We start from the raw sequence: 57671 nt of genomic DNA on the forward strand, positions 1-57671 counted from the left end.
AATTTGGGTGTTGGCAGGGCAAGTGGCGTCAGGTTCGAACCTGACGCCACTTGCCCTGCCAACACCCAAATTGTTTAAGATTATGTGACTACTTATTTAACCGGTAAAATCGACTTGTCAAACGGGATAGACAGGTTAAGCCGTCACTGTTCGTTGCTCAACCCAATCGATGATCGATTCTGCACGTTTTAATCCTGTTTGTGCTACTTCTGCGTCGGGAATGCCATCATAGGCCATCGACAAATGCAGAATATCATAGGCTGACACGAACGAATTTAACATTCGCTTATCAAGCTTAGCCAGATTTTGCTTATACCAGTCCACATCTTTACGACCTTTACCTTTTTTACCTAGTAAACCATCCAGGGCAACTAGTATACCCGTGTAAGCAGCATGGCCAGCGAGTTTAACATATTTTGCGTCCTGGTAATAGCCTTCTTCTTTTCTGGCTTTATCGCGCAGAATTTCCTTTGCGTTGTCAATGTAGCGTTTAGCTTCCTGTACAGGGGTCATTGTGGTGTTTTAATGGCGGCTAGTTTTAGGACTGCCTGATGTAAAAATAACAATTAGTTTTCTTCAGATCAGTATTTGACGGGACAGTTGATCAAACGTCAACGGTCGTATGATCAAGTCGATCAAGTCATGGCTGTACTATGACCAGTGAACCACGCGGGAATGGATACGAATTTCTTCGCCGATTTATAACGGATCGATAACGTAGCAGGAACTACTTCTCAGGTCAACTAGAGCGCTAACTGGGCAACCGTGCAGATTTTATAAAACCATCAGTCCTCGATTTCGATTATCAACTAAAGCTGTTCTATTTTTGTCGTGCTCGACTAGAGACAGACAGGTCAACATTCTCTATTTATTAAACACTTAGTTTCGTATGCAAATCAAACGGAAGGCTTCGGCGCACTGGGAAGGTACAGGCAAAGAAGGCAAAGGCACCGTATCGACCGCCAGTACGGTCCTTAATCAAACCCAATATTCCTTTAATACGCGTTTTGCTGATGGTGTTGGCACCAATCCTGAAGAATTGGTTGGCGCTGCTCACGCGGGCTGTTTCTCGATGAAACTAGCGTTTAATCTGCAGGAAGCCGGTTTTACGGCTGATTCAATCGACACCGATTGCACGATAACCCTCGATCCTGGCACTGGCAGCATCAGTGAATCGCATTTGGTGGTTAAAGCCAGCGTTCCGGGCATTGAGCCAGAGAAATTTCAATCGCTGGTCGATGATGCCGAAGCGAATTGCCCGATTTCCAAGCTGTTTAACACTAAAATTACGGTTGAGGCATCACTGGCTTAGAACCACCTGTGGGCATTAATTCGTATTGGTGCAACCATAAAAAATGCGGACTACAGGAGTGGTCCGCATTTTTTATAGATCGACATGCTGGCCGTACCACGTTAGCTGACCTAATTCAGCTGTGATGCTTCTTGTTAAAGATAAAATGAATCAATCGGCAATTATTCTATCTGACTACGGGAGCATAGCAATTCAGCTGAAAAGCACTTTACGGGTACAACCAAACAAACAGGGAAAGTTTTTTGCATCCATCCTCATCGCTCTATAAGATAGCTTACTCTAGATTCTAAGTGTTCAATGCCTTACAGGATAAGTACATCCGTAACGGCTAAACTCGTAGCCTACCTTAAAAGTATAGAAATGTCACGCATAGATAGCTAGCCGTCTACTAACTCTATTAAGGGTAGTGAACAGACGGATAAGAAACCGTTTTCTCTTTTGGCAGTTGTGCTTACAGAAAGAAGCTCATCGGTGAGCTTGGCCCAAAAGGTAGATTGAAATTTATGAACTACTTCGTTTAGGATAATGCAGTTAACGTGTTAATCAAAGTACTGATTTTCATAGCTACCAAATTGTCGCTTATCATTTTTACCAATCTGATGGCCGTTTTTAATTACTTTCACGTAAAGGACGTCCCCTAATTTGTTTGCTGACATTGCGTAATAAACTCGGAAGGCGTGAGGTTGTAAAGCTTACGGAAACTCCTGGAAAAATACGAAGGACTCGAAAAGCCGACCAAATAAGCGGTTGCCGTTATGCTTTGCCCATCCCGCAGATACTCCGTAGCCCGCTTCAGCCGATAATGCTGAATTAATTCATTAACCGGCAAACTCGATAGCGCTTCCAGTTTGCGGTACAAACTAGCCCGGCTCATCCCGATCTCCTGAGATAACTGGGTGATGCCAAACTCCGAATCGTTGAGATGGTTACTGAGAATCGTATAAAATCGACCTAAAAAGGGATCGGACTGAGCTAGCTCATCCGTGGAGACGACTTGGTCCAGATCAGACAGACTGTGTCGGATCCAGTCGCGCAGTTGTTGCCGATTATTGAGTAGATTCTGAATTCGGAGTTGAAGCTCCGCTACATGGAACGGCTTGGTGATATAGTCATCGGCGCCAAGCCCTAATCCTTTTACCCGGTTAGCCAACGTATTTTTCGCAGTCAATAGAACCACCGGAATATGGCTGGTATGGGGATCGGCCTTCAGTTTTTCGCAGAGTGTGTAGCCATCCATAACCGGCATAAGTACGTCGCTTAGCACTAGATCGGGCATGCGCTCAATCGCTATGTCGAGTCCCTGGGCTCCGTTGCTGGCTCGCTCAATCTGATACCAGGCCGGTAAACTTTGGCTAATAAACTCGGCTAAATCGTTATTGTCTTCCACTAGCAGGATAAGTGGTGATTCGGCAGTAGGTTGCGATGCAGGAATAGGTTGACTCCCCTGATTGGTATTAATGGCCTTCGGTACCGGTTGCCCAATGAAGGCGGGTTGATACGGCAGTCGAATGGTGAAACTCGTACCTACACCCAGCTGACTATTGACCAAAATAGTACCGGCCTGTACCTCGACAAGTTCTTTGACTAAGGCCAGACCAATGCCGGTTCCTTCCTGCGACCGGGTTAAGGAGTCGTCAGCCTGATAAAAGCGATTGAAGATATACGGTACTTGCTCGGGGGCAATGCCAATCCCAGTGTCGGTCACAATGAGCTGTACCAAGCCGTCGTTTGCTTGCTGTACCGTAACGACCACCCGATCACCCGCTCGACTAAACTTCAGGGCATTGGACACCAGATTATAGATGATCCGTTCCAGTTTAGCCCGATCAAATAAATAATCGCCCATGAGCTGCGGTTGATAGTCTAGCTCAATGCGTAAATGATCGGCTTCTTCCCGAAACGAGTTGACCGTCTCCTCGATAAATTCGCTTAGATTGCCAACCGACCGCAGAACTGGCATGGCGTTCGCTTCTAATTTGGATAGATCGAGCAGTTGGTTAATCATCTCCAATAGCTGATAGGCGTTACGTTCAATAACGCCTAGCCGACGCTGGTCATCGGTATCCGCATATTTTTGTTTTAGCTGCTGAGTGGGCGTTAAAATTAGCGTCAATGGGGTTCTGAACTCGTGCGTCACATTCGAGAAAAAACGCGTTTTCATCTCATCAATCGTTCGCAACTGCTGAGTCTCCCGTTCCTGAAACGCTAGATTTTGTTGTAAGCGTAACCGGTTGATGTACGAGCGTAACACTACGTAGGCTATGCAAAAAACGATGAGTCCGTATACCATATACGCCCACCAGGTTGCCCAGTAAGGCGGATGGATACGTACCGACAAGGTACGGACGTGTGGACTCCATAGGCCTGAAGTGTTCGATGCATTCAGCTTCAGGAGGTAATGACCGGAAGGTAGATTCGTATAAACGGCTTCTGGCTGCGTCGTCTCCACCCATTGGTTAGTAAGCCCTTCTAACTGATACCGAAACCGGTTCTTCTCGGGTTTGTTATATTGGGCCACCGCGAATCGAACCGTCAGGAAGTTTTGGTCATAGGGTAACTCCAGCTCCTGTAATACCTGCACCGGTAGGAAAGGTACCGCGGCTGTATCGGGCGGGCTCAGCGATAAAGGATGGTTATTAATCTGAATCTGGGTGATTTCAACGGAAGGCGTAAAGCTGTCATCCTGAATCTGGCGAGGAGAAAAAGCCGTGATGCCTTCCACTCCTCCCATATAAATTTGCTCGTTAGCAGTCCCGAGACGGGGCAGATGCAAAAAATGAAAGCGATTAAACTCGTCCGCCAGCAACCCATCCTCATGGGTGTAGGTGCGCATCTGAAATGTTTTTCGATGCATACGTACCAGCCCTTTATTAGTTCCCATCCAGAGGTATCCCTGTTGATCAGGAATCACGGAGTAAATCACATTGTTGGGAAGTCCATCGGCTTCTGTAAAACGGCGGCATTGGCCGGTGTGTTTATCAAACGCGCAGGCTCCTGCACCAAACGTGCCTATCCATAAGCGATTGGGATCGATCGGATCGGCTGACATACAGAATAGACTATTACTATTAATCGAGGCCGGATTGGACGCCACCTGTGTAAACTGTCGATGAACGCCCGTTCGGCGGTCAATCCGGAAAAGGCCTCCGCGTGGCGTAGCTAACCAGAGCGCCTGTTGATCGACCACCAATTGTAAGGGAGGGTCCGAACCTGAAATGCGTATCGTATGGTCAAACGGTATCCACTTACTCGTTTCTTCCTGGTAATGCCAGGCCAACGAATCATACACGACCCATATCTGTCCGGCTGGATCGGTGGCCATTGGATAGGGGTTAGGTCCTGAAGCTGTAAGTGGCGCGGGTGATGGAATGGTCGTTAGGTGGCCACTTACCAGGTCTAGCCGTTGAAAGGGTTGAGTAGCCGCGTTAAACCAAAGTCTGTGCTGTTGATCGATTGTATACCGAAAATTGTAACTATTGCGATTGGCCACATAGGACGGGTCCAGGTTTTGCTTAACGCCTAACCAACGCCGAAGCAAATCGACATGGAAGGAAACCTGATAAGGCGCCGTCTGGAAAGGATTTCCTCTCAGATCATACTTTCGGATACCGCTCCCATTCGTTCCTACCCAAAGTACATCCGATCGATCCATACATAAACTATGGCTCTCCTCAGCATTGGAGATAGGGGCCTGAGCGCTAAGCAACCGAGGGCCTTCCGTATGGGTGTATCGGTATAACAGGCTATCCCGCTGAAAATAGATGACTCCTTTATTATCGGTGGTAAAATTCATTATATCCCATATTACCCGCTTGCGGGGAAGGGGATACTGTTGCGTTTGGCCAGTGAGCGGATTAAGCCGTGTCAACTGCTGGCTGGAGCCAATAAGAAACTCTCCGTCCCGGGTTCGGTAAAACCCGCTTAATTCGTCGTGAGGCACTGGAAAAGTAGGCGCTATAAAGCGCTGTCGCATTTTATCAAAATACGTAAGTCCTTGATAGGTAGCTACCCAGCAGCGGCCCAGATTGTCTTCGGTAAGGCCGATTCCCGGATCTTCTAACGTATTGGGTTGGCCTTTCTGATGACCGTAGAGCTGACACCGTCCTGTGCGTGTATCATACAAGCCTACGCCCCAGGCATTAAAAATAATCCAGAGCCGATCCTGTCGATCCAGCCAAACATTCCCTGGCCCCGAGTGCGAGAATGCTTTCTTATAGGCGGGTAGTTGGGAGACATTGGTGAACGTTTCGGTACGTGGGTCAAAGCGGTCCAGATCCCCTCGTTCACTGAGGATCCAAATCATGCCTCGATGATCCAGTACCAGTCTGCCTAGTCCGGGGAAGGAAAGTGATGGCTTTCCGGTAGGCGTTGGTTTAAACGTCCGAAATGTCCGGCCGTCATACCGACAAAGCCCATCGCGGGAAGCGATCCACATGAATCCCTGGCGATCCTGAACAATACCGGTTATAAAACCCTGAGACAAACCCTGCCGATCCGTAATCGCAGTGGGCGGGGGTAAACGTAGAGACTGTGCTAAACAAGGATTATCGATCAGACCTATATACCAACTTACTAGTATTAGGAGACAGTGCCGTAATGTGTTATACAGGCGCATACCAAGTCCGATCTTGTTGAGTAACTTAAAGAGAAACGTTGACTGACTTATGTCAACCATTGAGCCTTAAATATACAAGTAAACAGAGAAAACCATTTACAAACGAGGAATCGATTTGGCAAAAGGTGTACTTGAGAGAAACGAATTGTTTAACTGGAAGAAACTATTTGAGACGGAATTGACAGGAATTGAGACGGAATTGACAGGAATTGAGACGGAATTAACAGAAATTGAGATGGAATTGAAATAAAGGTTAATGAATAGTTTAGACATTTGAGGAAATGAAAACAATACGTACTCAACTGATGGCCAAACTATTACGATTCGCTTTATTCAGTGCCGCACTTCTCGCTATGACTCAACAGGTAAGCGCTCAACCGATTGTCTCTATTCATTACGTTACTTCTACCGGAATTGGCCCTAAAAACGGCACAAGTTGGACTAAAATATTAGATAGCACTCAGTTTCAGATTGTCATCAATAGCGCAGCCACCTCTATGGCGGCTAATCCAGGAGATGATGGTCTGGTTTGGATGTCTGCCGCCCGTATAATCCCACCACTGGAAACGAGCCAAATTACGTCTTCAAGTTAGAAGCAATCTACAGGTTGCGTCAATACAGTATAACTTCCTAAAAATCAAAATCTTACTTTCAGTTTCACTGCGTTAAAAAGCAAGCGACAGGTCTTCTTTTGTCTAAAAAATTCATTCTAACTCAAATCAAATTCTATGAAATTTCAACATGTATGTGTCGCAGCCATCCTGGGTATGGCCGTAACAACAGGGGTTCAGGCGCAGGTAAAAATCGGGGCTAATCCAACAACGATTACAAGCAACGCCGTGCTGGATGCCGAAGGGTCGAGTGGTCAGCATACCGTGATGTTCCAAAACGGCCAGGTGGGTATTGGTACGACTACTCCAGCGACTAATTCGACTGGTCTAGGCGTTAAGCTCAACGTAAATACAGCGGCCGCTAACGACCAGGCGATAAAGCTTTCAATCGGCGATGTCGGGAAGTTTTTTATGGTACCCCAGTTGGGCTTTGTCGGGGCGTATAACCTAATTGTAAATAATGGTGATGCAGGTATCATTTTCTCGAACGCGGGTGGTGCCTCAATAGGCCAGGGGGCAGCTACCAGCCGGGGCTTTGTTATTGCGCCCCATTCAGTTAATGAGAATGGAGCTTCAGGCCTGAAAATAACCGAAAATGGGTATGTGGGTATTGGAATTAATTCGCCCAAATTCCAGCTTGAGGTAAACGAGGGAATCGGTTTCGGTGGTTTCGGCGGTGTGTCCCCACTGGTAAATACCAGCAACAAAGGTGCTATCTACTGGAACGCTGTACAACCGGGCATAGGTGAGGTTGAGCTGGTAAACTATTGCGGTACTGGCTCGGGGGGCTTCCGCTTTTTCAACCTACCCATTGGCGGCACGCCCAGCCTTAGCTATGATATCGCCTATATTGATCTCGCCGGCGCCTATCATGTCCTGTCTGATGCCCGCGTCAAGACCAATGTGCAGGGCGTCACGTCCGGCCTCAACAAGGTGATGGCGCTGCGCCCGGTTACCTATGATGTGCATACCAGCAAGTCATTGACGGAGGGCAACGTGACCTTCAACGCGGATGATAGAACCGTTCCATCGGTCGGCTTCATCGCCCAGGAACTGTATAAAGTAATCCCCGAAGCGGTCCACAAGCCCAAGGATGAAACGAAAGAGTTTTACCATGTAAACTACGATGGGCTTATCCCCGTGCTGACCAAAGCCATTCAAGAGCAACAAACTGAAATCGCTGCGCTCAAAGCCCAGGTAGCCGAAGTGGCCGAATTAAAACTGGCTATGGCCGAAATGCGGCAGGAATTGATTAAGGTAGGTCTTCGGAAGGTAAAAGCCACCGGCAGCAAGGTCGCTAAACGCTAGGCAACTGATCAGGAGGTTACGGATATCCACTCGTGGACATCCCGGCTTAAAAATTGATCCTTACTCCTAAAAAGATATCAAATGATAAAATCATACAATCCTCCACCCCGCTGGCAGTGGGTCTGGATGAGCATACCTGTATTGCTGGTGTTGCTCGTCATGGCCTTATCGGCCCGGGCGCAGCAGGGTAGTCAGGGCAATACCACTATTTTTAGCGGTGCCCAGATGACCCTCTTTGGTAACCACAATTTCCTGACAGGCGGGGCAGGCACCCAACCCGGCATTATCGGTACGGTACGTAGCGCACCCTTTGGCGTGCTCAACTTTGCGGCTACGGCAACCGGCCATACCGGGGCCAACGATGCCAACCATGTCGATGGCTACGTACGCAAGCAGGGGGCCGGTTCGTTCATCTTCCCAACCGGTGACAATGGCCACTACGGTCCGTTTGCCGCTGCCGCTGATGGCACGACGGGCGCTTATATCTATGCCAACCCATCTACCGCTGTTACGTCTAATCTGGGGGGGGGTAATTATGCCGCTTTGCCAGCCGGTGCTCCCTTCAGTACGAGCGCTAAAGCGGCCAACCTGTCGGTGGTGAGCACACAGGAGTACTGGGACATTGATGGCACGAATAACACGGCGATTACCCTGACGTGGAGTGCGTTAAGTGCGATTGGTACGTTAACAACCAACGACCTGAGCAAACTGACGATTGTCGGATGGAATGGTACGCAATGGGTACCTATTGCCTCAGCGGTCGATGTGACGTCGGTGCTGGGGGGAACCAGCAATCTGACAGCGGGTTCCATCACAACCACGGGCGCACTTGCCCCCAATGCCTACACGGCTTATACGTTCGGCGCTACGGCTGCGCTGGCTCCATTTGCTTGTTCGTCACTGGCCTATCAGGTAGCGGCTACCGGCGGTGGTGCTCCATCAACCCTCTACTCGTTCAACGTAGCCACGGGCGTCCGCACGGTAATTAAACAAGACTTGGGCCGGACACTCAATGGCATCGGCTACAATACCGTGGATAATCTGATCTGGGGATGGGATGGGGGAGCCCATGAGGTGGTACGGATTGATGCGACCGGCGCGATCACCGGCTTCACCATTCCGGATTTGCCAGCGATTAATTATAATATCGGTGACGTGCTCAACGGCGGCTATCTGTTTCTTTACAATACGGATGGGGCTACTTACTACGTCGTGGACATTAATCCGGCCCGCTCCAGTACCTACCTTAAATTAGTCGATCCAACCATTGGCTATGTACTCGATGCTTCGCCCTACGGGACGACCATTACCCCGACGCTGACCATCTCCGACTGGGCCTACAATCCGAGTACAGGCAATTTTTATGGACTAACGGCCGCCAATGACGCTACCCCGTTCCGGATTACAACGCTCAATCCTGTAACGGGTGTAGCAACCGTAGGGACAGCCGCTGTGTCGGGTGGGACTATTGGAACCGAAACATCGGGATTCGGAGCCAGCTTTGTCGACAACTCGGGGAACCTCTTTGTCTTTGGCAACCAGTCTGGTAAGTTTTTCAAAGTTAACCTGTCATCCAGAGTCGCTACGTTGGTGTCGACATCCAGCCCGAGCGGCAATAATGATGGGGCCAGTTGTAATCTGGCAAATCTGTTGCCGCCAACGCCCTTTGCCTGTGTATCCAAAACGTATCAGGTGGCGGTGCCTACTGGACAGACGTTTTCCTCGCTCTACGAGTTCGATGTGAACACGGGGAGCCGCAACACGCTTGCCACGCTGACCCGGACCATCAACGCGATTGGGTATAGTACTGTGGATAACTACATCTGGGGTTTTGACAACAATTTGAACCAGGTGGTACGTATAGACGCCAACGGGTCTATCCTGGGGTACACGATTCCGAATCTGCCGAATCTAAACTTCATCAATGGGGACGTCATGACGGGGGGCTATCTGTTCCTTTATACGTCTGGTGGAACCCGGTACTACGTGGTCGATATCAACCCGGCACACACCGCTACGTATCTGCAACTGGTCGATCCGACAACGGGCTTTACGGTCGATAACACGCCTTTTGGTACGCCCATTACGGCTTATACGATTTCGGATTGGGCGTATGATCCGGTCACAAATAAGTTTTACGGGTTGACCAATACGGCTGCTGCCGATCCGTTCAAGGTCGTAACGCTTGATCCGTTGACGGGTGCGACCACGTTGGCTGCAGCGGGCGTGAGTGGGGGAGGGATTCGGCAGGAAACGTCGGCTTTCGGAGCGACCTATATTGACAATACGGGGAATCTTTTTGTGTATGCCAATACGCTGGATGTTTTCTTCAGGATCAACATGGCGACCAACGTCGCGACGCAGTTGGCGGTGACGGGTGTTCCCCTGGCCGGTAATGACGGGGCCAGTTGTCCGCTAGTAAATCTGATCACGCCACCGACGCCATTCGCGTGTACCTCAACGGCCTATCAGGTCGCCGTGCCGACCGGAAGCGGGCTGACGACGTCTGTCCTGTACGCCTTTGATGTGAACAGCGGAGTCCGCACGGTGCTCGATACACTGACCCGTAACATCAACGCAATTGGCTACAACACGGCTGATAATCTGATCTGGGGCTATGACAATTCGGCAAACCGGGTGGTACGTATTGACGGAAATCGAGTAACCACGGCTTTCCTGATCCAAAACTTGCCTACGACTCAGAATTATGTGGTTGGTGATGTCCTGAATGGCGGGTATCTGTTCCTGCTCGGCGTTACGGATAAAAAATACTACGTAGTGGATCTTGGTCCTATCCGTTCTACGTATCTGGATCTGGTCGATCCGTTAACAGGTTATACGGCTGATGCTTCGCCTTTTGGTACAACCATTCCGGATCGGGTGATCTCGGACTGGGCCTATGATCCAGCTACCAGTCGATTCTATGCGCTGACCAATCCGGGTGATGCGAATCCGTACCAGGTTGTGATCTTGAACCCCACAACGGGTTCAACGACCCTGACAACCGGACAAGTGACCGGTGGGGGCATTCGCGGGGAGACGAGTGGTTATGGAGCTACCTTTGTGGACAATACGGGTAGTCTGTACGTGTATGCTAATACGCTTGATGAATTCTTCAAGATCAACATAGCGGCTAAAACAGCGGTAAAACTGTCAAGTGCCGATCTGCCTTTGGGTGGTAATGATGGTGCCAGTTGTAATCTGACCAGCCTGACCGTACCCCCGGTATCCTTCTCGTGTACCGCCACGGCTTATCAGGTGGCAATACCGAACGGGCAGACTAATTCGACGCTCTACGGCTTCAATGTCGGTACGGGCACCCGAACGACGGTGGCCGCCCTCAATCGGCCCATCAATGCCATCGGTTACAGCCCCATGGATAACCTGATCTGGGGGTACGACAACGCAGCGAACCGGGTAGTACGTATCGATGGTGCCGGAACCGTGACCGCTTTTAACATCCCGAATCTGCCGACCAACCTAAACTATGCCGTTGGGGACGTAATGAATGGTGGGTATTTGTTCCTGCTCAATGGGGCTACATACTACGTCGTGGATATTGACCCAAGCCGAGCTGCTACGTATCTGAACTTAGTGGAATCAGCTAATAACAGTACGGTTGATGCAGCGCCTTTTGGCACGGCCATCACCAACTACACGCTGTCTGACTGGGCGTATAACCCGGCCACCAACCGGTTCTATGGGCTGACCAATCCGGGCAATGCCAATTCGTTCAAGGTGGTCACGATGAACCCTGCCAACGGTTCGACCACGTTGTCGACGGGAACGGTGAGCGGAGGGGGTATTCAGACGGAAACAAGTGCTTACGGAGCCGCCTTTGTGGACAACACGGGTAGCCTTTACGTGTATGCCAATACACTGGATCGATTCTTCAGAGTTGACTTAGCTACGAACTCAGCCACAATATTGGGCACGACGGGTACACCGCTGGGCGGAAACGATGGCGCCAGCTGTGCAACCGCAACGTTGGTAACCTTACCCGATCTGACACCGATCGTCTACGCCAGACCATCGACGGTGTATGGAACTACTGCCATGAGTGTAGTGGTGGATGTGGTCGAAGTGCTCGGTGTACCGACCAGCGGTACGATCGTTGTTCGGGTGACGAAGGATTCTAAAGTAAACTTGACCTTTGATCCAGGAGCCACAACCATCAACGGTCGGACGGTGCAGAATAGCCTGTGGACCTACGACGCTGTGTCAGATGTTAACTATTACATTCTGCGAACCAGTAGTATCATATTCGCTGGCGATAAGCTCTCCTTTGGTTTCACCGGGACGTTGGCACCCGGCATGACAACGGGTATAATTACCATGAGTTCGGTAATTAGTGGCGGGAGTGGGGGCGAGGTGCGAGTTAACAACAATTCTGATGCCGATAAGATCGATTATTTTCAGCAGTAATAAATAAGGCGTTAGGACTTCCCGAAAGGGAAGTCCTAATCGAATTTTCTTCATCGTATGAACGTATATCGAACTACTTATCTCACCTGTTTACTCGTCTTACTGAGGCCGACTGCCTTTGCCCGGAGCCGACCTGGACGTTACTAACGAAATCTAATCCCCGCACCGCTGGCGGGACCAGGCTCGCCCTTTTCGATGACTTTCACTATTGTGAACAACGACATCGCCACCATTTCCAGTGCCGGAATTGGCAACTAGATGCTATGGTCGATCTGTCTGGACAAATCTGCCCTGCACCTCGACCCAGGTAATTTAGGCCAGAAGGATTGATCGTGATTCTACCATTATTACACTTGTTTGACCCATTTTCGCTTGTTCCAGACTCTAGAAAAAGCCCCTTCCAGGGTAAAGCGCCAAAACCTGGGTTCCCGTATCTTCTCTTCGGGAATCATCACCGTCCAGCACTCCCCATGAGGTAAGTGGATCAATTCGTGAATGCACTCAGCTTCCACTACGTGCGTTGTACCTGGCCCGCGAAATACATCGGTATACTGCCAATCCCCTTTTTGATTTATCAGGTAAACCCGCTCGGTATAGCCCCCTTTCAGGATATGCGTCGTAAACCGGAAGGGGTGACAATGTGGCCCACCCTTGTCGCTGTCGGTAAAGTGATGCACCACCATGTGAAAGGGGGTGTGCTTACCCTTAAAATCGAAGAGGTGTTTGGTAAACTCCTTACTCATTTTTTCTTTTCTGTACTTCATGCCTAAACGACCCTGTGGGGCAGGTTTGTTGATTCAAGTGGGTTAGGTGAAACTAGGTTTGGTTGCCTTACTCGCAGTTGGCAAGCACAATGACAAACTCGATGGTTTGTTTTCCCATAAGTAACCCATTTCAACGCATTTCTGTGCAGTATTTGAAGGCATTATAGACATATAGCCTTGACTAGAGTAGGTCTTGGTTTCAAGTTGGAGGTCCAACTTGTTTACCTGTATCCAATAGCAGTCCGCTCTATCAGAGGCTGGTCACAGGATAATAGCTTAATTTAACGGATACATATACCCATGTACTATAAAGAGTGGAGCTATTGGTTGAAGGTGGTTTCACAAATGCTGTGTTAACGAGCAATCCTGACAACCATTTGACCGCTTTGCTGTTGTTTAAGGATGGCCACAATCTGGGCCTCAGCAATTTGCTTTCATTTTTCTTCTCTTTGTTAAGAAATACTGAGAAGACTCTATTTTCAATAAGTCACTTTTAGAGGAAGCTTACACTCCAGCTAGAAGAATATACACACCCAAAGCAGCTATACCCAAAATAAGCAGGGCAAAAAGGATCAGGCGGTTCTTGTCTTGACGATTGGGCATACAATCAGTACATTAGTTGGAAAAAAATCTACGGATAGTTAGCTGATAAGAACCTGCTTTGCTAGTCTACTCCGTAGCTATCCATGAGCCTTTAGATCGTCAATGAATTTTAAAATCAAATTGGCTAACGTCTCATATTCATAAAGAGAAATTACCACGAGGATAGCCAGGAGTCCAGCTCCGATAATTAATCCTTTTCGTACTAAAACCACTGACTTTTTCATCACAGGCTTTCTTTGTTGAATCAGTCTTTATGGCTTTGTTTAATCAAAACGTTATAACTACAACCTGATCGTGCCGACGAATAAAATCGCTGATACGTTCTGTACAATGTTCTAACCCAGGCTGCGAAGTCTGCTCATATCCCGAAACCACGTAGTACTTTTTCTGGTGAACAGCAACGCAGCCGCCAGGAGGGTAAAGAGGGTAGAAAACAGGTCAATGATCGTTGCGCCGGGGTTTCTGGCAAAACCAGTTCTGAATGTCACAAGGGAGCTGATAAACCCCAAACTAATCAAAAAAACAAGCACCAATCGGGCCCAGTTGGCTCCGCTGTAGACCTGACGAATCAGGAGATAACACAAAAAGCCACCGATCAATACACCCAACACGGCACCGATTGAGTAACTGCCCGAGAAAGCAAAGCTCAGGAGTTCGATACCCAGGCACAGAACTAGTAATCGGGAAGCATTTTGGACGGAAGTTGGTCGGCGAGTCGATGAAGGCATACCAGTAGAAAGTTGATGTATCGACCCAGTGTGACTTGTGTTAAGACAGGGCACACCGGGTCGATGAAGGCAAGCCGTAGATCGCTACAACTTGGTTACGATTATATCGATGCGCCGATTCTTCGCCCGACCGGCCTCCGTCTCATTGGATGCGACGGGCTTGGAATCGCCTCGCTCGCGGGTGGCAATCCGACTGGCCTGGATACCGGCCTTTACCAGAGCATCTTTAACCGCTTCAGCACGGTCGGCTGATAGCGGGTCGTTAATGGCATCATCACCGGTACTATCGGTATTCCCCTCAATCCGGATCTGAAGATTGGGGTAAGCCTGCATAATCTGAATCAGATCATCGACGTTGGCCTGGGCTGCAGCCGTGATGCGGGCCGAGCCGGTCTCAAAGGTCAGGTTGTCGAATGTAAAGACTTTGGGGAGTTGGCCGCCTTTCGTTGATAAAAATTGCGCCAATGCGTAGTTGAACGAATTCTCCGCTACGTTTAGTTTGCGCCCACCGGGCAAATCGACGCCCACTCGTACCTCGGGCCCGGCTTCGTTTCCATTCAAATCACTGGCTAACGTATCAGTAGCCACACCCGTTGAAGACGTAGTACTATCGGATGAGGTCGTCGTTTCTGTTTTCTCCCGGCCACACATTCTGGTTAGGAAAAAAAACAGCAGTAGCAAGCCTAAGCCAATGAGCACCCAGCGTAACCAGGGAAAAGCGGCCGCTTTCGGCTCATCCTGGCGCACTGCCGTAACCGGTTCGGTTCGGGTGGGAGTAGGCGTAGTTGTGGTAATGGGGCGGGACGGGATATCTGTACCAATGAACCAGCCTAGTAAGGTCGCCAACGTAGCAGGAATTGCCCCGCGAACGATGTCGGTCTCACCTGCCAATAAAGCGACCAGTTGCGGCTGGGTCAGATTACGGGTCGTTACCTGCTTGCTAAGAAAACCCATCAGTACCGACATCACCAGGCCCGTCAGTGTTGTGGCCGAGCCTAAACTGACGCCACTGTATTGAGCCGTCGTATCGGTCAGGCGGTGAACACGCTCGTCGTAAAGTTGCTTCAACAGAGCATTACCTGATTCGGCAGCTTTCTGTCGATGACTGTTCGTTTCGACCAATTGAACTACGTTGGGGTCCGTGTCCAAAGGGGTGCTTCTCAATAAATTATACAGAGTAGCCGCCCCCTCCTGATCTGAGGCTCGATGAATAACGCCACTGGTAATGGCGGGTAATAAGCCGTCCATCGCCTTTTGCGTTGGTTCCGCTTTTTCGCCGAGAACGCGGGCCAGATCGGTAACGGCAGATGGGGTAAATGCCGCCCTAAGGTGGTTTAATAAATCAGTGGCCATATGAGTAAGATTAATAAAATGAGTATTATGAAAGAACCACCAGGCCAATTTTGGATGGTCTCATTGGCGGGTTAGGTGATATCCCAATGAATACGTAGCAGAAAACTCTATTCGTCGACTCTGGACGTTTGCCCAGCCTGCCGAATAGCAGCTGCCAACCCATCCATAAGTGACGGCATTTCGCCTTCCGACCCCATGCCGATGCCCATAGTGGACGTTAGGTCGGCGAGTTCGCTCAGACAATTCTGTATCGCATCCTTATCGATGGCGGGAGCCTGAAGCAGGCTTTTTAATTGCTTCAACTGATCGGCGATGGGATGCGTATTCTCGGCTGTCGTCAGTGGTTCGATCCATTGGTCGATCAGGGTCACGCCCGCCTGGGGCGTTAGCGTATCGGTATTGGCACTTAACTGCTCGGTCGTCTGCTGTAGCAGATCCGTTGCGTCGGCTAACGTCATCATCAATTAATTGGCTAGGTTATAGAGAAGCAATCAGCACGTTATGCCTAGTTCTCAGGCGAAACCAACGCGTTCCGCTGCTGGTCAATGGCCTGCATCAATTTGTCGTACGGGTCATTAAATTTCTGGATACCCTCGTCCTCCAACTGCTGAGCGATTGCATTCAGGTCGATACCCGCTTGCTGGACCCGATCCAGCACCTGCGTAGCGTCTTCGTAGTGGCTTGCCAGCCGCAGGGCAGCCTGGCCATGATCCCGAAAGGCGTTCAGGGTATCCATAGGTACGGTATTAACCGTTTTAGGACCGATTAGGGCTTCTACGTATTTAACATCGGAAAAAGCCGGATCTTTTGTGCCTGTACTGGCCCAGAGCAGCCGCTGTGGAACCGCCCCGGCGTCGGCTAATTTTTTAAACCGCTCGCTGTCGAATACCTGACTGTAACTGGCATAGGCCTGTTTGGCCAGCGCTATGGCCACTTCGCCCGTCAGTTCAGATAATCCCTGCTCCTTCAGCAGGGGATCGACCAACGTATCAATGCGACTGATGAAGAAACTGGCTACAGAGGCCAACTGGTCGATGGGGTGACCCGCCTGCAGGCGATCTTCCAAACCAGCGATGTAGGCTTCCGTAACAGCCAAATAGCGATCCAGCCCAAACAGCAGCGTTACGTTGATGTTGATGCCTTCACTAATCGTCTGCCGAATGGCCGGGAGACAGGCTTGCGTGCCCGGTATTTTGATCATTACGTTGGGCCGGTCCACTGCCTGCCATAAAGACCGTGCCTGCTCGATGGTTTTTTCTGCGTCAAGGGCAAAATGGGGCGATACTTCCAGGCTTACAAAGCCATCGGCACCGCTTATTTTGTCTTCATACACCGGCGCAAATAAGTCCGCTGCGCGCTGAATATCGGTTACGGCTACCCCGTAGAAGAGAGCTTCGTTCGACTTCTCCGTCTGGGCGAGCCGTTTGATGTCTTCATCGTAGTCAGGACTATTGCTAATGGCTTTCTCGAAAATAGCCGGATTCGATGTGAGCCCCCGAATGCCATCCTCCTGGATGAGCGTTTGCAGAGCGCCCGTGTTCATCAATTGACGGTCGATAAAGTCGAGCCAGATGCTTTGGCCCAGTTCATGAATTTGTTTAACCCGATTCATAGAGTTGTTGAGTAGGTAAGCTAATTTTAATCCACAAACCCGTCACTCCTGACTAATCAGGCGCTAACGGTGTGGTATTTTAGGAAGAAAAACGATTTGGGCAGTTCCTGAAAGGAAGCCCGAAAAAAGGCCGGGCAATCGCTCAGCCTTTTTTCTTAGCACGTAATCGCACTGGCTTACCAACAAACCAACTACACACCCAAACCAAACAATGTTATCTATCGAACACCTTCCCGAACGGGACGGTCGTACGTATTGTGATCGTCTTTAGAATCGGTTCCCATCTTGGCTCCGTATCCTGATGCAGCCACACCGATCAGCAGGCCGATGAAGCCAAAAATGGCTGCCTTCGACGCGCCTGAAGCAGCCGCATCGCCCGCTTGGCGAGCTTTCACTTCGGCTTCTTTTTTCGTTTGCTCAAATTTGGCGGCCGCCTGTTTGTAGGTATTGATCCAGTTATCGACCGTCTGTTCCGATTCGGCCCGGCTTTTGCCCGTCCGTTTCATAACGACGTTCACGGCATCGTCCTGATCAACGCTGTTGACGGTCGACTGACCCTGTTTAAATAACCGGCTGAACAAGCTCCCGGCAATATCATCCGACTCCTGTGGATTGGATGCCGCCCGACCTGCCGCCGTTTCCGCCTGATTACCCGCCCGGTCCGCTTGTCGCTCGATGGCGTTTGGATTCAAATTCGGATTGCCCGTCTGACGTAGCAGGGTACTAACCTCATTTTTCAAATCGCCCAGATCCATCTTGTCCGTATCGACTCCGTTGGCTTTGAGCTGATCCTGCACCATATTACCCAAACCGGGTCCGGCTGCGCTAGCTGCCGATCCGGCTGTTTTCACGATGCCACCGACCAAACGACCTGCTCCGCCAATTAGGCTACCCAATGTCGTTGTTAAAAAATAGATGGTCAATAGCGTTACCAGACACCAGGTTAGCACGCCGTGGATGATCCCGTCAAACAGCCGGGGTGCACTGGCCAGCCGACCGGCCACCCAGCCGCCCAGAAATAAAGAAATCAGGCTGCTGATGATGTACCAAATGGCACTGCCGACGCCCAACCCTGCCATTGGATTCTGTTCCTCCATCGGATCGATTGTTCCCAATCCAATACCTAACCCTAGTAGAGTCAGCAGCATCTGGGTGACAATCGCGACCAGGACACCGGCGAATATCGCGCTCCAGGAGATTCGACTCATAAAATCCATTCGCCCCTGCCCGGAGCGATTCTCATACGTATTGATTGTGTGTTCCATAACGTTTTGTTCAAGTAGTTGAGTAAAATGTGGGCTGGAGGTCATCCTCCCTAGCCCTTTGTTTTTGGCTAAGACCGCGACCGTAGCGTAGGTAAACGCCTTTAGTTATTTAGCCTAGTCATCCTATAGGATTTGCCGTATTAATAACAAAGGTATACCACCCTACCAGGGCAATCTATGATGGTTATCATATTGCCTTATGATGCTTATCTAAGCAGGCTGTTACCAACTCAAAACCCTTGATTTTAGCTCAAATAGGGGCATTTAGGCAGCATTTATCCGCTTTTATCGGTTTGGTCACCCATTTATTGTTACCCAATGGTCCGGGATTGGAGAGCAACCGGGAACATTCAGGCAAACACGATGTTACGTGCCAATCTAACACTGCCTTTCTCCAATAAGTGGGGTAGAAATAGATAAATCTATTGGCTTGGCCTCAAGCGATATTCTTTCCGAAATGCGTGTGAAAAAACTCTTGCTCCTTCTGTGTCTGCCCGGTCTCTCATTTGCTCAGGAAATCCCAGCCGATCGATTTAAACTCAGGCACACGGTGTTTGCCGGGGTTCAGCTACCGCTCAACTACGTAGCCGGATACCGTTTACAATTTAGCCGTCGGCTCTCGGCTCAGCTCCAGGGCGGATTGATTGCCGCCCCCTTTGACCGCTACACGCTTAAGACGCTGGAAGCCTTTGGTCTCGATCCTCAATTGAGCCAGGCCATAGATCGATCCTTTCGGCAGGGAAGCTCGGTGAGTGCGGGGCTGAACGTTCACGCCAATTCGCCCTGGTATGCGGGTGTATTCGGGCAATACGTTCATCTAGCGGCCGGTCCCATTACTCCGGCCGATGCGTTGGGCGTTTACTTCCAGCGGGATTTTTCCGGGTTTGGGTTGTTGGATTCCCCTACGTTCGTCTTCACGATGCAATCGAACATATGGATGGGTGGCTTGCGGGTGGGTCGTTCAATCCGTTTTGGTCCCTCTCGCTTTGGGCTGAATGTCGAAGCCAGTATAGGTAAGATTTTCGGTACACGTAACACCTTCTCCTCGAACCGCCCTTTTGTCGATGGGTTGGGCGTTACGCAGCGGTTGTACGGGAATCTTAACAGCGAAGTCGATAGCCAACTGCGTCGACATGGCTATCTGCCCACCCTGAATCTGCTGCTGACGTATCGTCTTTCTCATAACTGATCCGTAGCCAAAGGCTGAAGATCATTCTCATCTTATTCTCAACTCCCTATGAACAACACGTACTTTTTCCGGCTAATGGCCGCTATACTGATCGGATTGCTGATGCTGTCGACGACGTTCGCCCAACGTATTCAGGGACACGTGACCGATGCCACTACCGGAACGGATCTGCCCGGCGTATCCATTCTTGTGCAGGGATCAACGACGGGCGCGATCACCGATGCCAATGGCCTATATATTCTGACGCTTGAACCAGGCAACTACACCCTGAGAATCAGTTTTGTAGGATACGCCACGCAAACCCAGCCGGTGCAGCTATCAGCGGGGGCTACCACGACGGTGGACGTCCGGTTAGTCGAAAGTCTGGCCAGTCTGAACGAAGTAGTCGTCATCGGTTCCCGGTCGACGCAGGTCCGAACCAGTACGCAGACCGTCGCCCCAGTGGACGTCATCCAGTCGCGTGATTTGGTGGCGACGGGACAAATCGACCTTACCCAGCAACTGAATTTTGTGGCTCCCTCGTTTAACTCCTCCCGGCAAAGCGTTTCGGATGGTACTGATCACATCGATCCGGCTACGCTACGTGGTCTGGGCCCCGACCAGGTGCTGGTGTTACTCAGCGGCAAACGGCGGCACAATCAGGCCCTGATCAACCTCAACGGTACCATTGGTCGGGGTTCGGTCGGTACCGATTTGAATGCCATTCCTAGCTCGGCCATCGAACGCGTGGAAGTACTACGTGACGGTGCTTCTTCCCAATACGGTTCAGACGCCATTGCAGGGGTAATTAACCTGCGCTTAAAAGAACAGCCCGGCACTACTATCAATGCGCAACTTGGTCAGCAATACAAGGGTGATGGACAAGTGGCGCAGGTAGGCATCAACCACGGGTTTAAATTGGGGGAGAAAGGATTTTTGAGCTTAACCGGCGAGTTTCGCCATCGGGGAGCCACCAACCGGGTGGGCGATTATACCGGACCAGTTTACGTAAACTGGAACGCGGGCCAGCAAACCGGCGAAACCACAGCGGATTACGTAGCGCGACGCCAGCGGCTTTATCAGCAGGATCAGACGTTGATTAGCCAGAATCAGTTCAGCTTGCAAAACAACTTACAGGTCGGGCAGGCGCGGGTCGAAAACGCCGGTTTTTTCCTGAATGCCCGCGTGCCGATCAAAAATACCAACGCCAGCGTTTACGCCACGGGTGGCCTAAACTACCGACGCGGACTGGCGGGTGGCTTCTACCGCTATCCGTACCAGACCACGCAGGTCATTACGGCCTTGTACCCGAATGGTTTTCTGCCCAACATCCAATCGAGTATTAACGACCAGTCACTGCTGGTGGGTGTTAATGGGGAAAACAACGGCTGGCGCTGGGACATCAGTAATGTGTATGGTGGTAACTCGTTCCGGTTCGACGTAACGAACTCCAATAACGCATCCCTGTCGTACCTGGGGCCGACCAACAATCCAACGAACTTCTACGCCGGAACCCTCAGTTTTTACCAGAATACGGCCGACATCAGTGCGGCCAAAGAGTTTGGCAAGCAGTTGGGATTAACGTCGTTCAACGTAGCGGCTGGCCTTACCTACCGCAATGACCAGTACCGAATCAAACCCGGCGAAGCCGCTTCATACTTGAACTTCAGTCCGCAGTCGGGGCAGTCGGGCGGGGCGCAGGTATTTCCGGGCTATCAACCGACGAATGCCGTTAATGCGCATCGACACGTGTACGGAGCCTACCTGGATGTTGAATCTGACCTAACCGAGCAACTGCTGGTGGAGGTAGCTGGCCGGTACGAAAATTACAGTGACTTCGGGGGCAATCTGGCGGGGAAACTAGCCGCTCGCTACCGCTTCAGTGAAGCTTTCTCGCTACGGGGTTCGGTGAGTAACGGATTTCGGGCACCGAGTCTGCACCAACGGTATTTCAGCGCCATCAGCACCGTCTTTGTCTCGACCGGAACGGGACTGGAGCCTCGTCAAACGGGTACGTTTCGCAACGACAGTCCCATTGCTCAGGCGTTTGGCGTACCCTCACTGGGGGCCGAACAGTCAACGAATTTCAGCGTGGGCATCACCTCGCGCCCGCTCTCCAATGTCAGCCTAACGGTGGATGCCTATCAGATCAATATTCAGAACCGGATTATCTACAGTAATCAGTTCGCGCGCGGCACAGCTAGCGCGGGCCTGATTGTCGCCACGATCCTGAACAATGCCGCACAGACGGACGTCAACAGCGCCCAGTTTTTTGCGAATGCGGTCAACACCCAAACCCAGGGTCTGGACATCGTTATTGCGACCAACCCCCGGCTTTCGACGGGTACGCTCGACGTAACGCTGGCGGCTAATTTCAACCAGACCAAACTGGTGGGCGACATCAAGCGGCCCGCTAACATTCCAACGGATGCTACGTTCGGCAATTTTCTGTTCAACCGGCAGGATAGTGCCCGTCTGACGCTGGCCCAGCCCCGCAACAAAATTCAGTTAACGTTTAATTATCGACTACGTAAGTTTGGCGCCGTATTGCGGTTGTCGCGCTTCGGAAGCGTTGAGGCCTACGACCCCGCCAACCCGGCCCTGGATGAGTGCCAAAGCCCTAAGCTGGTCACGGACCTAAATGCGTCTTACCGAATACGGAAGAATCTGTCCCTGACCGTCGGAGCTAACAATTTGCTGGATGTCTATCCCGATCCGTTACGGGTTATTGATGCCCCGACGCCCGAACGCTACGGGTCAGCCGCGCTTGATAATTCGTCGTTCGGTCGATTTGTGTACAATCGGTCTGCCACCCAGTTTGGGTTTAATGGGGGCTATTATTTCGCAAACCTATCGGCGGCTTTCTAAGCACTAGTCTTCCTTTGTTGACACGTCTGACATTCTTAGTCCCCTTTTTGGGGGTTTAGATCGCTTTGCCGAAGTTGTTACGAAAGGATATATGGACTCGACCTTTTTCTATCTGACGGATATCGAGAATCGAACTTGCCAATGGTTCATCTAGTCATGAACTAACTTGACCACTTTCAACCGGTGGGCTAATCGTATGCGACTGATAGTATTTGACAGGTTATAAATTTTTTGGTGTCTTATCCTGATTTATTCGGGCGGATGCATATGAGCTAGCTACCTGTTTCCTGCTTTACTTCCTTACCTATGAAACAGTAAATGCCCACGCGATTGAACTTTCCACCTGTCTAAACAGATTGCCACCTTTCTAACTAATCATAGGCCTCGAGAACCAATGGATAGTAGAGTAGTGATCAGCGAATCGATTTGATCCTGGATCTGATGGGGAATCATGATTCGCTTTTTAGTTTGTAAATAATGGAGTAATCTGGTTAATTCAATTCGCAATTCACTAGCGCTACCAAAAGAATCTTTTGGCCACGTGTATGACGCTGAATCCGTTAACATCGACTGACTACGGGCCAGGTTACGGGCCAGCATTTCTTGAAACACTTCTTGATTCCCCTTCGTTGGCTTACGCTCCAGCACATCAAGGGCAAAACAAATAATGCCGTGATAGCCTCTGAGATCATGAACCAGCTTTCTCAAATCGTCTTCCATCACCGGTTGAAACTGTGTTGTAAACTCCATTTTTTTAGGCTTAACTGACTAGAGCAATCGGTAAACTTACGCGTACGCCACTTTTGACGGGCTGGTTTATTTAAGGTTGCCGAGCGGTAAAAGTGGGCTCCAGCAAGTACTTCACCGGTTGAAAAGTCTGATTAGGCGAGCGCTTAGGGGTTAAATTAACAGAGGATGCTGATCGCGTCAGCATGTTGATAAAGGGGCTGCTCAGTAAGCTTGATTTTGATGAGCCAATAGCTGTTGTTTCGTCTCAAATAAACTAGTCTGCAACGGCATAAGCTGCACATTGACATTGACCCGGGGGGAGCCAGCATGTTCCCCAATTGGCTTTAAGCCATAGATCGCACTACCTACTACTAGTTCATGCGTTTCGGATCGCTGCCGAATCAGGAGGGTATTGGCCAGGCTGCCATCCAAGATAATTTGCATGATGATGCCCTGAAAATAAGGAAATTCATGGGTGGCCCCGTAGGGCTGATCGACCCATACGGTATCCCCGACCATAAACGGGAGGTCAACGGGTTTGAGGGTAAGTTTCATAAAAAAGAAGGCGTATTGGTGGATTAACGGGTACGATGGTACCGATGCGTACTACGTAAACGGCTCATCAAAATGGGATTAACCAGGCTCGTGGGCGCTTACCAATACCCATCTGGTTTTATCTCTTCGATCGTGCCTGAACCAATCAATACGTAGTCATCAAAGCCGCCCTGCACCGGTAATCCCTTGGCCACGAAGGCGGTATACGTTTTGTCGCGGAAGCGATTCCTCTTTAACCGATCACTCAGGGCATAACTGGCGATACTAACTTTCAGAAACGCATCCGCTTGGTGAGCTGAGTAATAAAAATCGTATCGTTGGGGCGCTACAGTCGATAGTCGAAGACTGTCCGTTGAAACGAGCGTTGTGGTTTGGCTATGAGCCGGCGTTAGCGTCAGGGCGAGGTATACCCCGACTGGAAAGAACAGCAGTTTCATTGTCGAACGTTGTTTACAAAGAGATTGGAACATAACCCGTAGGCCATCGTCAGCCATACTGGTGGAAATTGGACAGGAAAACAGGGATTCTGGTGTAGGTGTAAGTTCAATTCCTCCTACCTGAGAGGCAGATTGGTAGAAAAATTGGAAACCAAAAGTAATCGTATCCCATGAGGCTACCTATGACCGGCATCAGATTAGAGTATGATGGTTATCGAGGTATGGAAGGAGCAATGGGTGACAACATACCTTAGGTATCTCCAGTTGCTTTACCCCTGGCCAGTAAGCGCATCAAGTGTCTGCGGGTTTCACCAGATGATTATCAAAGCCAGCCTCCTTCGTGCGCTGTCTGTCTGCTTCCTGCCCGTAGTCCGTCAAGGCGATCAGCCAAATGGGTTGACCCCAGAGCTCCTGCCGAATCCGGCGGGCCGTTTCATAGCCATCCATCCCGAGCATACTGATAACGCACAAGATGACCGATGGGCCTCGGCTGCGTTGATACCTTCCCGGCCACTAGACTGACTGTGAACTTCATAACCCTCTAATTCAAGCAGCATCGACAGAGCCAAGGCCGTATCCGCATTATCATCAATTACTAAAATACAAACAGCGGACCCGCTGGACAGGCGAGTCGTTTCGTGTCTCCCTCCACAAAAAGTAGGGATGAAGCCAGCGTCAGGTTCAGCGTTTTGCCCTGAGCCTCAGTTGGGTGGATTGTAACTCGACCTGAGGCAGGAGGGAAGTCTGACGAAAATTATCTCCGTTACGTACAAAGATCCGGCCAACGATACACGGTTTGCATCCAAAACAAACCTGTGGCAACTTACCGCTGGATTCAGCTTTTTAAAAAGGCACATCGGATTGTGGTGGCTGAGGACAGATGTGGCGACGCGCTGAGCTGATGGTGGGGCTAAACGAATCATAATCGGCTATAAATAACCAACTTACTTACAGAAACTTAAGCCATTAAGTATATATTCGAAATCTACTTATTAGGTAAAAGGTCAATCTAAACGGTTTTTTTTAGCGTATTTTGATAACATATTCTTATCAGAATGCGTCTGATTTTCTTATTCCTATTCTTTCCCTTTAGCCTTTTTGCTCAACAAAAAGGTTGGCAAGAGCTAACGATTTCCGATGGATTATCGCAGGGAATGATTTTCGATCTGAAGCAGGACCGAAAAGGGTTTATCTGGGTAGCGACCAAAGATGGACTCAATCGCTTCGACGGATATAATTTTACCGTTTTTACCCACGATCCTTACAACGATTACAGCCTGTCTGACAACAATTGCTCGGCATTGTTAATCGATGGCAGTGGTCGACTTTGGGTCGGTACCCTCAATCAGGGACTTAACTTGTTTGATACGCGTACGCAACGCTTTTACCATATTGACATTCGCGATCAGGCTTCGCCCAAATCAGGAAATTATCAGATCAATGGCCTTTATGAAGATCCTCAGGGTAATATATGGGTTATTGCCAATACGGATAAACTGTTTAAGGTCAGTTTACCTGATTACCTGAAAACCAGGCTGCCAGACCACCCGGATCTCACGAGTCAGGTACAAATTACGCAGACTCCGATCAACAGAGAGGTAGGGAGCAAACCGATTAATCACCTTAGTTTTCGTCCCGATGGGCAGGCATTGGCCACGTTCCCTCATGGCTTATACTGGTTCAACTGGCAGGCACCCGGAAAGCTGGGCCAATTCGATCCGTTTCGTCATACATCGGCCGATCTGGCTGCGTCCTACGGTAAGGCTAGTCAGGGGTACTGGTTCGGTACGGTCGACAACAAGCTATTCATCTCCCGCCAGGGACATCTGAAAACAATTCTCCTGCCCTATAACGTTGCCAGTCTGAAAGAAGTCGATTCGGTGACAATTGCCATTGCTGCGGACGAATTCCTCTGGCTGATGTCGCCTGAAGAACTCATTCGCCAGGACAGCCTGACCACTCGTGACGCATTTACGACCCTGCCACCCAATATCTATGCGATTACGAACATCATTAAAGACCAGACCGGTAATGTCTGGGTGGGCACCAGCGGATACGGATTACGAAAATTCAATCCTGAGGTCAAACAGTTTCACTCGTCATTAGCGAATACAACCCTGACGTATCTGTACGCTGACCAGCAGGGACGTACTTACGTGCGCAAAGAGCTTGCCTATGAGCAACTCGACCGGATCAGTCATCAACTACGTCCGTTTTTAAGCAGCGATTTACCCCCCCCCGACAAAAACCAGCGCTACATGATGCAGGACCGTCGGGGAACATTCTGGGTGTCGAATACCAACTTCCAGACGCACGAGATGTCTTTGTTTAAGTTTTCCTCAGATTGGAAGCTGCTCAAAAAATACCTAATGCCGATCAACACAGCCTTTGGTTTTTACGGAAACCATACGGTTGAAGACCAATCCGGCCGACTTTGGCTGGGCACGACCAACGGAAAACTCATCCGCTTTGACCCCCGGACAGAACTATTTCAGGTATTCTCGTATCAGTCCCTATTGCCGCTGAAAGGGTCCGATATTGAAACGTATTTTCTTTACTTCGACCAGGCGGGTATAATCTGGATTGCTACGCAGCAGGGCCTGGTTCGGGCCGATCATCCACAGACGACGCCCGCTTTTTCTATCTATAAAAACAGCAGGACCGACCGACAGAGTCTGAGCAACGATTTTGTCCTGAGTTTACTCGATGATCCGTACGAGCCCGCCCGCTACCTCTGGGTGGCCACAAAAGGAAGTGGGCTGGATCGGCTGGATAAGAAAACGGGACATTTCGAGCACATTACCGAAGCGCAGGGACTACCTAACAAAGTCGTATATGGCATCCTGGCTGATGAGTACAAAAATCTCTGGCTAAGCACCAACCGAGGTCTGGCTCAGTTTAATCCGAAGACTCGTGTATTTAAGAACTATACCAAGGCCGACGGATTACAGGATGATGAATTCAATACGGGCTCTTACGCCAAAACACCGTCGGGTGAATTGCTGTTCGGGGGCGTGAACGGTCTGACAGCCTTTCGGTCGTCGGATATGATACGTAGTACCAAACAGAAGCCACTGGTTAACATCATTGGTCTGAAAGTCAACAATGAAGCGATTGCGGTGGGTGGGGCAGACGGTATTCTGGCCGAGGGTATCGAATATTCGCCACGGATTGACCTGTCGTATCGCCAGAACCTGCTTACCCTTGAATTTGGGGTGATGGATTACACGAACTCGATCAAGAACCGGTATCGGTATCGCCTGGAGGGTATTGATATGAACTGGGTGGAGGCTGGTACCAACCGTTTTGCCAACTACGCTCAATTGCCAGCCGGTGACTATACGTTTCAGGTAAGCGGTTCCCCCGATGGCCAGCTCTGGAGCGATCCTGTTACGTTGCAGGTACGGGTTCATCCACCCTTTTATCAAACCTGGTGGGCTTATTTACTTTATGCCGTTGGGCTGGCCATCCTTGCATGGCAACTTTACCGGTTTCAAACCCAACGGTTATTACTGCAGCAACAGGTTCGTTTTGAAAAAAAAGAAGCCAGCCGACTGGCTGAACTGGACGGGCTGAAAACGCAGTTTTTTACGAATATTTCCCACGAATTTCGTACCCCGCTTACACTCATCCTGGGTCCTATTGACCAGGCCGTTCAGGATTATGCACACGATACCCGGTTTCCACTGATTCAGCGCAACGCTAACCGACTATTGAGTTTGATCAATCAGCTACTTGATCTGAGTAAGCTGGAAGCGGGTCAGCTCAAACCGGAACCGGAACGTGGAGATATAGCGGCCTTTTTTCGGACGGTTGCCAGTTCGTTTAATTCGCTGGCCGAGAGTCGCCAAATTCGTTTTCTGTTCGAGCAGAACGCGTTGGAGTGCTGGGCCGATTTCGACCGGGACAAGGTTGAAAAAATCGTGACGAACCTGCTGTCGAATGCCTTCAAATTTACCCCCGCTGGCAATGAGGTTCGAATGACCGTTCGTTACTCCAAATCAGACGTAGTGAATACGATGGACCTCATCATTGCTGATACAGGCATTGGTATTGCGCCGACGAATCTGAGACATATTTTCGAGCGATTCTACCAGGTAGATGGCCAGGTCAATCGTTCTTACGAAGGTACCGGCATTGGGCTGGCCTTAGTGAATGAGCTGGTTCGGGTACTGCAGGGTACCATCAACGTAGTGAGTCAGGAAGGGGAAGGTACGCAGTTTGCCGTCAGTCTGCCCCTGCTTGCAGCACCACGACCTGTTTTGGAGCAGCCATCGATTGCATTAGCCCGTGAAATGGAAGATGTTTTCGCTGCCCGTGAGTCGATAATGGGGGTTTCGAGGCCGATTGAGGTTTCGCCTGCTGCGTCCACAACCGAAAATGTTCTGCTTATTATTGACGATAATGCGGATATCCGGGCTTACATACGTAGCATTTTTGACGCCGACTATCAGATTATCGAAGCGGTTGACGGGCAGGATGGATTGGAACAGGCTACGACTCGTTTGCCGGACATTGTTATTTGTGACCTGATGATGCCCCGGATCGACGGTTTTGGTTTTTGTAAAGCACTGAAAAGTCAGGAAGCTACCAGCCATATTCCGGTGATCATGCTAACGGCTAAAGCGACGGTTGAAGACCGCATCGAAGGATTTTCACTGGGAGCCGACGATTATCTGACGAAGCCGTTTAACCTGCTCGAAATTCAGGCGCGGGTACGTAACCTGATTCAGCAGCGCCAACAGTTATACCAACGGTTTAGCGTTAACCAGCCCATGCCCGCTTTTCCAGCTAGTGTACCTGGTCTTCCCAAAGCGGAGCAGCACTTCCTCGACAAGCTGTCGGCAGTGGTTCTGCAAAACCTCGACAATACGGCCTTCAGTGTCGAAGATCTGGCCGATTCGCTCAGCATGAGCCGGGTGCAGCTTCACCGGAAGCTGAAAGCTGTAGCCAACACCACGGCCACTCAGTTTATTCGGGATATTCGTCTGGCAAAAGCCGCTGAGCTGCTGACCGAAGGTCAACAGAGCGTAACGCAGGTGGCTTACTCGGTTGGCTTCGATAACCTGTCTTACTTTGCGAAAGTGTTTCAGGAACACTACGGAGCTCTGCCTTCGCAGTATGGAAAATCACCGGCATCATTCAATGGTTCATAGTAGTCATTTGATGGAATTCAATTACTAAGAGTATAGAGTTGTGTGCAAAAAGCCTGATAATTCGGGCTTTTTTGGTGTAATGTAACGTGATTGTTAGTGAATGTAACGAGTGTGTTAGCGGATTAATGGGCATTCATGGTACTTGCCGGGGTCATTAACGACTATTGACATCCAACTCCTCGGCTAAATTCATGAACTACCTTCTACGTCATTTTCCGGCTGTGCACTTGTTTGGGACACCGCTTTCCAACGGCATGAACGATCACCTCAGACACAGCGATCAGGCAATCTGCTACGTTCAGGGTACCGGTTAATGACCCATCTGTTGCCGTGTCCTCTATAAGTACAAAGAGGGCGTCGATGCGAACGACTTCACAAAACGATATGTCCGTTTGCTTCCTGTCCAGTACCTACTTTTCTCCTCAACCTCAAAATGACTGTCGACCCGTTTCCCGCACGGGCGACCATTGATCTCATTCAGTTATGAACCAACTAGTCAGTCCAACCACACAAGCACTCAAAATTTATCGTCAGCGCGAGGGACAGATGGTACTCCCTATAACGGATCTGATGTTTCTCCGGGCTACTGGAAACTATAGCTGGCTGCACTGGAAAAACGGCCAGCGTATACTGCTTCCCCGGACCCTGAAATACTATGAGCCTCAGTTGCCCAGTGGGTGGTTTGTTCGTGCACACCGCAACTGCATCGTCAACGTCCGGTACATCGAGCGAATCGAATTTCTCTATCCCGATAAGGGAGGATTGGTTCACCTGCATTCGGGTGATGTGTTGCCGGTGTCACGCCGTCGCTGGGTGGCCATTAAGAAGATTTTCCAGCGCCTGCTACTTACCGATCGATACGTCCAGACGGGCAGGGCGTAGCGGGCTTTTGTTGGCTGATGACGGTATTTACACCCATAGTCTGAATACAATCATTTTCTATATCTATATATCCTCTTTATGAAACCAACTTTCTACGTTCTCTTTCTTTTCCTGAGCCTGGGTATTAGTAATAACCTCTTTGCTGTTAACAGATTCTGGACAGGTAATACCAACACGGATTGGAATACGGCCACTAACTGGAACCCTGTGGGGGTACCCACGGCATCCGACTACGTTTATGTTAATGATGGAACCGGAAGCCCTGTTATCGCATCAGGAACTACTGTTACCATAAGAAGTATAAATATTAGTGGAAGAACACTCACAATAAATGCGGGAGGAATTCTCAATTTGAGGGGAGATGGCGCTGAATTTGCCTATCTACAAATAGGTAGTAATTCGACAGTTAATAATAATGGCACAATTGCCGTTGAGTCAGCCGCTGGAGGATCAGTTCCGGGGTATATTGAGATTTATGCAAACGCTCAATTGAACAATTCCGGGCTCATTCGGGCCAATTGTTCTACCGGATACGACTTACAGAATTCAGGAAATATTGTCAATCAGAATTGCGGGCAAATAAGATTGGCTGGACTAGGGATTTATTCATCAATCGGCTCTTTTATTAACAATGGTTACTTACAAACGAATTTTTGCCAAAACGTTACAAATAACGGTGTAATTAAATATGAATCGGGTGGACTAGCAGCCACCAATAATGGTTCGGTACGAGTTAATGACAATCCTACCAATAGTACCATATTTACTTATCAGGGTACGTATTCAGGTACCATAAATGGCATTTATACCAATGCTGCAGGTACTACGTCGGCGGGTTCGTTTACGGCTCCCAATACATTTACTCCTTCGGTGTTGCCAACTGGTTCCCAAACGCTTTATGCCAAAATTACACCCTCGGGTGGAGGCTGTACGTATATTGTACCTTTTACGTATACCTACGTAGCACCGCCTAATTTTACCACTGACCCAACCACAAAAACAGTCTGTTCGGGTAGTGGCACTACGTTTACGGTAGCGGCATCGGGCTCGCCGACGTATCAATGGCAGGTTAATACAGGCAGCGGTACGTTTAACAATCTTAGCAACTCGACTCCGTACTCGGGCGTTACGGGTACTACGTTAACCATAAGCAACGTAGCAGGGCTTAACGGCTACCAATACCGCTGCGTAGCCACCAATGCGGGTGGTTCTGATAATTCTAATTCCGCTACGTTAACTGTCAGCACGGTAACGGTCACCAACCCTACCACAACCACAGCTACTCAGGGGACGGCTTTCAGCCAGACTTTCACGGCCAGCGGAGGGACAACGCCCCGCAGCTTCAGCGTTGCCAGCGGCAGCTTACCCACGGGCTTGAGTCTGAATACTACAACCGGTGTTGTGTCGGGAACACCTACTCAGAATGGCAGCTTCCCGATCACGGTCCGGGTGACGGATGCCAATGGTTGTTCGGAGGTGAGTGCGACCTATACGCTGGTGGTCAATTCATCCGTTCCCACCATCAGCGGCTTTACAACCCTGGACAATACCGTCTGTGTCGGCATCCCCATCACGTTTACCGCCACGGTGGGCAACGTAACGGGCGGTTATGCCTACACCCTGACCAACAGCAGCAGTACGTCCATAGCGGGTACTGCCTCCAGTACGAGTTTTAGTCAGAATCTGACGGCCAGCGGGTCAGGCGCTCAATCCTTCACACTGATTGTGAATGATAATAGCCAGTCGACATTTGCCACGACCAACGTAACGATTAACAGTTCGCCTACGGCAAATTTGACCAACAATGGTCCACTGAGCTGTACGCTCGCCAACGTAACCCTGACGGCCTCGGGCGGTACGTCCTACACCTTTGCCAACGGGAGTGGGACCGTACTAACCGGATCAGGTGCCACTCGCTCAGTCACTACGTCAGGAACGTATTCGGTGAGTGTGGCCAATGCCAGTGGGTGTGTGAGCACCACCAGCACCACCGTCATTAGTAATACAGCGACCGTGTCGGTGACGAATCCCCCCACCACTACGGCTACTCAGGGGACGGCTTTCAGCCAGACTTTCACGGCCAGCGGAGGGACAACGCCCCGCAGCTTCAGCGTTGCCAGCGGCAGCTTACCCACGGGCTTGAGTCTGAATACTACAACCGGTGTTGTGTCGGGAACACCTACTCAGAATGGCAGCTTCCCGATCACGGTCCGGGTGACGGATGCCAATGGTTGTTCGGAGGTGAGTGCGACCTATACGCTGGTGGTCAATTCATCCGTTCCCACCATCAGCGGCTTTACAACCCTGGACAATACCGTCTGTGTCGGCATCCCCATCACGTTTACCGCCACGGTGGGCAACGTAACGGGCGGTTATGCCTACACCCTGACCAACAGCAGCAGTACGTCCATAGCGGGTACTGCCTCCAGTACGAGTTTTAGTCAGAATCTGACGGCCAGCGGGTCAGGCGCTCAATCCTTCACACTGATTGTGAATGATAATAGCCAGTCGACATTTGCCACTACCAACGTAACGGTAAATAGTCTGCCTGTCCCCTCGGTGACCACTAATTTTGGCGGTACGCTGACCTGCGCTCAGACCAGCCTGACCATCAGTGTATCGGGAGGCAGTTATTATGCATTTGCCCGACAGGGGGGAGGGGGCATTCTTTCTGTAAGCGGAGTCATTCCCGATGGGATGTTGCACGACGGTTTTGCAATCGTCAACGCATCAGGGGTTTATTCAATCACGACGACGGTAGCCAGTACGGGTTGTTCAAGTGTCACCAGCACCACCGTCTTCAGCAATACCGCTACAGTGACCATCACTAATCCGGTCACCACCACTGCCACTACCGGAATAGCTTTCAGTCAGGCTTTCACGGCCAGTGGTGGGGTTACACCCCGGAGCTTCAGTGTCGCCAGTGGTAGCTTGCCCACAGGGTTGAGTCTGAATACTACCACCGGCGTTGTGTCGGGTACCCCGACTCAGAGTGGTAGTTTTTCCATCACCGTTCGGGCCACCGATGCCAACGGGTGTTCGGGCACTAGTGCTACGTATACCCTAGTGGTGAGCGTAGCCTGTACTAACCTGTACACCGTTACCAACACCAATGATGCGGGAGCGGGGAGTTTACGCCAGGCCATGCTCGACATAATGGCTACCACCTGCCCAGCTCCCTTCACCATTACAGTTACTGCCAGCGGCACCATCAATCTGGCCAGTGTGCTACCAGAAATTGTGAAAGACATAGCCTTCATCGGGCCGGGCGCTAACAGTTTGACCGTTCGCCGGAATTCAAGCGATAACTTTCGGATCTTTCATTTACATAGCGATAACAAGACCGTCAGTTTTAATGGCTTTACGATTGCTGATGGTTCCTCAAATATAGGGCCAGGAATAGCAAATGATGGAGATGGTTCTACCCTAACCGTGACCAACTGTACCATTCAGAATAACCAGTCTACAGACCTTGGGTCCATCTATAACTACGGGTCATTGATTGTGACCAACTGCTTATTTACCGGCAATACAAGCCGTCAGGGCGGAGGGATTTACCATGAGGGAACACAGTTAATTATATCCAACTCCACGTTTACAAATAACTCGACCACCGTGTATGGGGGAGGGATTTACAGCAGGTTAGGCAATACGACGATTACCAATTCACTGTTCACGGGCAACCAGACGAATGGGCAGGGCGCAGCAATCACTTTCAGTGGAAATGCGACCCTGACGAATTGTACCATCAGCAATAATAGGGCTGACTCTAATGGTGGAGGAATTGCATCGTTTTCTGGTAGCCAAACACTCATCAACACGACGATTACCAGTAATACAGGTAATATTGGTGGGGTAAAATTATCAGGTGATCTCACCCTGATTAACTGCATCGTGGCGGGTAACATTAGCATTGCAGGCCCCCAATATGATGATATCGAAAATACAGTCAACTCCGCATCAACCAACAATGTGATCGGAACGGGCGGAACGGGTGGTTTGACCGATGGGGTTAATGGCAACCGGGTAGGGGTTAAAGCCTTGCTGGCTCCGCTGGGCAACTACGGAGGCCCACGCCAAACCCACGCTTTACTGCCGGGTAGTCCCGCTATCAACATTGGAACAACGGTTGGGGCTCCCGCCACTGATGATCGAGGCATTAGCCGAGTTGGATTACCTGATGCCGGATCGTTCGAGTCGCGGGGTTTTACGACGGCTTTGAGCAGTGGCAATAACCAGAGTGCTACGGTCAATACGGCCTTCGCCAGTCCGCTGGTAGTTACGGTTAGTAGCGCCAACAGCGAGCCGGTGGCCGGGGGTGTCGTTACGTTTACGGGGCCGGGATCGGGTGCCAGCATCAACCCCGCTTCAGGGACAGCCAGTATTGGCACCACAACAGCCTCCAGAGTGATCACGGCCAATGCCACGGCGGGTGGGCCCTACAGCGTAACGGCCAATGCCAATGGCGCTACCCCAAACCAAACCTTCAACCTCACCAATACCTCGGCGGCTCCCACCATTGCGGGCTTTACGACCCTGGATAATACCGTCTGTGTGGGCAGCCCCATCAGCTTTACCGCCACGGTGGGCAACGTGACGGGTAGCTACAACTTTACAGTGACGAATGGCACCAGCACCACCACCGGTACGTCCGCCAATACGGCCTTCAGTCAGAACCTGACGGCCAGCGGATCGGGGTCCCAGACCTTCACCCTAACCATTAACGACAACAGCCAGTCGGCCAGCGCCACCACCAACGTAACGGTCAACAGCTTGCCCACTGCGGGTCTGACCAACAACGGGCCGCTGAGCTGCACCCTGACGTCCGTCACCCTGACGGCCACGGGCGGTAATTCCTACTCCTTTGCTAACGGCAGTGGTACGGTGCTAACCGGATCGGGTGCCACTCGTTCGGTCACCACGGCCGGTACGTATTCGGTGAGTGTGGCCAATGCCAGTGGGTGTGTGAGCACCACCAGCTCCACCGTCATTAGTAACACCGCGACCGTGTCGGTCACCAATCCAACCACTACCACGGCTACTCAGGGGACAGCTTTCAGCCAGACTTTCTCAGCCAGCGGTGGCGTAACGCCCCGGAGTTTCTCGCTGGCAAGCGGCAGCTTACCCACGGGCTTGAATCTGTCAACGAGTGGTACGCTGTCGGGCACGCCTACCCAGAGTGGCAGTTTCGCCATCACGGTTCGGGCTACCGACGCTAATGGCTGTTCGGGAGTGAGTGCTACGTATACGCTGGTGGTGACTGATCCTACGCCAACTTTAGCAGGCTTGTCCGCTAGTCCCAATCCGGTTTGTGTGGGCAGTCCGGTCACCTTCACAACCACGGTGGGCAACTTAACCGGCAGTTATGCGTACACGCTCACCAATGGCAGCAGTACGTCGATAGCAGGAACGTCGTCCAATGCCTCGTTTAGTCAGAACCTGACGGCTATTGGCTCAGGCGTACAGAGTTTCACCCTGCTGGTCAGTGCGAATGGGCAATTGGCTAGTGCCTCTACGAGTGTAACCATTAGTGTCGCCCCCAATGCTACCATTGCCTACATGGGTTCTCCTTTCCTGACCAATGGTAGCCCGGTCAACGTCAATCAAACCGGTACAGGTGGAGGTGCTTATTCGGTCAACCCAACGGGCTTGAGCCTCAATGCCAGCACCGGTCAGATTACCCCGGCTAGCAGTAGTCCGGGTACCTACACGGTGACTTATACGGTAGCCGCGTCGGGCGGATGCTCATCCTTTACCACGACCACTGTACTCGCCATTCAGGCTCCGGCACCACAGACCGCCGATGTCAGCGTTGGTATGAGTAGTCCCGCCAGTGGGGTGCCCGGTGGCTCGGTCAGCTATACTATCACTGTCGCGAATGCGGGACCTAATGACGCGGCTAATGTTCAGGTGACGGATATACTGCCCAACGATTTGACGATAACAATGGTGACAACATCCTATAGTAATGGGACAATAGCTGCCGATCCGCCAACGAATAACACCGTCCGCGCAACGATACCCCTCCTGCGCACAGGCGATGTGGCAAGAGTCTTTGTTACGGCAACCATCAGGGCAACCGCTATGGGCAACCTGAGTAATACAGCGACGGTAACGGCCTCGACTGCTGATCCCGTCCCCGCCAACAATTCGGCTACGGCTACCAGCTCACTGACTCCTCGGGCCGATCTATCCATCGCCTGTACCGATGGACAGAATTCAGTCCAGGCGGGTAGCCCACTAACCTATACCCTGGTCGTCGCCAATAGCGGCCCATCCTCTGTTACAGGGGCCACGGTGACGGATAACTTCCCATCGAGTCTGACGGGCATTACCTGGACGGCTTCCGGTGCCGGGGGGGGCGCGGTGGCTGCTTCCGGATCAGGTAATCTGAATGAACTTGTTAATCTGCCAGTTGGGGGCTCGGTGACTTTTCTGGTGACGGCTACCCTAAGCGCATCGGCCACGGGATCGTTGATCAATACGGCCATTGTAACGGTCCCCAACAGTGTCACCGATACGAATTTAGCGAACAATTCAGCGACCGACACCGACGCGATCATTCCCATCACCCCTACGATTAGTGGCTTCACGGCGGTGGGCAACAGTGTTTGTGTGGGCAGTCCGGTCACGTTCACCGCTACGGTGGGCAACGTAACAGGCAGCTACAATTATACCCTCACGAATGGCTTAAGTGCTCCCCTTACGGGTAGTTACAGCAATGCTACGTTCAGTCAGAATTTGACGGCCAGTGGATCAGGCGTTCAATCGTTTACGCTGACCGTGAGTGCTAACGGCCAGTTAGCCAGCACCACAACGAACGCAACCGTCAACAGCCAGCCGGTAGCGGGTCTAGTGAGCAGTGGCGCGTTGAGTTGCGCCATTACGTCGGTCACCCTGACGGCTTCGGGCGGCAGTTCCTATACCTTTACTAACGGGGGGGGGGTAGTGGGTACGCCCGGCTCAGTCAGTGCTTTGGCAGTCAGCACGCCGGGTGCGTATTCAGTGACAGTAGCCAACGCCAGCGGCTGTATCAGCACGACTAGTACAACCGTGATTAGCGCGACGGGCACCGTGACAGTCAGTAACCCGGTTACGACCACGGCCACATTGACCACCGCTTTCAGTCAAAGCTTCACGGCTTCCGGGGGGGCAGGGCCGTATAGTTACAGTCTGGTCAGCGGCAGCCTGCCGAACGGATTAAGTTTAAACGCCAGCAATGGCGTCTTGTCGGGTACCCCCACCATCAGTGGCAGTTTTCCCCTCACGGTTCGAGCTACCGATGCCAACGGGTGTTCGGGCATCAGTGCGACGTATACACTGGTGGTGATCGATCCCGCTCCGACGGTGACAGGCCTGGCGGCCAGTTCTAATGTGGTCTGTATCGGTAGTCCGGTTACCTTCACCGCTAGTGTGGGTAACGTATCGGGCAGTTATACCTACACGCTGACTAGTGGCAGCAGCACCACCACGGGTAGTTCAAGTGCGGCTACGTTTAGCCAGGTGCTGGTGGCTACGGGCTCGGGCGAGCAAAGTGTCGTTCTGGTTGTACGGGCCAACGGGCAGTCGGCCAGTACCAACACCAGCCTGATCGTCAATAGCTTACCGGTAGCAGGCCTGGTGAGCAGTGGTATATTGACCTGTGCGATTACGTCGGTGACGCTAACGGCCAGCGGAGGTACTTCCTATACGTTTACCAACAGCAGTGGGGTGTTGGGCGTGCCGGGCTCAGCCAGCACACTGGTGGTCGGTAACGCAGGAAGTTACTCGGTTACAGTCGCCAATGACAATGGCTGTGTGAGCGTCACCAGTCTGACGGTGGAGCAGGATCGTCAATTGCCTACGCCCAGCCTAACCAACAATGGTCCTTTGTCCTGTAGCCTGACCAGCGTAACGCTGACGGCAGGCGGGGGAGCAACGTATCTGTTTGGTAACGGAGCTACGCCCCTTGGCGCGAACCTGGCTCGGGTGACCAGCGCGGGCGTGTATTCGGTAACGGTGGTCTCCGCCAATGGGTGCACGAACGTAGCGTCGACAACCGTTACGGGTAGTAGCCAGCCGCCCACGACCCCTGCGTTAATGGCCTCTGCAACGACCACCCTCAATCAACCCATTTCGATAACGGCGGTGGGCTGTACTGGCTCACTCGACTGGATTGTTGTCGGGGGGAGTGGCACCGCCAGCGGAGGCATCTATACCCTAACGAATCCTGGTAATTATACGCTCTCCGCCCAGTGTAGCCTCAATGGCTGTACCAGTCCGGCCACCAGCCTGACCCTGTCTATTCAGGCGAGCGGTGAGTTACAGCTGATCCAGCCGGGCTACGACTGCCAAACGGGCGCACTGACGTTCCGAACGCAGGGGGGGGATGGAACGCCCATCGAATTTTTTGCCATCGGCGTGACGGGCTGGACGACGAACCCCAATCAGTTTGTTGACGACGAAATACTGACGTCGGCTGACCTCATTCCCATCCGACTGATCGCCCGCCAGTCAGGTCGGGAGGTTACCTACGACTTTGACTGGCGCGCCAGTTGCCCACTCGTAAGCGACCTGACGCCGACGCTATACGTGAGACCGTTTACTACGTACGGATCAAGCGCGATTAACCTGGTGGTGGATGTTGTTGAACTGAACCGAGTGGCAACCAACGGCTTAATCACCATCAAAATCACGCGGGACGCTAAAGTCGCGCTCAGCTTACCTGCCAGCGCAACCAGTGTGGGCGGTCGCGTGGTGCAGAACAGTGTGTGGCAGTTAACTACGTCAGATCCGGCCTACTACGTCCTGACGACGAATCAGGTGATTAAAGCTGGTGATAAATTATCGGTGGGTCTTACGGGCGTAATCAGTCCGGGTGAAACGACGGGTATACTAAGCATCAGCTCGGTGCTGACAGGCGTCGCGGGTGAGCAGAAGGTGACGAATAATGCGGATGCGGATAAAGTTGAGTACTTTCCCCGCTGATCAGGATCGGGGGTGGAGGACTCCGATCCTGATTCCTCTACCCCCAATATTATATGTCTGTACTAGTAAGCCAAGCAAACTACACTCGCTACCGTAACACCATTCGTGCGGTTTGGACTGAGCAGGCATTGAACTCGTTGTGAATGAAAAGCCAATCAGCTACGCATTTTGAACGCCGATTTGTGGATTCGGAACTCTCGTTGACGCATGCTTCCGCGGAGCTACTGTTTTTTTCGTTTTCTTACGTTTGCCCCACCAGATCAAAAAGCCGGTAACCGGCAGACTAGCGGCTATCAGGGCCACAAACAGCGCAATAAGTTTGGTTGGCCACCCGAGCAGACTACCTGTATGGATTGGAAACACCACCCGGCGGGCTTTGAATCCTCGCGTTTCATCGTCGTATAAGCGCTTTTTAACCAGATCGCCGGTTTGGTTGTCGAAATACAGAAAGTCGACGATGTTGCTAATCGCAGCTTCGTAGTTCTTCTTTGATGCGGTGATCGACAAACTGTCTTTTTCAGGTAACGTCAACGTAATAAGACCCGTATACGGCAAAAGACGATTGGTTTCAGCGTAAATTTTTTCGTAAAGGTCAGTGTTCTTATGGGCTTTGGCTGTCGGATTTACGGGCGCTTCCCGCTTGGCCTGTGGCTTCCCATCGAAAGCGTAAAAAAGCAGGTTATTCACCCATTTGTAACTCCAGATTAGGCCGGTCGACGCGATCAGAAAAACAAACGGTAGTACGTAGAAGCCAAAGATGGCGTGCAAATCCCAGTTAAGTCGCTTGAACGAGGCACCCCATTTTATAGTAAATCGCTGCTTTCTGTTTTGGCGATTCGGCCACCAGAGAATCAGCCCCGATAGCATGATGATCAGAAACGCACTGCACGAAATTCCGGTAATGATTTTTCCGGTATCGCCCAGGCAGAGGTACCGGTGCAGCCGTAGCACAACTGAATAGAAAGCGTCTTCTTCCTGACGCGTATCGACAATTTTGCCCGTATACGGATTGAGGGCCACTGACAGAATATATTTCGCTTTTTTGCTCTGCTGTAGACCAATAATCACCGTTCGGTCGGGTTGGGGCTCGATCTCGATGCGACTTACTTTTTTTCCGGGGAACTGCGTTGTCGCTGTGGTCACTAGTTGATCGAGCGGTAACCGCTGGGCACTGGCTGGTGGTGTAACCGTGTGAAATTTAGCGTAGATGATCGGTTCCAGCTCCTCCTCAAACACAAGCAGCGAACCCGTCAGGGCTACGATAAAAACGACAAGGCCGGAGCCTAGCCCCAGCCACAAATGCAGTTTTGACGCGATGGTTTTTCCGATTGATGCCACAGACGTAACGGTTAAATGTTAATAACCACAGAGGCACAAAGAACATAGATATGTTAACCCTTCGTGTTCGTTTTCTTTGTGCCTCCGTGGTGAATTTATTTAGAATGTATACGAAACGGTTGCCATGAAGTTGCGCGGTGCTCCGGGGAATAACCGCAGGTAATCATAGCCACCAACCCAGTACGTTTTGTTGCCCAGGTTGTTTAGGTTGACCTGGAACTGGAATTTTTCGATTCGATAATACAGGGCAGCATTGAGCAGCATATAAGCCGGAATCGTCTGCGTATTGTTCAGCGACAGGTTCCGTTCGGCTACGTAATTACCACCAAGCCCTATGCCCAGCCCCTTAAGATTCTGGTTCACAAACGTGTATTTCGTCCAGAAACTACCCTGGTTCTTTGGTGCGTTCGGCTTCTGCATGTTCACCAGTACCTGGTCGGCGGCTCTCGATCCGGCGTCGGTTATTTTGGCATCGTTGTAGCTATACGTAACGATCAGGTTCCAGTTTGGCAGGATGTTGCCCGTTACGTCAAATTCCACGCCCTTCGCCCGCTCCTGACCAATCTGCATCATCAGGTTCGGATTATCAACGGCATTGGCCGAATACAACGTATTGCTTTGTGTAATGTCATAAATCGACGCGTTGGCGGTCAGTCGTCCGTCCAGCCATTCGGTTTTCAGGCCAAATTCCGTCAGCGAACTCCGGATCGGATCGAAAGGTCCACCCGATAGCGGATCGCTTTGCACAGTGGCATCCTGCGGGTTGTAGCCTTTGGTATACGTACCGTACAGATTGATATTTCTGTTCACCGTGAAAACAGCGCCAATACGTGGCAGTAACGCATGTTGCGTTACGTTGTTTTCAGCGGTAGTTGTGTAGCCTTTTTTGTCGATGTACGTATCATACCGCAGGCCGAGCAAAAGCTGTAAGCGATCTAGTTTCACCTGTTCCTGCACGTAAAGCCCATGCAGTGAGTAAAAAACGGGCGTCGTTGCTGCGTTCGCCACTACGTTGTAAATGTATTTGGATGGGTCTTCCAACTGGTTGTTCTGAAGCGTCAGATCATAGTGGGAAATGTTCGGCTTTGGAATGCTCCGGGTAACGCCATTGCTGGTGTAGTTATAAAACTGATACAGATCGGGGCGCCTGGCATTATACGCGGCTGCTCCTCCGGCTTTCAGCAAATACCCGTTGGCGGTCTGCTGACCTGATCCTTTCGGAGTCGATGACTGGATGTAATCGTAACCGATAACCAGCTTATGTTCGGCCCGTCCCGTATTGAAGTTGTGGTTGAAAAACAGCGAAACGTTATCCATGAACGACTTGGTTTGCCGGACGAAAACCTGCCGACCCACCAGGTTTGGGATGGCAATACCCGCCGAGTCGACCCCGTTAACGTTACTGCTCCGGTGCTCCAGCAAATCTTCGCTATATCCCGTGCGCAGATACGCCATATTGAACGACGTATTCTGACTGAACTGATGGTTCAGCGAGGTCGTAATCAGGTACGTTTCTTCGTTCAGATAATCGTTCACAGCATTTAGCGACGTAGCAATGGAGCTGGAATACAGGTCATTCCCAACCACCGATTGCCCCCGATCGAGTCGACTATTCGATTTGTTATAGACCAGATCGAAGTTGATGCGCGTTTTGTCGGTGGGCAGAAACGACACCGATGGCGCAATGATTATGTTTTTATCAAACTGAAGATTCCGGAAGCCCTGCGCATTCACATACCCCAGATTCAGCCGGTATAACAGGGTTTTACTTTCGTTCATCGGCCCCGTGAAGTCGGCCAGTACGCGCATAGTGTTGAAACTACCCGTCGTGAACATAAGTGATTTCTGCGTTGTGGTCAGCGGCTTTTTCGTCACCCGGTTCAGCGTACCACCCGGCGACGTATTGCCATATAGCGCCGAAGCCGCGCCTTTAATGACTTCAACCCGTTCCAGGTAATTGACCGGCGGTTACTTCCAGAAACCAGAAAACGTGCGTAATCCATTGAATAACTGCGTCGTGCTGCCCCCATTCATACGGAAACCGCGAATAGTCAGATCGTCGTAAAACGTAAACTGATTCACACCGCTCATATTCTTCACGGCATCGCCCATGGTAAACGCGCCCTGATCACGGAGCACCTCTTTCGTTACGTAGCTAATTGCCTGAGGCACTTCTTTGATTGGCGTCGCCGTTTTGCTGGCGATAAAGGATACGTCGTTCTTATACGTCGTTTCCCGTCGACCGGTAATTTCAACAGTCTGTAGTTGCTGCGCATTTTCCTGAACGGTCAGGTTCAGCATTAGTGTTTCACCAGCGGCCAGAGAAACCTTCCGTTCAATCGATGCGTAGCCGACGCCAGAAGCAGTAAGTTGGTAATTGCCGGCCGCCAAGTCTGACAGAGAAAATTCGCCTGAAACGGACGTAGTGGTACCCTTTCCAGTGCCTTTCAGAATAATATTGATCGATTCGGCAGGATCGCCATTTTCGGTGCTAATTCGTCCTTTGATAGTTCCGCTCTGGGCAATCGCAAACGAACTGAGTAATGTGAGAAACAGGGTAGAGATAAATTTCATTAACAGTGGTTTTGATCATTCGATTATACACACTGCAAAGCTAACCTTATTTAGACTTATTATTAATTGGGTAGAAATTCGATGTGCGAAAAATACAGTAACTGTCCTGAAAAGTACTACGTAGTAAATGGGTAATGGGAGAAATGGTAGTGCGGTTTTACGGTAATTGCTTTATTCGCAGTGGTCTGACAGAAGATTAAACTTAACTTTTTGCTGATAAGCCGCGCTTTAATAAGCATAAGTCAATGTCTTCGCTGACTGTACATGAACCTAACCAAATAAATAATGCCAAACCACAGGCCGGGGATTAAACCGGGAAGGATAGCGCCATTTGTAGTGTAATCCTTGCTTTCCTTCCCGGCTGTGTAAGCAGATGCTTTTTCTGACGGTTAGTTATCCCTTGTTAACATCCGCTCCCGACCGTTTCGTATGATCATCATCTGGTTCTTGGCAGTATCGAATTCAATGACTATACCCACGCTTTCGATTCTAAATTTATCCTGTGCTGTTGCTTCGAGCGGTATAGCGGATTGCCCCGGTGGCTGCGCGTAAAGTGTTGCACCATCGCGGGTGATCATAAATTTTGCAGGTGCTCCGGGAAATGAATAAGCGCCAGCGTATTTGTCCATAGTTTCGGGGCTGACGGCAACCGATTCGAAGGTGGGAATCTGAAACGGTTTATTGTAATAAATGTCAACAATGCCATTCATGATAGTTTTTACCGGATACACTTTCGCGTTCGTTGTATAGGCGATCGCCAGTTTTTCTTCCGGCAAATAAGCCAGCCACGCTCCGTAGTTGTCGCCCCCGCCCGTGTGTCCATAGAAGGTTTTGCCATCGAACGTAAAGGGCTCCATGCCCAACCCGTCGCCGTCTTGTATCGTTTTCATCTGATTGAGGCTCTCCTGAGAAATCAGTTTCCGGTCAAACAGTGCCTGGATGAATTTGGCTAAGTCGGTTGGTGTCGAAACAATCGATCCCGCCCCGAAGAGGATGCTTGGATGGGTTTCGGGTACCTGTTTCCACTCACCGAGGTTCGTATACGTGAGGGCTTCGTTTTTATTCACGTCAATGTTTCCAGTTGCCGTGTATGTATCCTTGAGCCCGATCTTAGCGGTGATTCGTTCCCGAAGTAGTTCCTCGTAAGGTTTGCCGGTTAACCTTTCAAGGATAAGGCCCAATAGAGTATAGCCAGAATTGCTGTAGGCATGCTTACTGTCCGGTTCAAAATCAGACGTACCTTTCGCGATGAGGGCGAGTAATTCATCCTTCGTTATAGCGCTCCTGCTTGACGAAGGTCGCAAATTTCTGTCTATCAGGGAATCATGAATACCACTGCGATGAGCGAGTATCTGCGCGATGGTAATTTTACTCGCGTTGGGAATCTGCGGGAAGAATTTGTCGAGCGTATCTGTCAGCTTTATTTTTCCTTCTTCAACGAGCTGAAGGATCATCACGGCGGTAAACATTTTCGTAATCGACGCAATCCGATACCGGGTCTCCAGGGTTAACGGGTTCTTTACGGTTTCGTTGATCTGGCTGTAGCCAATAGATCGGCCGTACAGAACGTTACCGTCTTTTGCAATGACCAGGCTTCCCATCGCCTTGTTCTTTTCGGCGAGCCGGTCAAAAAACTGATCGAGTTTAGCTTTGTCCAGCGTCTGTGCATATCCGGCGGCAAACAACGCCAGTATCAGTATGGTGGTGAATATTAGTTTGATTTTCATGCTTCAGTTTCTTTGTTCTGTTACGTGTGATGTTTTGAGAATGTCCATTTGAATTTTAGTTGACTTTGAAATTCAAAGTGACTGGGTAAGCAAATAGATTAATCTGTACTGATGCCCTGGATCTTGTTGATCCATGCTCAAAAAAAGAAATGGCAACAGGCATTGCTGCTTGCCGGGTTGGTTATCTGAACCCAAATAGTAGCGGAAACAGAAACGTTACGATAGCAGCCCACAAAGCGTAAACAGGCAGATAGGAAGCAATCGCGTTGCCAACTTCGTTTATAGTACCCTTTTTCGAAAGTACCCTAAAAAGTTGCGCTGTTACCAGCAAAAGATTGACCAAGATCAATACGTTCCCGCCCAGAACCGCGACCCTATTGGGTGTAATCCCCAATGTTGAAATTCGGAACAGTATAGCTGACAGCGCGATGCTGTTAACGAGCACGGTTACAGCAGATAGCAGAAAAAGAACCCAAATTTCCGGTCGGCTTTTCGTTGTATGAGTTGTTTCGGCGATCGAAAAGAAAATGATGGCCATAACCCCAATTAGCAGCGCATTAAACATCAGCAAAAACTCCCGGTCGTTATAGGGATCTTTACCGGAATACAGGATGGCTACGAGGTAAATGACCAGCATCACAAACACCAGCGGGCTGAATAGCTTCGCCAGTACCGGCGACACTTTACCGACTAACTGCGGATTGGTCTGGGTAAGGTAGGTACCCACAATGGGGGCAGCCGGAAGGCCGAAAACGACAATGTTTTCGAAATAAAACGTTTTGATATCCAAGCCGATCAGCGCGAAAAGCCCCACGGTTATGCCAGTCATGATCCCGCCTGCGATCAGGATGAGCGTTGTCATGACGATCAGGTCGCCATTATACCGCAAATAGCTAAGCCGCTTCTCCTCATTATTTCTCGTTTCGCCAACAAATGCAAAACCAAGTATCGACCAAAGAAATAAGACTACATGGATACATGAGAGAATCAGGGTATCACTTTTCTTATTATCGGGCAGGAAATTGATAAAAAATAAACCGACGAGGGTTAGCCCAACGATAAAAGAAATTGTACGGATTGATACGTTATTCTTCCACGCAAAGTAGGTTGATAATGCCGGAAAGACGATGAAACCTATATTTCTGGGGTAAAAAAACTCCTGATCTATAGCAAAAAAGGCTGGCAACTTAGCAATTAGGCCTGCTATAAGCGCAGCCATGAGCACAAATACGAGTTCCCGGCCTGTACCCCAGTTTAGTTCATCAGGTTCGTAACTCAGTCGTTCATTCCAGAAATCGGCGATCGTACTCCCTTTAAGCTCTGGATAGAGCGTATTGAACGCTCGCTTAAACGGTATCTTGTTCGCTCGATATAGCTTTTCGAGTTGCCTGGGTTCGTTCAGACAGGCGATTATTTCGTCTCTCATCAGTTTATACGTTAAAGACACGTTAGTTGAAATCGTTAATTCGGATTAGTTAGAGTCGTTTAATCCCACAACGTACCGTCTAATCCCAGAACCATACCGAGCCATAAGCCAATGATGAACACAAGTCCACTTACGATCACAGCAATGGCCTTGTTTACTCCGACTTGGTTGCGAAAACGAATAATGAAGTAATTACATAATCCACCCATTGCTCCGGCCAGAGGAACGATAATCAGCGGCCGAATCATCCATAGCTTTCCCCAGGCTGGATTGGGGTCTTTAACTCCGGATAGAAAAAGTGCGATTAGGATTAAACCAATTCCTGCACCCACTACCATACGTTTACCCAATGAAGCTGGCTGAATCGGCTGTGTTGTTAAATTAGTCCTGTGTGTCATGGTCATCTAGTTTTAAGCGTTGTTAATCGTTTTTAAGTACCCAATAAAGCACTTTGAAATCCAAAGTGTATGTCTAAAAAAAATAGCCATCAGTGGTAATGGACTATTCAGTCACCCCTTTAATCAGTTTTTCCAAGGCGTTTAAATGGTCGTTAAATGCTTTCCGGCCGAGTTCCGTAGCAGCATAGCTTGTATTCGATTTCTTGTCGACAAATGATTTCTCCACCTGAATAAACTCTTCTTTCTCCAGGGCTTTCAGGTGGCTTGCCAGATTACCATCCGTCACATCAAGGAATTCCTTCAATGAATTGAAATCAAGCGCATTATTAATAGCCAGAGCCGCCATAATGCCGAGCTTGATCCTGCTTTCAAACGCTTTATGTAAACCATTGATCGATATTTTCACCTTTCGTATCGGTAATGCATATAGATGCCATATAGAATGTGGGCCAGGCCAAAACCTAACGCCCAGCACACTAAACCATACTCAACAAAATAGGCACTAAATAAGCCCAGTACCATCTGAATAAGTCCCAAGCTTCTTAATTCCTCATACGTGAACTGGCTGGCATTGTACAAGGCCAACCCATAGAACAGCAAGCTAAATGGGGCCATCCAGCCAAGTAGTCCGTTGGCAATCAAAATCAGGAGCAAAAGTCCACCGACAACCAGCGGAACGGCCATTTGAATGAGAAGCCGCTTGACCAGCGCATTCCAGAGTCTCTCCCCTCGTTTGTTCGCCTTCCTGCTGGAGAGAAGAATAGCGGTACCTATAGCCAATACCAATATGCCAATAGCTAAAAAAATGACTTTCGGTAGGCTGGAAGATAAATTTCCGGCTTCCGTGGTGCTGTAAACGAGTTCATCAGGATTGAAACCAAAGACGCTATACGCGATATAAGCACCGGTCAACGCATACACGCCTGCCATGATGCCAGCCCAGCCAGCCAGCGACAGAAATTTAGAAGAACGCTCCATGATAGAGCGTATCTGAGCTATATCCCGAATATAATCCTGTTCTTCGTCCATTTAAAAGCACTTTGAAATTCAAAGTAAAGGCAGAAATAACTGTCATGCAAGCGTTAAGCGAATTTTTTATTCCTGATATGAAGTATTGTGCCATTACGTTGATTTCAGGAGTTACCCGGTTGCCGCATTGCTGCCTTCCGGAAGATTGCTTAGGCTGTTTCGGAAGGTATAAATGAGAAAGCCCACCCAAACGTTCTAAACGTTTGGGTGGGCTTTCATTCGTAACCGTTGTCGGACCAGCGATCAATAGCCCGGGTTCTGCGCAAACTCGCCCTGGTTTAAATCGAGAGCGCGGGTGGGTATGGGACGTAGTATTTTGTTCTGTCCGCCGATACCCAGGAACGGATCGACGCCGTTGTTATACCACTTGTTTACGTCCTTGTTGTATTTGCGGGCGCGGGCAATGAGCGTGCCAGTCCGTTTCAGATCAAACCAGCGGTGATATTCGCCCACTAATTCGCGAGCCCGTTCGTCCAGGATGTAATCAATCGTTACAACTGACGCGTCAATTTTCATGGCTGCCTCGGCCCCCGGTTTGGCTGCCCGGCGCCGAACTTCGTTGATCCGTTCGGCGGCTTTGGCCGTATTGCCGGATTTAAGATAGGCTTCGGCCGCAATCAGGTACGTTTCGCCCAGGCGAGCTACGAAGAAATCGCGGGTGCTGGTTGTTGGGCCAAACTGCGCGTTCGGGTCATCGAACTTCTTAACCGAAGGCGTGTAATTGTCCAGCGTTACGGTCTGGCTGGCTTCCCAGGCCGTACCTACATTAGGATACACGATCGTGTTGTTCCGGCGAGTCGGATCGGCGGCTCTCCAGGCGGCAATGTCAGCCGCGCTACTAACCCATTTAGGCGCGTAATAGTATTTGACGGTCAGTGTGTTCCGTTCGTTCGGGCGGGTGTAATAATCGTAATACCGCTGGTAGAACGTAATCATGAACGTAGCATCGAAACGGGCGTCGTTCTGCGTGAACAGGTCAAAAACATACATCGTTGGGCAGAGGGTGTATGTGCGGTATGGATAGCCTTCTACGGCTCCCTGACCGCCAAAGTAAGGGCCAAAGTAAGCCGCCTGCGTATTACCACCCGTGGTAGCCGTTGGCAACGAAGTAGCATCCCATTGAATCGAGAACAAAATCTCCGAATTCTTTTCGTTGCCAGGGAAGAACAGCGTCTCGAACGAGGTCGTGAGCGTTTGCGACGCAATGGCCGCATCGGCATACGTAGCAGCTGTTTTAAAATCATCGGCACCCGCGAAGGTTTCGTAACCCCGGGTCAGGTAAATTTTGGCCAGCATGTGCCGAACCGCCCGTTTCGTGACGCGGCCGAAGTTGGGCGTCGTTTCCGGAACCAGGTCTAGAGCCTCCGTCATCTCCCTGATAACGAAGTCATACACTTCCTGCGCCGTGTTCCGCTTGAACGATTCGACCGGAGCTGTGAAGCGATCCGTTACGAGGCTAACACCGCCAAAGGTTTGCACCAGCAGGAAGTAATCGTAGGCCCGCAGGAATTTCATTTCACCTTTACGAGCGCCCAGGGTTGTTACGTTCGTCGTTTTATCGTTGAAATACAGGGCGGTATTCGTGAGCTGAATCGACTTGTAGACGTTCGTATAAAAGGTCAGTACCTCAGAATCATCGGGGATCAGGTTTCGGTATTCGCTCAGCCCCTCGGGCTGAGTTGAACGACCCGTTACGTACATGTCGGTTCCGGCGCAGAAAACCCAGGGTTGCGCATAGACGGTACGTAACGATGAGTACGCCGAATTGATTAATTTCTCGTAGCCTTCGCTGGTCGCGTAATATTGGTCGGCCACTACATTCGATTTATTTTGTTCTTCCAGAAAGTCTTTGCAGCCGCCTGCCGAAAGCAGCAGACCAAGAAGCAGACCGGCAATTTTTATAGTCTTCATAGATTGTGTCTCGATTAAAATTTGAGGTTCAGGCCAAACTGATACGTAATGGTGCTGGGACCGGTATTGTTGACCGAACCAGTGGTCGTGTTCGTGACGCTCGAACTGGTCGTTGGGTCGATACCACTGGCGTATTCCGGATCGAAACCGTCGTATTTGGTCCAGACGAATGGGTTCAGTACGTTGGCATATACCCGTAGACTTCTGACACCAACCCGTTGCAGAAGAGTAGAAGGGAGCGTATAACCCAGTACGATATTCTGCACTTTCACGAACGATACGTCCTTGTAGAACCCGACACCTGAAACGCCCGTCCAGTACGGACCGATGTTATTCGGTTGCGGATACGTATTGGATGATCGGGTAGGGGTGACCTTGTTGGCCGTCATGTAGTAGTCGGTGTAGAGTTTATCCGTACCCCGATCGGAGTAGTTCAGGAACTGACTGTGGAAGGCGCTGAACACCTGCGCACCCTGCCGGGCAAACATCGACGCCGACAAATCGAAATTCTTAAACGTAACCTGAGTCGAGAAACCGCCGGTCCACTTCGGGTCTTTCTGGCCGATAATCGCGCGGTCGTTCGTGCTGCTGATTTTACCGTCGTTGTTCAGGTCTTTCACCCTCGCCTGCCCCGGCGACTGCCCGAATTTCAAGGCCTGTTCACGCTCGCTCTCCTGCCAGATGCCATCAAATACGTAGGTATAGTTGACGTTAATCGGTTGCCCGATGAACCACCAGTTCCCCACCAGATCTTCTTTTTTATCGAGCAGATCGACAATCGCGTTTTTATTGCGCGACAACGTAAAGCTGGTGTTCCAGGTAAAGTTCTTGGTCGATACGTTCACCGTCCGCAGCGAAAATTCAATCCCTTTGTTACTCACCGAGCCGACGTTATCCTTGATGGCTGTCCAGCCGGTTTCGATGGGAATATCCCGGTTCATCAACACGCCTTTCGACAGCTTGTCGTACAGATCGATGGTACCCGAAATTCGCCCGTTCAGGAACGCGTAATCTAAGCCCAGGTCAAACTCGCGCGTACGTTCCCAGGTCAGCGATGGATTCGGCAAACGGCTGGGGGAGTAGCCAAGGGCAACGGTTCCGCCATAATCATAAAAGGCCGGATCGCTCAGCGTCATCTGGCTTTCGTACGGGAAAATGTTGTTGTTGTTCCCCGCTACCCCAGCACTGAAACGCAACTTTAATTCGGTAATGTAACTCGCTGATTTCAGGAAGTTTTCGTCGGAAATCTGCCAGGCAACAGCCGCCGAGGGGAACGTCGACCATTTGTGTCCGTCGGCCAGTTTCGAGGAACCATCCCAGCGGGTGGCCAACGTAGCGAAGTACTTACCTTTGTAAGCGTAGTTCACGCGGGCCAGGTACGAGAGAATCGAAAACTGACTGAACGCACTAACACCCGACTGACGATTGGTGGAGGAACCAAGGTTATAGAACGACGAATTGAACGGCAAGTCATTCACCCGCAGACCATCACTCTCGAACCGGTCTTTCTGCATGCTGTACAGACCCGTGACGGTAAAATTATGGTCGCCGATGTTTTTGCGGATCGTGGCGATGTTGTCGAAAATATAGGAGAGCGACTGCTGATTGCTACGTTGTGCATCGGGCAACAAGCCTTCGCCTACGCCCGTGAGTGAGCCCCAGTAGCGACCATTCCGCTCAAAGTTCATGCTGGGCGAAAACGTCGATTTCAGTTCGAACCAGCTTACCGGCGCAAACTTCAGGTAGATGTTGCCGACACCAAACATCCGGCGGGTGTTGTTCTCGGAGTTCGGAATTTCGAGCAGCGGATTAACCGTACTCGTTACGCTTGAAATGACCGAACTGCCCGGTACCGGAATCTGTCCGGGCCGGAAAATCAGGTTGCCGTTGTCGTCGTAGGGCTTGAAGATCGGAGCCATGTTGAACGCATTCCGAACGGCATCGTCACTGCCCCGTTCCGTTTGGGTCAGCGAAAAGTTTACGCTCATTCCTGCCGACCATTTGTCATTGATTTTTCCGTCCAGGCTAGCTTTGAAATTGTAGCGATCCAGGTCTTCGTTGAGCAGATTTCCTTTCTCTTTCTGATAGCCCGCACCGATCAGATACTGAATCGTATTCTTGTCGCTGGCTCCGGAAAACGTCAGCCAGTGGTTGGCCTGCGTACCCGTACGTAACACCAGACTGCGCCAGTCGGTGTAATCATTGTTCGCCACCCGTTGCTGAATGAGCGGATTATCGAGTGAGCCAATTGTGTTGGTGTAGTTGGTACGTCCGGCGATCAACTCCGGTGAGATGAACGTATTCTGCCGATATTCCCACCATTCCGGCCCGGTCATGAAACGCGGCATCCGGGCTACTTCGCGGATACCCATATAGGCATCATACGAAATCGTCGAACGGCCTTTAACTGAAGCTCCTCCTTTCGTGGTCACCAGAATTACCCCGTTCGACCCGCGCGATCCGTAAATAGCCGTAGAGGCTGCATCTTTCAGTACGTCCATTTTGGCAATGTCCTGCGGGTTCAGGAAGTTGATATCCGGCACGATCACCCCATCGACGACATAGAGTGGTTGCCCACCCGCCAGCGAGTTCTGCCCCCGAATCTGCACGGAATAATTACTGCCGGCCCGACCAGACCCCGCCGAAATATCAACCCCGGCAATTTGCCCCTGGGCAGCCTGCATCGGGCTTACCGTACCGCGTTCGGCAATGGTTCGCCCTTCAATACTACCCACCGCCGTAGCGACTTCGGCTTTGCGTTGCGTACCGTATCCGACAACCACAACCTCATTCAGTGATTTTGTATCGGTTTTCAGGACAATGTCGATTGTTGTGCTGTTGCCAACCGGTACGTCCTGCGTGATGTAGCCGATGTACGAGAAGATCAACGTACCATTCTGGCCGGAAACGGGAAGGGTATATTTGCCGTCGGCATCGGTGGTTGTTCCCTGTTGTGATCCTTTCCGGACGATGCTCACGCCGGGCAGGGAACCGCCCTGTTCATCGGACACCCGACCCGTGATGGGCCGCGTTTCCTGCGCCTGTGCCGCGACCACAAACAGGAACATACATAAAGTAGATAAGATGTGTTTCATTAGCCTTTCGATTTGATTTTTTCCGAGAAATAGGTAGTCGAGGTAGTATTTTTGTTTTAATCTATTTTTAACAAGTCTACATTCTGAGAGGCATTTTCTCAAGGTATTATTTGATTATTTCCACGCAATCGTTACCGGGAACGATTGCAGTTTGGGATTTTTCAAGAACATTCTAACTTTTTATAGTATGAATGATTGACAACACCCAGAGAAAAGTAATAAATTGGCATGAATAGAAATATGATTATTCCGTAGTATTCTCTCTGTTAGACATCTGGCGATTTTTTTAACAGGACAATGCTACATGAAAAGTGCCAACTCAATCCCCGCGCCTAGGCCGAAAAATTGCTACGTTGTTGCGCGTCCATTTTTTGCGTCTGGACGTTATCTAGTTTTAATCGGAAGAATCAAATGCTTACCTATTCATTAATGTTCGTGATGTTCATGAGTGGTGTAGCCGCTTACGGACAACAGGTTATTGTTAATCCGGATGGAACGCACTCAAGCGTGCATGGCTCGGTTATCGTTAATCCCAACGGAACGCATTCCACCATACATAATTCCGGCGGCAATACGTCAGTCATCGTCAACCCGAATGGAACACATTCCGTTAAGCACGGGTCGGTTATTGTTAATCCAAATGGGACGCATTCTACCATTCATGGTTCAGGAAGCTCCAGAGTTATTGTCAATCCTGATGGAACCCATACGACGGTACAGGGTACGAACGACGATGCAGCGATCATCGACGCAAACCGGAATTATTCGCCGGCACCGGACTCACGAAGTACCAACACGGATAGGAAACAGCGAATCAAACGCAACAAACGGAGACGAAACGACCCTGACCAGGAGTTCAATTAGCCTGGTCGACGGGTGCTTTTCAGGAGAAAAACGGCGCTAGTAGTATAGTCTGTTTGTCAATCTCATCCTGAATAAAATGTAGAACTTTGTCAAAGGTTCGTAAGCAGCCTCAGTGTACTCTGTGCATTCGTGTTTAGTTTCTCTGGCAACGTTCCCGGTAACGATTGCGTAGAAAGAAGTCCTGTGTTCGTTGTTAAAGTCAATTTGTTCGTCAAAATTCAATACGAAATTGAGCAGCTTACTCACTGCACGAACCAAAATGACGAAAACCCTGACCCTATTTAGCGCAGCTACGTTGGCCCTCCTGACCCTATCGGGAAAAGCCCAGACTACGTCTACCTATAGCTGGAACAATCTCCCCAAAATCGCCCAGCCAACCTTTCGTAAGGATACCATCAACATCCTCGCCCACGGCGCAAAGGCCGACGGGGTTACGTTGAATACAAAGGCCATAAACACAGCCATTGCAGCCTGTAGCCAAAAAGGGGGTGGCGTCGTGCTGGTACCCAGCGGCTTATGGATGACTGGCCCGATTGAGCTGAAAAGCAACGTTAATCTGCATGTAAAAAAAGCCGCTACGTTGCTGTTTACCACCGACAAAAGCCAGTATGCGCTGGTCGAAGGAGTTTATGAAGGAAAACGCGCGGCCCGGAATCAATCGCCGATATCGGGTACAAATCTGGAGAACGTTGCCATTACGGGTCAGGGAATTCTGGACGGCAATGGCGATGTATGGCGGGCTGTCAACAAAGGACAACTGACCGAAAGTCAGTGGAAAGAAAAAGTGGCATCGGGCGGGGTGTTGAAAGACGATGGCAAAGTCTGGTATCCAAGTGAGCAGTTTAAGAAAGCCAGCGTAGACGGTCGGAGCATGTTGCTGACGCCGGGGAAAACGCCCCAGGATTTTGCCGACATGAAAGACTTCCTGCGGCCAAACCTGGTGGTGTTCACGAACTGCAAAAAAGTACTACTGGACGGCGTTACGTTCCAGAATTCGCCCGCCTGGTGTTTGCACCCGCTGATGTGCCAGGATCTGACCATCCGAAACGTAACGACCAAGAATCCCGAGTACGCGCACAACGGCGATGGCATGGACATCGAATCCTGCAAAAACTTTCTGATCGAAGGCTGCACGCTCGACGTGGGCGATGATGCGATCTGCATTAAGTCCGGCAAAGATGAAGAAGGACGTAAGCGCGGCATGCCGACTGAGAATGGTGTGATCCGTAACAATACGGTCTATAATGGCCACGGAGGCTTCGTGATTGGCAGTGAAATGAGTGGAGGAGCGCGGAACATTTTCGTTTACAACTGTACGTTTATGGGTACCGATAAGGGCCTGCGTTTCAAGTCCGTACGGGGCCGGGGTGGGGTGGTTGAGCATATTTACGCGAAGGATATTTTCATGAAAGACATTGCCGGAGAAGCAATTTTCTTCGATATGTATTACTTCGTGAAGTTCGCGACGGACGGACAACGCGACGAACGCCCGGTCGTGAACGAAGGGACGCCAATTTTCCGGGACATGAAATTTGAAAATATCGTCTGCAACGGCGCTGAAAAGGGCGTTTTCATTCGGGGTTTATCCGAAATGCCCATCAAAAACATTACCCTGAAAAATCTGACGCTCAAAACCGACAAAGGCGTTGAGTTAACCGACGCCAGTGGCATTCACCTTGAAAACGTTCAGCTGATTACGAAAGAGACCAAGCCCGTCATCTTTGTGGACAATAGCCATAATCTGACCTTCGATGGTATTCAGTACAATGCTAACGCCGACCTGCTTTTCGACATCAACGGAGAACGTAGTCAGGACATTCGCGTGACGAATACCGACACGACAAAAGCCCAGACCAAAGCAGCATTCAATAAGGGCGCTGTGGAAAAACAACTGATGTTATCTGCCGCAAAATAAGTCCACAGAATAATGGGTAGTCGGATTTGTTTAACCGCAAAGAACGCAAAGGTTTTACGCAAAGAGCGCGAAGTTGCGTTGTGTCGCACTGTCCAACCAACTTTGCGTAAAGTCTCTGCGTTCTTTGCGGTTAATGTACTTTTACTTTTTTGGCTATCAGGCCCGGTTATTGCTCAGTTTCCTAAAGATTCGGTTTCGGAGCGGATGCTGTTGTATCAACGTAACGACGGTGGCTGGCCACAGCCGGGTGGCGATCCCATCAACTACAAACGGGAGCTAACACCAGCCCAACAGCAAACCCTTATCGCTGAGAAATCGAAACTCGACGCGACCATCGACGATCAGTCGACGACCCGTGAAATCAACTACCTCATCGCGTCGTTCGGGCAAACGAAGAACGACGACTACCGGAAGGCCGCTGAGCGGGGCATCACGTATCTGCTCTCCGCGCAGAATGCCGCGGGCGGTTGGCCTCAATTCTACCCCGATTCGAGCAGCTACCGCGGACAGATCACGTATAACGATCAGGCGATGATCGACGTACTGTGGGTGATGGACCATGTCGCTACCGGAACCGACGGATTCAACGTAGTCAGCAAATCGCTCCGGGATCAGGCGAAGAAAGCCGTTAAGCAGGGCATACAGTGCATTTTGAAGACCCAGTATCGGCAAAACGGTAAACTGACAGCTTGGTGTGCGCAACACGATCGATACACACTCCAGCCAGCCAAAGCCCGTACGTTTGAATTGCCTTCGTTAAGCGGCAATGAATCGGTGGGCATCGTACAGTTTTTAATGCACATCGATAATCCCTCGCCGGCTGTGAAACAGGCGATCCAGGCCGCCGTTACGTGGTTTGAATCAGTTAAGCTAAGGGGGATTGCGGTTAAAACGATCAATGACCCGAATCAACCCAAAGGCCGGGATCGGATTGTGGTGTCAGACCCAACCTCCATTCTGTGGGCGCGTTTCTACGATCTCGATACGAATACACCTTTCTTCTGCGGTCGGGATAGTATAAAGAAAGACAAACTCGCCGACATCGAAAACGAACGTCGCGTTGGGTATGCTTATTACGGTACCTGGCCCGCTAAACTCCTGTCGGCCGATTATCCGAACTGGGTAAAAAAATGGGGTAAGTAAAATGAGTCAGTGTCGTAGACAGAAACTGACTACAACAAGCACATTGGATGAATAAAGCCGGATTGACTGTTTTGTGTTGTCTGTTAAGCCTGACGGTCCTGGCTCAGAAACAACGAGTTAGGGTGGCGCAGGATGGCAGCGGTGATTACAAAACGGTACAGGCTGCCCTGAACACGATTCCCGCCAACAACAAAAGCCGGATCGTCATCTACATCAAAAAAGGTATTTATAAAGAAAAACTTCGGCTCGATTCAACCCAGCATATGGTCACGATGATCGGAGAAGATAAAGCCTCGACCATTCTTACGTACGATGACTATTCGGGCAAAACAGGTCCGGATGGCGTTAAACTACGAACCTACTCGTCCAGTTCATTTTCTATCTTTGGCGACGATTTTCGAGCGGAGAATCTGACGTTTGAAAACACGGCGGGGTCTGTAGGTCAGGCTGTTGCGGCTTATGTTACCGGCGACCGGTCCGTGTTTATCAACTGTCGATTTCTCGGTTTTCAGGACACGCTTTATACCGGAATGCCGGGCCAGTATGGCCGACAGTATTACAAAAACTGCTACGTTGAAGGGACTATTGATTTTATTTTCGGATCAGCAACGGCGGTATTTGATCAGTGCACGATTTTCAGCAAAACAGCAGACACCTACGTAACAGCGGCATCAACGCCAGAAGGAAAACCGTTTGGCTTTGTCTTCCTGAATTGCACCCTGACCAGCGACGTTTCTAAAGCCAGTGTGTATCTGGGGCGCCCCTGGCGTGATTTCGCCAAAACGGTTTTTGTAAACTGCCAGTTGGGCGGCCACATTCGACCCGAAGGCTGGCACAATTGGGATAAGCCTAATGCCGAACGAACAGTGTTCTACGCTGAATACCAGTCCAGA

At 50.4% G+C, this 57671-nt stretch carries 33 protein-coding genes and 2 pseudogenes (1 of these 35 running past the window's edge); 14 read left to right on the forward strand and 21 right to left on the reverse strand.

Annotated features, from left to right (window positions below; genetic code table 11):
- Positions 1-135 precede the first annotated feature (135 nt).
- Positions 136-513, reverse strand: a complete 378-nt coding sequence (locus tag IC230_RS31375; protein ID WP_191043037.1) for a DUF5618 family protein — start codon at positions 511-513, stop codon at positions 136-138.
- Between the two features lie 376 nt (positions 514-889).
- On the opposite strand from IC230_RS31375, the gene IC230_RS31380 reads away from it, so the two are divergent.
- Positions 890-1312, forward strand: coding sequence for an OsmC family protein (locus tag IC230_RS31380; protein ID WP_191043038.1), 423 nt, complete (start codon positions 890-892; stop codon positions 1310-1312).
- Positions 1313-1949: 637 nt separating this feature from the next.
- Here the strand turns inward: IC230_RS31380 and IC230_RS31385 are convergent.
- A complete protein-coding gene (locus IC230_RS31385) occupies positions 1950-5795 on the reverse strand; it encodes a hybrid sensor histidine kinase/response regulator transcription factor (protein WP_191043039.1) in 3846 nt (1281 codons plus the stop codon).
- Positions 5796-6208: 413 nt separating this feature from the next.
- On the opposite strand from IC230_RS31385, the gene IC230_RS31390 reads away from it, so the two are divergent.
- The 3 genes from IC230_RS31390 to IC230_RS31400 all read left to right on the forward strand — a co-directional run bounded on the left by IC230_RS31390 (position 6209) and on the right by IC230_RS31400 (position 12271).
- Positions 6209-6520, forward strand: coding sequence for a hypothetical protein (locus IC230_RS31390; RefSeq protein ID WP_191043040.1), 312 nt, complete (start codon positions 6209-6211; stop codon positions 6518-6520).
- 135 nt (positions 6521-6655) lie between these two features.
- Positions 6656-7846, forward strand: a complete 1191-nt coding sequence (locus tag IC230_RS31395; protein WP_191043041.1) for a tail fiber domain-containing protein — start codon at positions 6656-6658, stop codon at positions 7844-7846.
- 81 nt (positions 7847-7927) lie between these two features.
- The gene (locus IC230_RS31400; protein WP_191043042.1) at positions 7928-12271 is read left to right on the forward strand and encodes a beta strand repeat-containing protein; all 4344 of its coding nucleotides are present in this window, start codon (positions 7928-7930) and stop codon (positions 12269-12271) included.
- Positions 12272-12618: 347 nt separating this feature from the next.
- On the opposite strand, the gene IC230_RS31405 is transcribed toward IC230_RS31400, so the two are convergent.
- The 6 genes from IC230_RS31405 to IC230_RS31430 all read right to left on the reverse strand — a co-directional run bounded on the left by IC230_RS31405 (position 12619) and on the right by IC230_RS31430 (position 18596).
- On the reverse strand, positions 12619-13035 hold the full coding sequence (locus tag IC230_RS31405; protein ID WP_191043043.1) for a hypothetical protein: 417 nt from the start codon (positions 13033-13035) through the stop codon (positions 12619-12621).
- A gap of 938 nt (positions 13036-13973) precedes the next feature.
- A complete protein-coding gene (locus tag IC230_RS31410) occupies positions 13974-14366 on the reverse strand; it encodes a hypothetical protein (RefSeq protein WP_191043044.1) in 393 nt (130 codons plus the stop codon).
- An 84-nt stretch (positions 14367-14450) separates the two neighbouring features.
- On the reverse strand, positions 14451-15719 hold the full coding sequence (locus IC230_RS31415) for an OmpA family protein (RefSeq protein WP_191043045.1): 1269 nt from the start codon (positions 15717-15719) through the stop codon (positions 14451-14453).
- A gap of 107 nt (positions 15720-15826) precedes the next feature.
- The gene (locus IC230_RS31420) at positions 15827-16180 is read right to left on the reverse strand and encodes a hypothetical protein (protein WP_191043046.1); all 354 of its coding nucleotides are present in this window, start codon (positions 16178-16180) and stop codon (positions 15827-15829) included.
- Between the two features lie 44 nt (positions 16181-16224).
- Complete coding sequence (gene tal, locus IC230_RS31425) at positions 16225-17331, reverse strand: transaldolase (protein WP_191043047.1); 1107 nt, start codon at positions 17329-17331, stop codon at positions 16225-16227.
- Positions 17332-17549: 218 nt separating this feature from the next.
- A complete protein-coding gene (locus IC230_RS31430) occupies positions 17550-18596 on the reverse strand; it encodes a YrzE family protein (RefSeq protein ID WP_191043048.1) in 1047 nt (348 codons plus the stop codon).
- Between the two features lie 463 nt (positions 18597-19059).
- On the opposite strand from IC230_RS31430, the gene IC230_RS31435 reads away from it, so the two are divergent.
- Together IC230_RS31435 and IC230_RS31440 are read left to right on the forward strand one after the other, a co-directional pair.
- Positions 19060-19785 carry a hypothetical protein gene (locus IC230_RS31435; RefSeq protein ID WP_191043049.1) on the forward strand — a complete coding sequence of 242 codons (726 nt, stop codon included), beginning with the start codon at positions 19060-19062 and terminating at the stop codon, positions 19783-19785.
- A gap of 48 nt (positions 19786-19833) precedes the next feature.
- The gene (locus IC230_RS31440; RefSeq protein ID WP_191043050.1) at positions 19834-22632 is read left to right on the forward strand and encodes a TonB-dependent receptor; all 2799 of its coding nucleotides are present in this window, start codon (positions 19834-19836) and stop codon (positions 22630-22632) included.
- A gap of 375 nt (positions 22633-23007) precedes the next feature.
- Here the strand turns inward: IC230_RS31440 and IC230_RS31445 are convergent, their stop codons facing one another.
- The 4 genes and pseudogenes from IC230_RS31445 to IC230_RS31460 all read right to left on the reverse strand — a co-directional run.
- Complete coding sequence (locus IC230_RS31445; protein ID WP_191043051.1) at positions 23008-23382, reverse strand: hypothetical protein; 375 nt, start codon at positions 23380-23382, stop codon at positions 23008-23010.
- Positions 23383-23583: 201 nt separating this feature from the next.
- Positions 23584-23916, reverse strand: coding sequence for a hypothetical protein (locus IC230_RS31450; protein ID WP_191043052.1), 333 nt, complete (start codon positions 23914-23916; stop codon positions 23584-23586).
- Positions 23917-24014: 98 nt separating this feature from the next.
- Positions 24015-24353: a hypothetical protein gene (locus IC230_RS31455; protein WP_191043053.1), complete on the reverse strand. Its 339-nt coding sequence runs from the start codon at positions 24351-24353 to the stop codon at positions 24015-24017.
- 291 nt (positions 24354-24644) lie between these two features.
- A pseudogene (locus IC230_RS31460) lies at positions 24645-24833 on the reverse strand (response regulator); the annotation flags it as partial.
- A 575-nt stretch (positions 24834-25408) separates the two neighbouring features.
- On the opposite strand from IC230_RS31460, the gene IC230_RS31465 reads away from it, so the two are divergent.
- The 4 genes from IC230_RS31465 to IC230_RS31475 all read left to right on the forward strand — a co-directional run bounded on the left by IC230_RS31465 (position 25409) and on the right by IC230_RS31475 (position 39358).
- The gene (locus IC230_RS31465) at positions 25409-29509 is read left to right on the forward strand and encodes a hybrid sensor histidine kinase/response regulator transcription factor (RefSeq protein WP_191043055.1); all 4101 of its coding nucleotides are present in this window, start codon (positions 25409-25411) and stop codon (positions 29507-29509) included.
- A 191-nt stretch (positions 29510-29700) separates the two neighbouring features.
- The gene (locus tag IC230_RS34540; protein ID WP_262893202.1) at positions 29701-29823 is read left to right on the forward strand and encodes a hypothetical protein; all 123 of its coding nucleotides are present in this window, start codon (positions 29701-29703) and stop codon (positions 29821-29823) included.
- 169 nt (positions 29824-29992) lie between these two features.
- Positions 29993-30391, forward strand: coding sequence for a LytR/AlgR family response regulator transcription factor (locus IC230_RS31470; RefSeq protein ID WP_191043056.1), 399 nt, complete (start codon positions 29993-29995; stop codon positions 30389-30391).
- A 78-nt stretch (positions 30392-30469) separates the two neighbouring features.
- Entirely contained in the window at positions 30470-39358 is an 8889-nt protein-coding gene (locus tag IC230_RS31475; RefSeq protein WP_191043057.1) for a putative Ig domain-containing protein, read from the forward strand.
- A gap of 159 nt (positions 39359-39517) precedes the next feature.
- On the opposite strand, the gene IC230_RS31480 is transcribed toward IC230_RS31475, so the two are convergent.
- From IC230_RS31480 to IC230_RS31520, 9 genes and pseudogenes are all read right to left on the reverse strand, one after another.
- Positions 39518-40696, reverse strand: a complete 1179-nt coding sequence (locus IC230_RS31480) for a PepSY-associated TM helix domain-containing protein (RefSeq protein ID WP_191043058.1) — start codon at positions 40694-40696, stop codon at positions 39518-39520.
- A 99-nt stretch (positions 40697-40795) separates the two neighbouring features.
- Positions 40796-43270 (reverse strand): annotated as a pseudogene (locus tag IC230_RS31485) (TonB-dependent siderophore receptor).
- 389 nt (positions 43271-43659) lie between these two features.
- Positions 43660-44997 (reverse strand): serine hydrolase domain-containing protein, encoded by a 1338-nt coding sequence (locus IC230_RS31490; protein WP_191043059.1) that lies wholly within the window; start codon positions 44995-44997, stop codon positions 43660-43662.
- Between the two features lie 181 nt (positions 44998-45178).
- Positions 45179-46423, reverse strand: coding sequence for a hypothetical protein (locus tag IC230_RS31495; protein ID WP_191043060.1), 1245 nt, complete (start codon positions 46421-46423; stop codon positions 45179-45181).
- A gap of 59 nt (positions 46424-46482) precedes the next feature.
- The gene (locus IC230_RS31500) at positions 46483-46821 is read right to left on the reverse strand and encodes a potassium transporter KefB (protein WP_191043061.1); all 339 of its coding nucleotides are present in this window, start codon (positions 46819-46821) and stop codon (positions 46483-46485) included.
- 103 nt (positions 46822-46924) lie between these two features.
- Complete coding sequence (locus IC230_RS31505; protein ID WP_191043062.1) at positions 46925-47227, reverse strand: winged helix-turn-helix domain-containing protein; 303 nt, start codon at positions 47225-47227, stop codon at positions 46925-46927.
- Positions 47224-47850 carry a hypothetical protein gene (locus IC230_RS31510; RefSeq protein WP_191043063.1) on the reverse strand — a complete coding sequence of 209 codons (627 nt, stop codon included), beginning with the start codon at positions 47848-47850 and terminating at the stop codon, positions 47224-47226. The genes IC230_RS31505 and IC230_RS31510 overlap by 4 nt, the downstream gene beginning before the upstream one ends.
- A 243-nt stretch (positions 47851-48093) precedes the next feature.
- Positions 48094-49761, reverse strand: a complete 1668-nt coding sequence (locus tag IC230_RS31515; RefSeq protein ID WP_191043064.1) for a RagB/SusD family nutrient uptake outer membrane protein — start codon at positions 49759-49761, stop codon at positions 48094-48096.
- 14 nt (positions 49762-49775) lie between these two features.
- A complete protein-coding gene (locus IC230_RS31520; protein WP_191043065.1) occupies positions 49776-52856 on the reverse strand; it encodes a SusC/RagA family TonB-linked outer membrane protein in 3081 nt (1026 codons plus the stop codon).
- Between the two features lie 411 nt (positions 52857-53267).
- Between IC230_RS31520 and IC230_RS31525 the strand changes: the two genes are divergently transcribed.
- From IC230_RS31525 to IC230_RS31540, 4 genes are all read left to right on the forward strand, one after another.
- Positions 53268-53720, forward strand: a complete 453-nt coding sequence (locus tag IC230_RS31525; protein ID WP_191043066.1) for a hypothetical protein — start codon at positions 53268-53270, stop codon at positions 53718-53720.
- Between the two features lie 259 nt (positions 53721-53979).
- Positions 53980-55635 carry a glycoside hydrolase family 28 protein gene (locus IC230_RS31530; protein WP_191043067.1) on the forward strand — a complete coding sequence of 552 codons (1656 nt, stop codon included), beginning with the start codon at positions 53980-53982 and terminating at the stop codon, positions 55633-55635.
- Positions 55636-55737: 102 nt separating this feature from the next.
- Positions 55738-56778: a pectate lyase gene (gene pelA / locus IC230_RS31535; protein WP_223860985.1), complete on the forward strand. Its 1041-nt coding sequence runs from the start codon at positions 55738-55740 to the stop codon at positions 56776-56778.
- 47 nt (positions 56779-56825) lie between these two features.
- Positions 56826-57671, forward strand: partial view of a pectinesterase family protein gene (locus IC230_RS31540; protein ID WP_191043069.1) — the 5' portion only. Its footprint extends 123 nt past the window's final position; the window shows 846 of its 969 coding nt (coding positions 1-846); it begins with the start codon at positions 56826-56828; the stop codon falls past the right edge of the window.

It is taken from the genome of Spirosoma validum, from assembly GCF_014699035.1.
GTDB lineage: Bacteria > Bacteroidota > Bacteroidia > Cytophagales > Spirosomataceae > Spirosoma > Spirosoma validum.

Coding starts and splice junctions, on each gene's coding strand:
- IC230_RS31375 (WP_191043037.1), bottom strand. CDS start 513: ATGACCCCTGTACAGGAAGCTAAACGCTACATTGACAACGCAAAGGAA.
- IC230_RS31380 (WP_191043038.1), top strand. CDS start 890: ATGCAAATCAAACGGAAGGCTTCGGCGCACTGGGAAGGTACAGGCAAA.
- IC230_RS31390 (WP_191043040.1), top strand. CDS start 6,209: ATGAAAACAATACGTACTCAACTGATGGCCAAACTATTACGATTCGCT.
- IC230_RS31395 (WP_191043041.1), top strand. CDS start 6,656: ATGAAATTTCAACATGTATGTGTCGCAGCCATCCTGGGTATGGCCGTA.
- IC230_RS31400 (WP_191043042.1), top strand. CDS start 7,928: ATGATAAAATCATACAATCCTCCACCCCGCTGGCAGTGGGTCTGGATG.
- IC230_RS31405 (WP_191043043.1), bottom strand. CDS start 13,035: ATGAAGTACAGAAAAGAAAAAATGAGTAAGGAGTTTACCAAACACCTC.
- IC230_RS31410 (WP_191043044.1), bottom strand. CDS start 14,366: ATGCCTTCATCGACTCGCCGACCAACTTCCGTCCAAAATGCTTCCCGA.
- IC230_RS31415 (WP_191043045.1), bottom strand. CDS start 15,719: ATGGCCACTGATTTATTAAACCACCTTAGGGCGGCATTTACCCCATCT.
- IC230_RS31420 (WP_191043046.1), bottom strand. CDS start 16,180: ATGATGACGTTAGCCGACGCAACGGATCTGCTACAGCAGACGACCGAG.
- tal (WP_191043047.1), bottom strand. CDS start 17,331: ATGAATCGGGTTAAACAAATTCATGAACTGGGCCAAAGCATCTGGCTC.
- IC230_RS31430 (WP_191043048.1), bottom strand. CDS start 18,596: ATGGAACACACAATCAATACGTATGAGAATCGCTCCGGGCAGGGGCGA.
- IC230_RS31440 (WP_191043050.1), top strand. CDS start 19,834: ATGAACAACACGTACTTTTTCCGGCTAATGGCCGCTATACTGATCGGA.
- IC230_RS31445 (WP_191043051.1), bottom strand. CDS start 23,382: ATGGAGTTTACAACACAGTTTCAACCGGTGATGGAAGACGATTTGAGA.
- IC230_RS31450 (WP_191043052.1), bottom strand. CDS start 23,916: ATGAAACTTACCCTCAAACCCGTTGACCTCCCGTTTATGGTCGGGGAT.
- IC230_RS31455 (WP_191043053.1), bottom strand. CDS start 24,353: ATGAAACTGCTGTTCTTTCCAGTCGGGGTATACCTCGCCCTGACGCTA.
- IC230_RS31465 (WP_191043055.1), top strand. CDS start 25,409: ATGCGTCTGATTTTCTTATTCCTATTCTTTCCCTTTAGCCTTTTTGCT.
- IC230_RS34540 (WP_262893202.1), top strand. CDS start 29,701: ATGAACTACCTTCTACGTCATTTTCCGGCTGTGCACTTGTTTGGGACA.
- IC230_RS31470 (WP_191043056.1), top strand. CDS start 29,993: ATGAACCAACTAGTCAGTCCAACCACACAAGCACTCAAAATTTATCGT.
- IC230_RS31475 (WP_191043057.1), top strand. CDS start 30,470: ATGAAACCAACTTTCTACGTTCTCTTTCTTTTCCTGAGCCTGGGTATT.
- IC230_RS31490 (WP_191043059.1), bottom strand. CDS start 44,997: ATGAAAATCAAACTAATATTCACCACCATACTGATACTGGCGTTGTTT.
- IC230_RS31495 (WP_191043060.1), bottom strand. CDS start 46,423: ATGAGAGACGAAATAATCGCCTGTCTGAACGAACCCAGGCAACTCGAA.
- IC230_RS31500 (WP_191043061.1), bottom strand. CDS start 46,821: ATGACACACAGGACTAATTTAACAACACAGCCGATTCAGCCAGCTTCA.
- IC230_RS31510 (WP_191043063.1), bottom strand. CDS start 47,850: ATGGACGAAGAACAGGATTATATTCGGGATATAGCTCAGATACGCTCT.
- IC230_RS31515 (WP_191043064.1), bottom strand. CDS start 49,761: ATGAAGACTATAAAAATTGCCGGTCTGCTTCTTGGTCTGCTGCTTTCG.
- IC230_RS31520 (WP_191043065.1), bottom strand. CDS start 52,856: ATGAAACACATCTTATCTACTTTATGTATGTTCCTGTTTGTGGTCGCG.
- IC230_RS31525 (WP_191043066.1), top strand. CDS start 53,268: ATGCTTACCTATTCATTAATGTTCGTGATGTTCATGAGTGGTGTAGCC.
- IC230_RS31530 (WP_191043067.1), top strand. CDS start 53,980: ATGACGAAAACCCTGACCCTATTTAGCGCAGCTACGTTGGCCCTCCTG.